47 protein-coding genes, 2 tRNA genes and 3 rRNA genes (1 of these 52 running past the window's edge) are annotated in these 57,671 nt (G+C 53.0%); 26 read left to right on the top strand and 26 right to left on the bottom strand.

From position 1 onward, the window contains the following. Positions 1-268: 268 nt before the first annotated feature. The 5 genes from rrf (FVB43_RS03145) to rrf (FVB43_RS03165) all read left to right on the top strand — a co-directional run bounded on the left by rrf (FVB43_RS03145) (position 269) and on the right by rrf (FVB43_RS03165) (position 934). Positions 269-384 (top strand): 5S ribosomal RNA (gene rrf / locus FVB43_RS03145). Positions 385-432: 48 nt separating this feature from the next. Further along, positions 433-508, top strand: a tRNA-Thr gene (locus FVB43_RS03150). Positions 509-543: 35 nt separating this feature from the next. After that, a 5S ribosomal RNA gene (rrf, locus tag FVB43_RS03155) occupies positions 544-659 on the top strand. A gap of 48 nt (positions 660-707) precedes the next feature. Beyond that, positions 708-783, top strand: a tRNA-Thr gene (locus FVB43_RS03160). Positions 784-818: 35 nt separating this feature from the next. Further along, a 5S ribosomal RNA gene (gene rrf, locus FVB43_RS03165) occupies positions 819-934 on the top strand. 176 nt (positions 935-1,110) lie between these two features. Here rrf (FVB43_RS03165) and FVB43_RS03170 read toward each other — a convergent pair. From FVB43_RS03170 to acuI, 16 genes are all read right to left on the bottom strand, one after another. Beyond that, positions 1,111-1,872 (bottom strand): amino acid ABC transporter ATP-binding protein, encoded by a 762-nt coding sequence (locus FVB43_RS03170; RefSeq protein ID WP_133844197.1) that lies wholly within the window; start codon positions 1,870-1,872, stop codon positions 1,111-1,113. 8 nt (positions 1,873-1,880) lie between these two features. Further along, entirely contained in the window at positions 1,881-2,984 is a 1,104-nt protein-coding gene (locus tag FVB43_RS03175) for an amino acid ABC transporter permease (RefSeq protein ID WP_133844195.1), read from the bottom strand. Between the two features lie 12 nt (positions 2,985-2,996). Continuing rightward, on the bottom strand, positions 2,997-4,175 hold the full coding sequence (locus FVB43_RS03180; RefSeq protein WP_133844193.1) for an amino acid ABC transporter permease: 1,179 nt from the start codon (positions 4,173-4,175) through the stop codon (positions 2,997-2,999). A gap of 68 nt (positions 4,176-4,243) precedes the next feature. Continuing rightward, complete coding sequence (locus tag FVB43_RS03185; protein WP_133844191.1) at positions 4,244-5,269, bottom strand: amino acid ABC transporter substrate-binding protein; 1,026 nt, start codon at positions 5,267-5,269, stop codon at positions 4,244-4,246. Positions 5,270-5,617: 348 nt separating this feature from the next. Continuing rightward, positions 5,618-6,538 (bottom strand): kdo(2)-lipid IV(A) palmitoleoyltransferase, encoded by a 921-nt coding sequence (gene lpxP, locus FVB43_RS03190; RefSeq protein ID WP_133844189.1) that lies wholly within the window; start codon positions 6,536-6,538, stop codon positions 5,618-5,620. 395 nt (positions 6,539-6,933) lie between these two features. Then, entirely contained in the window at positions 6,934-7,230 is a 297-nt protein-coding gene (gene fis, locus FVB43_RS03195; protein ID WP_000462905.1) for a DNA-binding transcriptional regulator Fis, read from the bottom strand. A 25-nt stretch (positions 7,231-7,255) separates the two neighbouring features. Beyond that, positions 7,256-8,221: a tRNA dihydrouridine synthase DusB gene (dusB, locus tag FVB43_RS03200; protein WP_133844187.1), complete on the bottom strand. Its 966-nt coding sequence runs from the start codon at positions 8,219-8,221 to the stop codon at positions 7,256-7,258. A gap of 307 nt (positions 8,222-8,528) precedes the next feature. Next, entirely contained in the window at positions 8,529-9,410 is an 882-nt protein-coding gene (gene prmA / locus FVB43_RS03205) for a 50S ribosomal protein L11 methyltransferase (RefSeq protein ID WP_133844185.1), read from the bottom strand. 10 nt (positions 9,411-9,420) lie between these two features. Then, a complete protein-coding gene (panF, locus tag FVB43_RS03210; RefSeq protein WP_133844183.1) occupies positions 9,421-10,875 on the bottom strand; it encodes a sodium/pantothenate symporter in 1,455 nt (484 codons plus the stop codon). Further along, on the bottom strand, positions 10,865-11,107 hold the full coding sequence (locus FVB43_RS03215; RefSeq protein ID WP_133844181.1) for a YhdT family protein: 243 nt from the start codon (positions 11,105-11,107) through the stop codon (positions 10,865-10,867). The genes panF and FVB43_RS03215 overlap by 11 nt, the downstream gene beginning before the upstream one ends. Positions 11,108-11,303: 196 nt before the next feature. Beyond that, positions 11,304-12,653 carry an acetyl-CoA carboxylase biotin carboxylase subunit gene (gene accC / locus FVB43_RS03220; protein ID WP_133844179.1) on the bottom strand — a complete coding sequence of 450 codons (1,350 nt, stop codon included), beginning with the start codon at positions 12,651-12,653 and terminating at the stop codon, positions 11,304-11,306. Positions 12,654-12,664: 11 nt separating this feature from the next. Then, the gene (gene accB, locus FVB43_RS03225; RefSeq protein ID WP_133844177.1) at positions 12,665-13,135 is read right to left on the bottom strand and encodes an acetyl-CoA carboxylase biotin carboxyl carrier protein; all 471 of its coding nucleotides are present in this window, start codon (positions 13,133-13,135) and stop codon (positions 12,665-12,667) included. A 20-nt stretch (positions 13,136-13,155) separates the two neighbouring features. Next, positions 13,156-13,608 (bottom strand): type II 3-dehydroquinate dehydratase, encoded by a 453-nt coding sequence (gene aroQ, locus FVB43_RS03230; RefSeq protein ID WP_133844175.1) that lies wholly within the window; start codon positions 13,606-13,608, stop codon positions 13,156-13,158. Positions 13,609-13,836: 228 nt separating this feature from the next. After that, positions 13,837-14,445: a protein-methionine-sulfoxide reductase heme-binding subunit MsrQ gene (gene msrQ / locus FVB43_RS03235; protein ID WP_171148947.1), complete on the bottom strand. Its 609-nt coding sequence runs from the start codon at positions 14,443-14,445 to the stop codon at positions 13,837-13,839. A 3-nt stretch (positions 14,446-14,448) separates the two neighbouring features. Beyond that, a complete protein-coding gene (msrP, locus tag FVB43_RS03240) occupies positions 14,449-15,453 on the bottom strand; it encodes a protein-methionine-sulfoxide reductase catalytic subunit MsrP (RefSeq protein WP_167863380.1) in 1,005 nt (334 codons plus the stop codon). A gap of 134 nt (positions 15,454-15,587) precedes the next feature. After that, the gene (acuI, locus tag FVB43_RS03245) at positions 15,588-16,565 is read right to left on the bottom strand and encodes an acrylyl-CoA reductase (NADPH) (RefSeq protein WP_159337312.1); all 978 of its coding nucleotides are present in this window, start codon (positions 16,563-16,565) and stop codon (positions 15,588-15,590) included. A 226-nt stretch (positions 16,566-16,791) separates the two neighbouring features. Between acuI and csrD the strand changes: the two genes are divergently transcribed. The 8 genes from csrD (at position 16,792) to tldD (ending at position 29,277) form a co-directional block, all read left to right on the top strand. After that, positions 16,792-18,741, top strand: a complete 1,950-nt coding sequence (gene csrD / locus FVB43_RS03250) for an RNase E specificity factor CsrD (RefSeq protein WP_133844167.1) — start codon at positions 16,792-16,794, stop codon at positions 18,739-18,741. A gap of 313 nt (positions 18,742-19,054) precedes the next feature. Next, entirely contained in the window at positions 19,055-20,098 is a 1,044-nt protein-coding gene (mreB, locus tag FVB43_RS03255) for a rod shape-determining protein MreB (protein WP_126485560.1), read from the top strand. Positions 20,099-20,167: 69 nt separating this feature from the next. After that, the gene (gene mreC, locus FVB43_RS03260) at positions 20,168-21,196 is read left to right on the top strand and encodes a rod shape-determining protein MreC (RefSeq protein WP_133844165.1); all 1,029 of its coding nucleotides are present in this window, start codon (positions 20,168-20,170) and stop codon (positions 21,194-21,196) included. Further along, the gene (mreD, locus tag FVB43_RS03265) at positions 21,193-21,681 is read left to right on the top strand and encodes a rod shape-determining protein MreD (RefSeq protein ID WP_133844163.1); all 489 of its coding nucleotides are present in this window, start codon (positions 21,193-21,195) and stop codon (positions 21,679-21,681) included. The genes mreC and mreD overlap by 4 nt, the downstream gene beginning before the upstream one ends. A 9-nt stretch (positions 21,682-21,690) precedes the next feature. Beyond that, positions 21,691-22,284, top strand: coding sequence for a Maf family protein (locus FVB43_RS03270; RefSeq protein ID WP_133844161.1), 594 nt, complete (start codon positions 21,691-21,693; stop codon positions 22,282-22,284). Next, positions 22,274-23,743: a ribonuclease G gene (gene rng / locus FVB43_RS03275; protein WP_133844159.1), complete on the top strand. Its 1,470-nt coding sequence runs from the start codon at positions 22,274-22,276 to the stop codon at positions 23,741-23,743. The genes FVB43_RS03270 and rng overlap by 11 nt, the downstream gene beginning before the upstream one ends. Positions 23,744-23,900: 157 nt before the next feature. Continuing rightward, on the top strand, positions 23,901-27,707 hold the full coding sequence (yhdP, locus tag FVB43_RS03280; RefSeq protein ID WP_167863381.1) for an AsmA2 domain-containing protein YhdP: 3,807 nt from the start codon (positions 23,901-23,903) through the stop codon (positions 27,705-27,707). 124 nt (positions 27,708-27,831) lie between these two features. Beyond that, the gene (gene tldD, locus FVB43_RS03285; protein ID WP_133844155.1) at positions 27,832-29,277 is read left to right on the top strand and encodes a metalloprotease TldD; all 1,446 of its coding nucleotides are present in this window, start codon (positions 27,832-27,834) and stop codon (positions 29,275-29,277) included. 60 nt (positions 29,278-29,337) lie between these two features. On the opposite strand, the gene aaeR is transcribed toward tldD, so the two are convergent. Continuing rightward, on the bottom strand, positions 29,338-30,252 hold the full coding sequence (aaeR, locus tag FVB43_RS03290; protein WP_133844153.1) for an HTH-type transcriptional activator AaeR: 915 nt from the start codon (positions 30,250-30,252) through the stop codon (positions 29,338-29,340). A gap of 275 nt (positions 30,253-30,527) precedes the next feature. Here aaeR and aaeX point away from each other — a divergent pair, with 275 nt between their 5' ends. From aaeX to FVB43_RS03315, 5 genes are all read left to right on the top strand, one after another. Next, a complete protein-coding gene (aaeX, locus tag FVB43_RS03295) occupies positions 30,528-30,731 on the top strand; it encodes a p-hydroxybenzoic acid efflux pump operon protein AaeX (RefSeq protein WP_133844248.1) in 204 nt (67 codons plus the stop codon). 7 nt (positions 30,732-30,738) lie between these two features. Further along, entirely contained in the window at positions 30,739-31,671 is a 933-nt protein-coding gene (gene aaeA, locus FVB43_RS03300; RefSeq protein ID WP_133844151.1) for a p-hydroxybenzoic acid efflux pump subunit AaeA, read from the top strand. Positions 31,672-31,684: 13 nt separating this feature from the next. Further along, on the top strand, positions 31,685-33,643 hold the full coding sequence (gene aaeB / locus FVB43_RS03305) for a p-hydroxybenzoic acid efflux pump subunit AaeB (protein WP_374760136.1): 1,959 nt from the start codon (positions 31,685-31,687) through the stop codon (positions 33,641-33,643). Positions 33,644-33,781: 138 nt separating this feature from the next. Then, positions 33,782-35,236: an NAD-dependent succinate-semialdehyde dehydrogenase gene (locus FVB43_RS03310; protein WP_133844147.1), complete on the top strand. Its 1,455-nt coding sequence runs from the start codon at positions 33,782-33,784 to the stop codon at positions 35,234-35,236. A gap of 37 nt (positions 35,237-35,273) precedes the next feature. Then, complete coding sequence (locus tag FVB43_RS03315) at positions 35,274-35,543, top strand: barstar family protein (RefSeq protein ID WP_133844145.1); 270 nt, start codon at positions 35,274-35,276, stop codon at positions 35,541-35,543. 82 nt (positions 35,544-35,625) lie between these two features. Here the strand turns inward: FVB43_RS03315 and yhcN (FVB43_RS03320) are convergent, their stop codons facing one another. The 4 genes from yhcN (FVB43_RS03320) to argR form a co-directional block, all read right to left on the bottom strand. Continuing rightward, positions 35,626-35,889 (bottom strand): peroxide/acid stress response protein YhcN, encoded by a 264-nt coding sequence (gene yhcN, locus FVB43_RS03320; RefSeq protein WP_133844143.1) that lies wholly within the window; start codon positions 35,887-35,889, stop codon positions 35,626-35,628. A gap of 92 nt (positions 35,890-35,981) precedes the next feature. Further along, on the bottom strand, positions 35,982-36,251 hold the full coding sequence (gene yhcN, locus FVB43_RS03325; RefSeq protein WP_133844141.1) for a peroxide/acid stress response protein YhcN: 270 nt from the start codon (positions 36,249-36,251) through the stop codon (positions 35,982-35,984). A 125-nt stretch (positions 36,252-36,376) separates the two neighbouring features. Then, the gene (gene yhcN, locus FVB43_RS03330) at positions 36,377-36,640 is read right to left on the bottom strand and encodes a peroxide/acid stress response protein YhcN (RefSeq protein ID WP_133844139.1); all 264 of its coding nucleotides are present in this window, start codon (positions 36,638-36,640) and stop codon (positions 36,377-36,379) included. A gap of 427 nt (positions 36,641-37,067) precedes the next feature. Further along, a complete protein-coding gene (argR, locus tag FVB43_RS03335; RefSeq protein ID WP_133844137.1) occupies positions 37,068-37,538 on the bottom strand; it encodes a transcriptional regulator ArgR in 471 nt (156 codons plus the stop codon). Between the two features lie 318 nt (positions 37,539-37,856). Between argR and mdh the strand changes: the two genes are divergently transcribed. Beyond that, entirely contained in the window at positions 37,857-38,792 is a 936-nt protein-coding gene (mdh, locus tag FVB43_RS03340) for a malate dehydrogenase (RefSeq protein WP_133844135.1), read from the top strand. 73 nt (positions 38,793-38,865) lie between these two features. Here the strand turns inward: mdh and degS are convergent, their stop codons facing one another. The 3 genes from degS to zapG form a co-directional block, all read right to left on the bottom strand. Beyond that, positions 38,866-39,936 (bottom strand): outer membrane-stress sensor serine endopeptidase DegS, encoded by a 1,071-nt coding sequence (gene degS / locus FVB43_RS03345; protein WP_133844133.1) that lies wholly within the window; start codon positions 39,934-39,936, stop codon positions 38,866-38,868. An 82-nt stretch (positions 39,937-40,018) separates the two neighbouring features. Continuing rightward, entirely contained in the window at positions 40,019-41,404 is a 1,386-nt protein-coding gene (degQ, locus tag FVB43_RS03350) for a serine endoprotease DegQ (protein ID WP_133844131.1), read from the bottom strand. 123 nt (positions 41,405-41,527) lie between these two features. Next, on the bottom strand, positions 41,528-41,926 hold the full coding sequence (gene zapG, locus FVB43_RS03355; RefSeq protein ID WP_133844129.1) for a Z-ring associated protein ZapG: 399 nt from the start codon (positions 41,924-41,926) through the stop codon (positions 41,528-41,530). Positions 41,927-42,102: 176 nt separating this feature from the next. Here zapG and zapE point away from each other — a divergent pair, with 176 nt between their 5' ends. From zapE to sspB, 5 genes are all read left to right on the top strand, one after another. Beyond that, a complete protein-coding gene (gene zapE, locus FVB43_RS03360; RefSeq protein ID WP_133844127.1) occupies positions 42,103-43,230 on the top strand; it encodes a cell division protein ZapE in 1,128 nt (375 codons plus the stop codon). Positions 43,231-43,474: 244 nt separating this feature from the next. After that, complete coding sequence (rplM, locus tag FVB43_RS03365; protein ID WP_056231094.1) at positions 43,475-43,903, top strand: 50S ribosomal protein L13; 429 nt, start codon at positions 43,475-43,477, stop codon at positions 43,901-43,903. A 15-nt stretch (positions 43,904-43,918) separates the two neighbouring features. After that, positions 43,919-44,311: a 30S ribosomal protein S9 gene (gene rpsI, locus FVB43_RS03370; protein WP_004168023.1), complete on the top strand. Its 393-nt coding sequence runs from the start codon at positions 43,919-43,921 to the stop codon at positions 44,309-44,311. Positions 44,312-44,618: 307 nt separating this feature from the next. Next, a complete protein-coding gene (gene sspA, locus FVB43_RS03375) occupies positions 44,619-45,260 on the top strand; it encodes a stringent starvation protein SspA (RefSeq protein WP_133844125.1) in 642 nt (213 codons plus the stop codon). 5 nt (positions 45,261-45,265) lie between these two features. Then, positions 45,266-45,763 (top strand): ClpXP protease specificity-enhancing factor, encoded by a 498-nt coding sequence (gene sspB / locus FVB43_RS03380; RefSeq protein ID WP_133844123.1) that lies wholly within the window; start codon positions 45,266-45,268, stop codon positions 45,761-45,763. Between the two features lie 75 nt (positions 45,764-45,838). On the opposite strand, the gene FVB43_RS03385 is transcribed toward sspB, so the two are convergent. Both FVB43_RS03385 and FVB43_RS03390 read right to left on the bottom strand, forming a co-directional pair. Continuing rightward, complete coding sequence (locus FVB43_RS03385) at positions 45,839-47,596, bottom strand: sulfite reductase subunit alpha (RefSeq protein WP_133844121.1); 1,758 nt, start codon at positions 47,594-47,596, stop codon at positions 45,839-45,841. A 67-nt stretch (positions 47,597-47,663) separates the two neighbouring features. After that, positions 47,664-53,195, bottom strand: a complete 5,532-nt coding sequence (locus FVB43_RS03390) for a glutamate synthase-related protein (RefSeq protein ID WP_167863382.1) — start codon at positions 53,193-53,195, stop codon at positions 47,664-47,666. Between the two features lie 1,015 nt (positions 53,196-54,210). Between FVB43_RS03390 and arcB the strand changes: the two genes are divergently transcribed. After that, positions 54,211-56,550 carry an aerobic respiration two-component sensor histidine kinase ArcB gene (gene arcB, locus FVB43_RS03395; RefSeq protein WP_167863383.1) on the top strand — a complete coding sequence of 780 codons (2,340 nt, stop codon included), beginning with the start codon at positions 54,211-54,213 and terminating at the stop codon, positions 56,548-56,550. A 794-nt stretch (positions 56,551-57,344) separates the two neighbouring features. Further along, positions 57,345-57,671, top strand: partial view of a monofunctional biosynthetic peptidoglycan transglycosylase gene (mtgA, locus tag FVB43_RS03400; RefSeq protein ID WP_133844115.1) — the beginning only. 399 nt of this gene lie beyond the right edge of the window; the window shows 327 of its 726 coding nt (coding positions 1-327); its start codon is at positions 57,345-57,347; the stop codon falls past the right edge of the window.

The following is a 57,671-nucleotide window of genomic DNA, read 5'->3' on the forward strand; positions in this document are numbered from 1 at the left end:
AGCGCAGCGATGCGTTGAGCTAACCGGTACTAATGACCCGTGAGGCTTAACCTTACAACGCCAGAAGCGTTCTGGTGGCGTTGAGAGACGCAAAAGAGATTTTCAGCTTGTTACCGGATAAAGAATTAGCGGAAACGAAAGATTTTACGCTGAGGCAAGGCGAAGCCCGGGGCGGCCCGAGGGAGCATACTGAAGTATGTGACTGAGAGACGCGAGGGTGAGAACGCCGCATCAGTGAAAAAGATTCGTTTCATGCACAAAGAATTTGCCTGGCGGCTTTAGCGCGGTGGTCCCACCTGACCCCATGCCGAACTCAGAAGTGAAACGCCGTAGCGCCGATGGTAGTGTGGGGTCTCCCCATGCGAGAGTAGGGAACTGCCAGGCATCAAACAACAAAGGGCGACATACGTGTCGCCCTTTAAAATTAAGTGTGCTGATATGGCTCAGTTGGTAGAGCGCACCCTTGGTAAGGGTGAGGTCCCCAGTTCGACTCTGGGTATCAGCACCAGTAATAAAGCGTGAGTTCGGTAAATCAAGAATTTGCCTGGCGGCTTTAGCGCGGTGGTCCCACCTGACCCCATGCCGAACTCAGAAGTGAAACGCCGTAGCGCCGATGGTAGTGTGGGGTCTCCCCATGCGAGAGTAGGGAACTGCCAGGCATCAAACAACAAAGGGCGACATACGTGTCGCCCTTTAAAATTAAGTGTGCTGATATGGCTCAGTTGGTAGAGCGCACCCTTGGTAAGGGTGAGGTCCCCAGTTCGACTCTGGGTATCAGCACCAGTAATAAAGCGTGAGTTCGGTAAATCAAGAATTTGCCTGGCGGCTTTAGCGCGGTGGTCCCACCTGACCCCATGCCGAACTCAGAAGTGAAACGCCGTAGCGCCGATGGTAGTGTGGGGTCTCCCCATGCGAGAGTAGGGAACTGCCAGGCATCAAACAAAGAAAGAACCCCGACCGAAAGGCCGGGGTTTTTTTTCGTCTGCTGTTTGTCGGTGAGCGACTCTTCACTTGATAAACCTTATGCTTTCGCATAGGGCTTTTGTTGGGGCATAAAAAAGCCCCACCGATAAGCTGGCAGGGCATGATGACATTATTTATGCCGATAAATCAGTGTATTACCTGAGACAGGAAGGCTCGGGTACGTTCAGACTTAGGATTAGCGAAGAACTCTTGCGGAGGGGCTTCCTCCACTATCTCACCACGATCCATAAAGATCACCCGGTCTGCCACGGTACGGGCGAAGCCCATTTCGTGAGTCACACACAGCATTGTCATGCCGTCTTCTGCCAGGCCAATCATGGTATCCAGCACTTCCTTCACCATTTCCGGATCGAGCGCGGACGTGGGTTCATCGAACAGCATAATTTTCGGCTTCATACATAATGAACGTGCAATCGCAACGCGCTGCTGCTGACCACCGGAAAGCTGCCCCGGAAATTTATGCGCATGCTCGGCAATACGTACACGCTCAAGATAATGCATCGCCAGTTCTTCGGCCTCTTTCTTCGGGGTTTTACGAACCCAGATAGGCGCGAGAGTACAGTTTTGTAAAACACTCAGATGCGGGAACAGATTGAAATGTTGAAACACCATCCCGACTTCGGTACGGACACGTTCAATATTGCGAAGATCGTCGTTAAGTAACGTACCATCGACGACGATACGCCCCTTTTGATGCTCTTCCAGATGATTAATGCAGCGGATCGTTGTCGATTTCCCGGAGCCGGAAGGACCGCAAAGAACGATGCGTTCACGGGGTTTAACCTTCAGGTTAATGTCTTTCAGTACGTGAAACTGTCCGTACCATTTGTTCACATTTTCGAGCGTAATCATCATCGCGTCGTCAGATGGGGTAATAATTTGAGTCATTTTAAACCTCAGTGCGGTGTACGCCCGGTGTGGAAGCGCTTTTCCAGATACTGGCTATAGCGCGACATGCTGAAACAAAAAATCCAGTAGACCAAAGCAGCAAAGACATAACCCTCGGTGGACATCCCCAGCCAGGCTGGGTCGACGGTGGCCTGCTGCACGCTGCTGAAGAGATCAAACAGACCGATGATGATCACCAGGCTGGTATCTTTAAACAGAGCAATGATGGTGTTAACGAGTCCAGGAATAACCAGCTTTAATGCCTGAGGCAGAATCACCAGCCCCTGGGTTTTCCAATAGCCTAAAGCCAGTGATTCGGCAGCTTCATATTGCCCTTTAGGCAATGCCTGCAGGCCACCACGCACCACTTCTGCCACATAAGCCGACTGGAACAGAATCACCCCGACCAGCGCACGAATGAGCTTATCGATAGAGCTGCCCTCAGCCATAAACAGCGGCAACATCACCGAAGACATAAACAGCACGGTGATCAGCGGCACACCCCGCCAGAACTCAATGAAAAGGACGCATAGCGTGCGCACCACCGGCATCTGCGAACGGCGACCGAGTGCCAGCAGGATGCCTAAAGGTAAGGCGCCTGCGATCCCCACAGACGCAATAATCAGCGTCAGGGTCAGCCCGCCCCACTGACGGGTTTCGACACGTTCCAGTCCCAGATAGCCGCCATACAGCAAGAACCAGACAACAATGGGGTAAATGACAGCCCAGGCGGCGATATAAGTGCCCCGACGCGGCAGCCTTTTAAGGAACATCGGTACAATCGACAGCAGACCGATCACCAGCGCAAGGTTGATACGCCAGCGCAATTCGTGGGGATACAATCCATACATAAACTGGCCAAAACGCGCATGGATAAACACCCAACATGCACCTTCTTTAGTACAGTCAGCACGCGTTTCACCCATCCAGTTAGCCTGGAACACCAGCCAGTTCAGCGCTGGAGGGATAACGGCCCAGATGACCCAGAGGCAGAACAGCGTCAGCAGTGAGTTACCCAGGCTTGAGAACAGATTTCTTCGTGCCCACAACACGGCACGTGACAATGTGCTGGTTGGTACGGTGGGCGTGTCATGAGTGGTAACAGTCGTCATAATCCCGTTCTCTTAGCGCTCAATGAGGGCGATTTTGCGGTTGTAGATATTCATTAACAGCGAAATCGACAGGCTGATGATGAGATACACACCCATGGTGATAGCGATCGTCTCGATGGCTTGACCCGTCTGATTCAATACCGTACCGGCAAACAGCGACACCATATCGGGATAGCCAATCGCTGCTGCCAGCGAAGAGTTTTTCACAATATTGAGATACTGGCTGGTAAGCGGAGGAATAATCACGCGCATTGCCTGTGGGATAATGACCTGACGCAGTGTGACCGGATTGGGTAAGCCGAGAGAACGCGCAGCTTCATGCTGACCGTACGGAACAGATTGAATTCCTGAGCGGATGACTTCAGCAATAAACGAAGAGGTATAGATCGACAGAGCCAGCGTTAGCGCCGCCAGCTCAGGGATCAGAACGAAACCACCACGATAGTTGAAGCCACTAAGTTCCGGGATATCCCAGTGCATTGGGCGGCCTGCTAGCAGCGAGGTGAACAGTGGGAACATAATCAGCATCACGATAGCCGCAGGCCATGTACGGCGCAGTTGTCCTGTTTTCAACTGATGCTGTTTGTTATAACGAAACAGACCGAACGAGATGACCAGTGCCAGTAGCACTGCAATCAGGAAAGGGCCGGTTCCCGCTGCATATTCAGGCCACGGGATATACAACCCACGGTTGCTGACAAACGCGAGATCAAAGGCATTCAGTGCCTGACGAGGTCCTGGCAAATTGCGTAACACAGCAAAATACCAGAAGAATATCTGCAACAGCGGCGGGATATTACGGAACGTCTCAATATAAATATTAGATATTTTCCGCAGCAGCCAGTTGTCAGACAAACGGGCCAAACCAATAAAGAAGCCGAGGAAAGAAGCAAAGACGATACACAGCGCAGAAACCAGTAGGGTATTGGTGAGACCCACCAGGAACACGCGAGCGTAGGTATCCCCTTCAGTATAATCAATCAGATGCTGGACGATACCAAAGCCAGCGCTACGTTCAAGGAAACCAAAACCGGAAGTAATGCCACGGCTTGCCAGGTTAATGATGGTGTTATGAATCAGATAACCCGCAACGGCCAGAACCGCGACGATCGCAATGATCTGGTAAAGCCAGGCGCGCACCGCAGGATTGCTGAATGAAAAATCCCTTTTTACGGTTGGGCGTTGAGACATGTTGAGACCTCAGTGACGAACATTCTGGCGTGGGCACCAGTAAGCCTGGTGCCCTGTAATCGTGGGAATTAACGTACTGGTGGTGCGTACTGAATGCCGCCATTGTTCCACAGGGCATTCTGACCACGAGCAATTTTCAGCTGGCTATCTTTACCGACGTTACGGTCAAAGACTTCCTGATAGTTGCCCACTTGCTTGATGATGTTATAAGCCCATTTGTTATCGAGCTTCAGGTCTTTACCGAAGTCACCTTCCGCGCCCAGCAGGTGAGCCATATCTGGCGTCGATGGTTTCGCCGTCAACTGATCAACATTCTTAGAGGTAATTCCCATCTCTTCGGCATTCAGCATTGCGTACAGAGACCATTTAACGATGGTGTACCAATCGTCATCACCGCGGCGTACAACCGGACCCAGAGGCTCTTTGGAGATCACTTCAGGAAGAACGATGAATTCATTAGGTTTGCCCAACTTGATACGCAATGCGTAAAGCTGAGACTGGTCAGAGGCGAGCGTGTCGCAACGGCCGGTATCGAGAGCTTTAGCTGATTCATCAGAACGGTCAAAGGTCACCGGGGTGTACTGCATTTTGTTAGCTTTGAAGTAGTCGGCCACGTTCAGCTCGGTATCCGTACCTGCCTGGATACATACTGTGGCACCGTCCAGTTCTTTAGCGCTTTTCAGACCGGCTTTTTGATGGGTCAGGAAGCCGATACCGTCGTAATAGTTTACGCCTGCGAAGATGAAGCCCATACCGCCATCACGGGAGGAGGTCCAGGTGGTATTACGAGAAAGGATGTCGACTTCACCCGACTGCAACGCAGTGAAACGCTCTTTTGCAGTCAGCGGGGTATATTTTACTTTTCCAGCATCACCAAACACGGCTGCAGCGGCAGCACGGCAAACGTCCACATCAATACCCGTAAATTTACCGTTGGAATCCGCATAGGAGAAGCCTGGCAGGCCATCGCTGATACCACACTGTACAAAGCCTTTCTTCTTAATGGCATCCAGTGTCGTGCCAGCATGGGCCTGATTTGCAACCGCAAACAGCGTAGCTGCAGCAACCATCGTCGTGAGCATCATCTTTTTCATAAAGCATCCTGTGTGGCGAATTCGTTTTGTTATGTTTAGCGCACGCTTTGGTGCACTTTGCCTGTCTGTGGCCGAAGCCATTCACTGCTTTGCAAAGGTAATGCCAGATTTGCATAGCCCTGAATTTGTTGAAAAGCGTTGCTAATAAAGGGGAGTTTCTTACAAGTAGTATTAATATCGCGCACCAGGAAGGGGCAAAAATAGCCGTGATGGTCACAAATAGTGCAATTAGTTTCACTATATGGAAGCAGTGTGAGGGCGGCGTCAGTTTTTGTTACTTAAATGTAAATAGTCTTGCGCAAACCAGCGCCCTGAGGCGCTGGTGAGAGAGAAAGAGGATAAGGAGGATTAATAGAGAGAACTGGCACCGGCAGGACGGGTTTTAAAGCGGCGATGCAGCCACATATACTGATTCGGCGCACGCATAATCTCGCGTTCAATTACCCGGTTCATATACTCGGCTGCCAGCTGTTCATTCTCGATCGGGTAATCCTGGAGTTCAGGCTGGATGACCAGTTCATAGCCGCTGCCGTCTTCTTTGCGGATCAGTACCACCGTGATCAATGCAGGTTTCGCCATACGCGCCAGCATCCAGGTGCCACTGGTAGTCGCTGCCTCTGGCACGGCGAACAGCGGGGCAAACACGCTCCCCTTCGGACCGTAATCCTGGTCAGGGGCAAACCACACCGCTTCACCCTGTTTTAGCGCCTGTACCATGCCGCGCAGGTCACGGCGATTAATCATCGCCTTGTTAGAACGCATACGCCCTTTGGTCTGTATCCATTCCATCAGCTTGTTATTGTGCGGGCGATACATTGCCATCATTGGCTGACAGATACCCATTGCGCGTCCGCCCAGCTCCAGCGACATAAAGTGCACGCCAATAATCAGCGCCCCGCGCTTTTCACGCTGCGCAGCCTGAAGGTTTTCCAGGCCGGTAACGCTGAACCAACGTTTCACTCGACGATCGGACCAGAACCAGGCCATGCCGGTTTCCAGTAATCCCATTCCCAGAGATTCAAAATTTCCGACGATACGGCGTTCAAGCTGCTCAGGGTCGATATCCGGGAAACAGAGCTCCAGGTTACGGCGGGCAATCGAGACGCGGCGTTTCATAAAACGCATGGAGGTACGGCCCATCCAGAGGCCCAGTTTGTTCAATACAGGATAAGGGAGCTGTACCAGCAGGAATAATACACTGACACCAAACCAGGTCAGCCAATAGCGCGGGCGCAGAAAGCCCCTGTGGAATTTTTGTGACGGCTTCATATTTACTCATTTAAGCATTAAGGGCAGAGAACCTGTAACGCATAATGAAGGCAATCAGTAGCGGTACAATCATTCAGACACCCATTCAGTACGTAGGTTTAGCCACGGCTCATTTTTGGCAGTAATTTACATTCAGGAGATGTTGCATACTGCGTTCAGAAGGTGAGGGCGGCGGGCCTGCGAAGGAATTTCAAGTACACGTGAGTTTACACAGGTTATCCTGCATACAGGAAGAGGTGAGCGGGATTTTTCTTGTGCGAAAAGGCCTGTCAATCTTCACCCATTCTCCACATCACCTACATAGTATGCGTCAGGGATGATGCGACTATCAATAAAAAAGCGCTTAGCCCTAAAGAGGGATAAGCGCTTTCGAAACAACATGATAGCCAGGGCTATTAGTTCATGCCGTATTTTTTCAGTTTCTTACGTAGTGTACCGCGGTTGATGCCCATCATCAGGGCTGCACGGGTCTGGTTGCCACGGGTGTATTGCATCACCATGTCCAACAGAGGCTGTTCTACTTCAGCCAGTACCAGCTCATACAGATCATTTACATCCTGACCATTCAGTTGAGCAAAATAGTTCTTCAGTGCCTGTTTGACCGAATCACGAAGTGGCTTTTGGGTCACCTGATCCTGTGAATTCACGGTAGATACGGTCAGTACGTCAGAATTTACGCGTTGTTCGAACATAGTTCTGTCAGCTCTTTATTTCTAATTACGCAAGATTTTCGAAGTATGCCTCCAACGCCTCCAGCTGTTCGCTGGCATCCTCTATGGCGTTGAATGTGCGCCGAAACTGGTCGTTTGGGGCGTGCTCCTGCAGATACCAGGAGACGTGCTTCCGGGCAATACGGTATCCTTTGCGGTGACCATAAAAGTCGTGCAGTTCCCGTAAGTGCCCGATGAGCAAGCGCTTTACTTCAGCCAGTGGCATCGGTGCCAGCAGCTCCCCAGTGTCCAGATAGTGCTGGATTTCCCGGAAGATCCACGGTCTTCCCTGAGCCGCCCGTCCTATCATCAGGGCATCAGCCCCCGTATAGTCAAGTACGGCTCTGGCTTTATGCGGGTCAGTAATGTCTCCATTCGCGATAACCGGAATGGATACGTTCTGCTTAACTGTCCGAATGCTGTCGTACTCAGCTTCGCCGTTGAACAAACACGCGCGTGTGCGTCCGTGAATTGTCAGGGCCTGAATACCGCAGCGTTCAGCCAATTGGGCAATCTCTACACAGTTGCGGTTGTCGCTATCCCAGCCAGTGCGAATCTTTAAGGTAACTGGTACGTCAACTGCATTCACCACCGCTAAGAGGATAGACTTCACCAGCTCAGGGTGTTGCAGCAGCGCCGAACCTGCCATCTTGCGATTCACTTTTTTGGCCGGACAACCCATATTAATGTCGATCACCTGCGCACCTGACACTGCATTGATGCGCGCGGCTGCCGCCATTTCTTCCGGGTCACAACCGGCAATTTGCACGGTACGAATACCAGGTTCGTCACTGTGTACCATACGCAACCGCGACTTATCGCTACCCCAGACTTCAGGGTTTGACGACATCATCTCGGAGACGGTCATACCAGCGCCCATTGCATAGCAAAGGGTCCTGAATGGCCTGTCTGTTATCCCGGCCATCGGGGCTGCAATCAAACGATTACGAAGCTGGTGATTTCCTATGCGCATGAAAAAAAAGTGACCATAGTGTGTCCGCAAGGCGGCGTATATTACGCATTTTTTCAGGAAGATGAAAGGCCAAACTTTGAACAATCCGCTGTTGCGGATCAAGGAATCATCGTACCTGGCAGCGGAATTAATATTATAATTATATAAAACAATGAATTAAAAAAATACGACGAAATTGTGTACAAAGATTTTTCTTTTTTTGTGACCCGGATAACAACATAAATCACGCCAGTTGAGCCGTTATTCGAGACATATGACGTGATGAACGTGCTGACACAGCTTATCCGGGCTGCGCCAGCCGGTTATTTTATCGGCGAATACCCGTAATGCGACACCACTCTTCTTTCTCTGCCACGGGATCCAGCGTGAAGGTTTCCGCGTAAGCTTCACATACGCTGTCAGCCTGACTGGCCAGCACGCCTGAAAGGCCAAGATGACCGCCTGTTTTAGGCAGGACGCTAATCAGCGGTGCCAGCTCGCGCAGTGGGCCTGCCAGGATATTCGCCACCACCACATCAGCAATAAGGTTGTCTGGTTGCTGGTGTGGCAGATACAGCGAGAGACGCTCTGATACGCCGTTACGTTGTGCATTGTCACGGCTGGCCTGAATTGCCTGCGGATCGATGTCAATACCGATAGCGGCAGCAGCACCCAGCTTCAAAGCAGCAATCGCCAGAATGCCGGAACCACAGCCGAAATCGATCACGGTTTTACCTTCCAGGTCCAGACCATCCAGCCAGGCCAGACAAAGTGCGGTGGTCGGGTGGGTGCCGGTACCAAACGCCAGGCCCGGGTCGAGCATCACGTTTACCGCAGTAGGATCGGGCACATCGCGCCAGCTTGGGCAGATCCACAGGCGCTGTCCGAAGCGCATCGGGTGGAAGTTATCCATCCACTCACGTTCCCAGTCTTTGTCCTCGATCTGCTCAATCTTATGGTGAAAACCAGCGCCCAGCAGCGGATGCTGTTCCAGCCCGGCAATCACATCGGGCATCTCAGTTTCAGCATCGAACAGGCCAATCACATCGGTATCACCCCACAGACGCGTTTCGCCCGGTAAGGGTTCAAACACCGGATTGTCGTGGGTATCCTGGAAGGTCACCGACACGGCGCCATTTTCAATCAGTGCATCACCCAGCTCTTCAGCCTGAGCGCCGGTGGTATTAAGCTTCATTTGGATCCAAGGCATAATAATCTCTTCATTCAATCGGAGTGTGGGCAGTCGTCGCCAGGGTGTCAGAGTGACCAAAACGGTTGCCAATAATAAAGGCCAGCAAGCTGAGTAACAGTGCCGGAACAATCGGGTGGAACCCCCAGGGTTGCAGCGACAGGCTGGCCAGCAGGGTGTAACAGGCCGCACCCGATACCATACTGCTCAGTGCGCCAGCCGCGTTGGCTCTTTCCCAGTACAACCCCAGCACCAGCGGCCAGAGGAATACGGCTTCCAGCCCGCCAAAGGCCAGCAGATTCAGCCAGATAATCATATCGGGTGGATTCCAGGCCGCCACCAGCAACAGGAGCCCCAGTATCAGCGTCACCAGCGAGGATAAGCGCTTCAACAGCGGTTCATTATCCAGCTGATGCGGTCGCATCCGCAGATAGAGATCTTTGACGATCGTTGCCGACGATTGTAGCAGCTGTGCGTTAATGGTGGACATGATCGCCGCCATCGGCGCCGCAAGAAAGATCCCGGCAGCCAGTGGTGGCAGTACCTGGATCATTAACGTTGGGATCACCTGGTCCGGGATCTGTAAATCCGGGATCACCGCGCGTCCTAAAGCCCCTGCGAGATGCATACCAAACATCAGAACGGCAACGACCACGGTGCCAAGCAGGATCGCCAGATGTACGGCTTTACTGTCTTTATAGGAGATGCAACGTACCGCCGTGTGTGGCAGACCAATAACGCCAAAGCACACCAGCACAGAGAAAGAGGCAAGGAATGTCGGGGTCAGAATGTTATCAACACCTGTCGATGACACCAGTTTTGGATCAATATGCTGTAGGGTTTCTACGGCCTTATGCATCCCGCCAGCGGCATGGATCACGGCGAACAGCAGCAGGAAGGTGCCTGCCAGCATCACCAGGCCTTGCATAGCATCATTAAGGACGCTGGCACGGAAGCCACCAAACGCCGTATACAAAGCGATGGAGATGCCAAAAATCAGCAGTCCGGTATCGTAAGGGATCCCCGCAGCGGTTTCCAACAGACGTGCACCGCCGATGAACTGCACGGTCATGGCACCAATAAATGCGACCAGCAGGCTGATACTTGCCAGCCAGACCAGCATTGGGCTGCGGTAGCGTGCATACAGCATATCGTTAAGCGTCACGGCATTATAACGCCGCGCCAGAATGGCAAACTTCTTACCCAAAATCCCCAGTGACAGCCATACGGCAGGCACCTGTACCATCGACAGTAGCACCCATCCTAGTCCGTATTTATAGGCGGCGCCTGGGCCACCAATAAACGAGCTGGCGCTGATATAGGTGGTGGTCAGTGTCATGGCCAGCACGAAGCCACCCATTGAACGGCTGCCGAGGAAGTATTCACTCAGGAAGCTGCCCTCACGGCGCTGACGCATGGCGTACACAGAGAGTCCGGCAACCAGTAACAGGTAGCCAATTAGAGGCAAAATAATGTCAAGCTTCACCGTCATCCTCCAGAGGAATATCGCGGAAGATGACGCGAACCATCAGCCAGCAGAGAAAAATGAACAAACCGGGCACCAGCAGGCAGGCGATTTCAAACCAGTGCGGCAGTCCGGTGACACCTTGCACATCGTCCGGTAGCCAGGCTGACAGCGCCCAACAGGCAAGATAAGCCACTGCCAGCCAGAATGACCAGCGCGCTTCACGGTGGGCCTGAATAAAACGTTTTTCCATGCGTTTCTTCCCCAAAATAAGAAGGGGCCGAATAATCGGCCCCTCTGCATACAGCGAACTCTGCTGGCGGGTCGGGCATGCCCGACCGCTACGATAGGGCGGGAATGCCCCCGTAGAGGTCAGACATGCCCGCCCCCCTACGCTATGGTGGGTATGCACCCTCCTGTAGAGGGCAGGCACGCCTGACCCGGGCCAATTATTTCTCTTGCAGGCCGAGTTTTTTCTCCAGATAGTGGATATTCGTTCCACCGTGCTGGAAGTTCTCGTCCGACATGATTTTCATCTGCAGTTCGATGTTGGTCTTAATTCCGTCGATGATCAGCTCCGCCAGCGCATTTTTCATGCGTGAAATAGCCACATCGCGGTTTTCACCGAAGGTAATCAGCTTACCAATCATTGAGTCATAGTACGGCGGCACGCTATAACCGGCGTAGATATGAGATTCCCAACGCACACCAAATCCACCTGGTGCATGGAAGCGGGTGATTTTGCCTGGGCTTGGCAGGAAGGTGTTGGCATCTTCAGCGTTAATACGGCATTCCACCGCATGACCGCGAATGATCACTTCTTCCTGTTTGATCGACAGCGGCTGACCGGCAGCAATACGCAGCTGCTCTTTAATCAGGTCAACGCCTGTGATCATCTCCGTCACCGGATGCTCTACCTGAATACGGGTGTTCATCTCAATGAAGTAGAACTCACCGTTTTCATACAGGAACTCGAAGGTGCCGGCGCCACGATAGCCAATATCAACACAGGCTTTCGAGCAGCGCTCGCCGATGTAACGGCGCATCTCTTCAGTGATACCTGGTGCTGGCGCTTCTTCCACGACTTTCTGGTGACGACGCTGCATTGAGCAGTCACGTTCAGCCAGATAGATAGCGTTGCCCTGACCGTCAGCCAAAATCTGAATTTCGATATGGCGTGGGTTTTCCAGGTATTTTTCCATGTAAACCATGTCGTTGTTGAAAGCCGCTTTGGCTTCCGCTTTCGTCATGTTGATGGATTGTTCCAGGTCTTTGTCGCCGCGCACAACGCGCATACCACGACCGCCGCCGCCGCCGGAGGCTTTAATAATGACCGGATAGCCGATGCGTTTTGCGAAGGCACGGTTTTTATCCATATCTTCGGTTAACGGGCCATCGGAGCCTGGCACCGTCGGAACACCTGCTTTCTTCATCGCGGTGATTGCCGACACTTTATCGCCCATCAGGCGGATAGTTTCTGCTTTCGGCCCGATAAAGATAAAGCCAGAGCGTTCAACCTGCTCGGCAAAGTCAGCATTCTCAGACAAGAAACCGTAGCCTGGGTGGATAGCAACAGACCCGGTGATCTCAGCGGCTGAAATCAGTGCCGGGATGTTCAGATAGCTTTTCACTGACGGTGGCGGGCCAATACAGACCGTTTCATCTGCCAGCAGTACGTGCTTCAGATCGCGGTCCGCAGTGGAGTGCACTGCCACAGTCTTGATGCCCAGTTCTTTACAGGCGCGGAGAATTCGCAGCGCGATTTCACCACGGTTAGCAATTACAATTTTATCCAGCATGGCTCGCCTCGTTATTCGATGACTACCAGCGGCTCGTCAAACTCAACAGGCTGACCGCTTTCGACCAGAATCGCTTTCACAATGCCGGATTTATCGGCTTCGATCTGGTTCATCATTTTCATCGCTTCAACGATGCACAGGGTGTCACCGGCGTTAACTTTCTGACCGATTTCCACAAAGGCTTTCGCATCCGGGCTTGGGGTACGATAGAAAGTACCGACCATAGGAGAACGCACGATATGGCCACTGATCTCAGCAGCTGCAGGCGCTTCCATTACCGGAGCGGTAGCCGGAGCGACAGCGTTAGCCAGTGCAGGCTGCTGCATCATTGGTGCAGCATAGGCCTGCTGCATCATCGGGTAACCAACGTTAACTGGTGCACGGCTAATGCGAACAGACTCTTCGCCTTCAGAGATTTCCAGTTCAGCGATGCCTGATTCTTCAACCAGTTCGATCAGTTTTTTAATCTTACGAATATCCATGATGTGGTTCCGTACTCTGTTTAATGAGATGGTGACAGGCGTTTGACTGCCGTCTGTAAAGCCCAGGAATAACCGTCGACGCCAAGTCCACAGATCACGCCGGCAGAAATATCAGAAAGATACGAATGATGACGAAAGGGCTCACGGGCATGCACGTTTGACAGATGAACCTCGATAAACGGGATGCTGACTGCCAGCAGTGCGTCACGCAATGCCACGCTGGTGTGTGTGAATGCAGCCGGGTTTATGACGATATAATCGACATTGCCTTTCGCCTCATGTATGCGATCGATCAGCGCATATTCCGCATTAGACTGGAGATGACTCAGTGTGACGTTAAGCGCGTTAGCCTGCGAGGTCAGATCGCTGACAATCTCGGCCAGCGTGGTATGACCATACTTTTCAGGCTCACGGGTTCCCAACATATTCAGATTGGGGCCGTTCAAAAGCAGTACGTGCAACTTATCCGTCATCTTGCTGCTATCTCCTGCGATAATAATGGCATCGCACAAAATACATCGCCAAAGCCAGTTTGTCACCTTTTCAGATGAAATTTGGCAAAGGCCACGAATGAAGTCGGGCATTATAACGATATCAACGCAATTAGCAGCTAAATACTGGTCGTATCAGCGAAGATGATCAACCACACCCGGTTAAAAAGGCAGGGTTGATCGCTGAAGATGTGGGGTGGAACACAGTAATCAGGATTTACCTGGCAACCACTTACGTAGCTTTTTGTAACGCCATGCCAGCAAGATCGCGGCAATTAACGCATAAATCCACGGCTGAGGGGAAAGGATTTTTACCGACCACAGATAATGAACCGGTGCCAGGATAGCCACCAGATAGACGGCATTGTGCAGTGTTTGCCAGCGCTTACCCAATGTGCGCTGTGCCCGCTGGAACGATGTGACAGCCAGCAGTAGCAGCACGATCCAGCAAATAATACCGAGTGTCAGGTAAGGGCGTGAGATCAGCTCTGATCCCAGCAGACCGAGATTACTGATCCCCAGTTCGAGTAATGAGTAGCTCACCAGATGCAGCGTGGCCCAGGCAAAGCACCATAATCCCAGCAGGCGGCGTACACGAATCAGCAGCGGTTGCTTACCGTAGCGTGCCAGCGGCGTTACCGCGAGGGAGGCCAGCAAAAATTTTAATGCCATTCTGCCGGTAAAATGCTGGATATCTTTGGCCGGGTCGGCACTGAACCAGCCCTGATCAATCGAGAGCAGCAGCCACAATAGCGGCAAAAAGCCCGCCAGATGCAGCAACACCTTCAGGCCTGTAATCTGTTTTAACGACAGGCGCACCATTTAGAAATTCTCCCGCAGATCCAGCCCGCGGTAGAGGGAAGCAACCTGTTCAGCATAACCGTTAAACAGCAGCGTTGGCTGGCGTTTGACATCAAGAATACCGCCGGAGCCGATAAAACGTTCGGTTGCCTGTGACCAGCGTGGGTGATCGACGTGAGGATTCACATTGGCGAAGAAACCATATTCATTGCCTGCCAGCTGATTCCAGGTTGTTGGGGGCATATCTTTCACCAGGGTGATTTTTACTATCGACTTGATACCTTTAAAACCGTATTTCCACGGCACTGTCAGGCGAATGGGCGCACCGTTTTGTGGGGGCAGCGCTTTGCCATATACGCCGGTGGTTAACAGCGTGAGTGGGTGCATGGCTTCATCCAACCGCAGGCCTTCTACGTAAGGATAATCCAGCCCCCCGCCGATAAAGCGGTCCTGCTGGCCTGGCATCTGATCGGGCGCGTAGAGCGTCTGGAAAGCAACATAGCGTGCATTGCTGGTGGGTTCGGCAGCCTTCAGCAGTTTACCCAGCTCGAAACCGATCCACGGCACTACCATGGACCAGGCTTCGACACAGCGCATACGGTAAATGCGCTGCTCCAGTGGAAAGCGCTTAAAGATATCATCCATATCAAGCGTGAGCGGCTTGCCAACTTCACCGCCGATCTGGATCTTCCAGTCGGTGGTTTTTAATGTGCCGGCATTGGCGGCAGGATCCGCTTTATCCAACCCAAACTCGTAAAAGTTATTATAGCCAGTGACCTTGTCTTCTGGCGTCAGCGCAAGGTCTGCCTGATAAAGTGCGGGTTTGCTAAATTCTAATGCTTTACCGGATGCCGCCTTCGGGCGGTCATTACCTTTAAACCATGACAGCACATCAGCGCGAGCGGCGGTGGGCAGGGAAAGTGCAGCCGCACTCAACCCGAGGGTTTTGAGCAGCGTACGACGGCGCGTATTAAAGACGCTCTCCGGCGTGACATCATTTTCAGTCAGTTTGTTGATGGTTTTCATCTGTGACCCTTGCTCAGGTATGGGTAATAACCCTGAGCATGGCGCAGTGCCACGATTTAAGCGAATACTGGCGAAAAAATATGAAATTTCCTGGGAGAAAGGCATCCCTCGCCATCATAGCGAGGGACATAGCATTAGCGGATACGCACCAGGGTACGGCCAGTAATCTCGTTATTCAGCAGTTTTTCAGCGGCGCTGGCGGCTTCTGACAGGGGAACCTCAGTAGTGGCCTGTTGATAAAACGATGCTGGCAGCACTTTCAGCAGACGTTTCCAGGCTTCACGACGACGTGGTGCTGGCGTCATCACGGAATCCACCCCTTGCAGACGGACATTACGCAGGATAAAAGGCATGACGCTGGTGGGCAGGGCAAAGCCACCTGCCAGGCCGCACGCAGCGACCACACCGTTGTAGTTCATCTGCGCCAGCACACTGGCCAGCACCTGATCGCCTGCGGTATCGACCGCCCCTGCCCAGCGTTGTTTCTCCAGCGGCCGCGCCACCGAACTGAATGCACTGCGCGGCAGCACCTCGCGTGCCCCCAACTGATTGAGGTAGTCATGCGTTGATTCGCGTCCGCTGACGGCCACAACGTGATAACCGAGTGCACTGAGCAGTGCGATGGCGGTGCTTCCCACGCCACCGCTGGCACCCGTGACCAATATTTCACCGCTTTCTGGCGTCACGCCGCCTTCTTCCAGCGCCATAACACACAGCATGGCGGTAAACCCGGCCGTACCAATGATCATCGCCTGGCGGCCATCCATGCCTTCTGGCATCGGGACCAGCCAGTCTGCTTTAACACGTGCCTGTTCGGCCAGGCCGCCCCAGTGGTTTTCACCTACGCCCCAGCCCGTTAGCAGCACCGGCTGACCGCTGTGGAAACGGGGATCGCTACTGGTATGCACTTTCCCGGCAAAATCGATACCGGGCACCATCGGAAACTGGCGGATAATCTTGCCCTTGCCGGTAATCGCCAGCGCATCTTTATAGTTAATACCCGACCAGTCCACATCGACCTTGACCTCGCCTTCCGGCAGGCTGTCAGCGCTAATGAACTTCACGGCAGCAACGGTTTTGCCTTCTGACTGTTCGAGAACCAGAGCCTGCATGAGAATCTCCTGAAAATAGTGGTTTCATTAATAAAAAGCGCCCTGTCAGGACTATACTCCTGGAAATGGACAATTATCTGACCCCGGGCAAGCAATCGGTGTGTGTGGTGTGTTATTTTTCACCGCGTCAGCTGTCAGATATGCACATTTTCCTGGTCATTTACATTTTGGTTGCGGTTCAGTGTTAATGACGTCTTCTTCACCCGCAACACAAATGGGCACAAGGATGCGACTAACCACCAAACTTTCTGCGATTATCACCCTGCTTTGCTCACTGGCCATGTTACTGATGCTGGTGGGCTGCGTACTGAGCTTCTTTTATCTTAGTAACCAGCGGGCAGAACATCGGATCCAGCGGATGGCGGACGATGTTGATAGCGCGTTATTCACACAATCCCCCCAACAGATAGAAGCATGGCTACGTCAGGTCATGAATCCGTTACAAATCGAACGCGTTAAACTGAACAACGGTAATGCGCAACTGTTTCAGGTCACCCTTCATCAGCCGTCCCTCCTGGAAGACGAACCTAATCGCTATCGCCAGATACAGCTTCCGCTGACGCAACATCCCGGCATGACACTGCATATTCAGTGGGTCGACTCCACCCGTACCTGGTTTGCTTCCTTAATAGGGGCTACCAGTTTGTCGCTAATTATCGGTGTGGTCGCGATCATGACTTTATTGCTATGGCAGGCCAGGCGCTGGCTCCAGCAGCAATTACAAGGAATGGAACGGCTGGAGGAGCGCGCTGAAGCCGTGATCAAAGGAGAACGCGCTACGGTCAAATCGGGTTCAGTACATGAGTGGCCGCCTAAAGCCAGCAGCGCAATTGACCTGTTGCTGGCCGATCTGAAAGAGGCAGGAGAGCAGCATAACCGCATTGATACGCTGATCCGTGCATTTGCGGCACAGGATGCCCGCACCGGCCTGAACAACCGCCTGTTCTTTGATAATCAGCTCACCACACTGTTGGAGGATCCGGAGTCCGTTGGAACGCATGGCATGGTGATGATGATCCGCTTGCCAGATTTCGACAGCCTGCGTGAGCGCTGGGGCCATGTGCAGGTGCAGGATTATCTGTTTGCGCTGGTCAATATGCTGTCGACTTTTGTGCTGCGCTATCCCGGTGCGCTGCTGGCTCGCTATTTTCGCAGTGACTTCGCCGTATTGCTCCCACATCGCAGTGTAAAGGATGCCGACGGTATTGCTTCTCAGTTGATTAAAGCAGTCGATACTCTGCCATCAACGCGAATGTTGGATCGTGATGACATGATTCATATTGGTATCAGCGGCTGGCACAGCGGGCAGAGCACTCTTCAGGTGATGGAGAATGCCGAGCGGGCGACGCGTAACGCCACACTACAGGGCGGGAATAACTGGTCGGTGGGCGAGGGGGCTCAGCAGGATTTCGCGCGCGGAAGCGTGAAATGGCGCACATTGCTGGAAAACACACTGAATCGTGGTGGTCCACGGCTTTATCAAAAACCGGCCGTTAACGCCAAGGGTGAAGTGCATCATCGCGAAATGATGCCACGCATCTTTGACGGTGAAAAAGAGCTGTTATCCGCAGAGTATCTGCCTGTGATTCAGCAACTGGGTCTGGCAGAACGCTACGATCGACAGATGGTGAAACGTATTGTGACGTTGATCGAACTGTGGCCAGAAGAAACTCTTGCCATTCCGCTCACCCTCGACTCATTATTGCAGCGCTCATTCCTGAACTGGCTGCGTGATAACCTGCTGCAATGTACTAAATCGCAAAGAAAACGTATTTTATTTGAACTTGCAGAAGCAGATGTGTGTCAACACATCAGCCGTTTAACGCCAGTGTTCCGATTACTCTACGGTTTTGGCTGTGGTGTGGCAGTGAATCAGGCCGGTTTAACGGTAGTGAGCACCGCGTATATCAAGCAGTTCCAGGTCAGGCTGATCAAGCTTCATCCCGGCCTGGTGCGCAATATTGATCGGCGTACTGAAAATCAGCTGTTTGTACAAAGCCTGCTGGAGAGTAGCAAGCAAACTTCCACTCAGGTTTTTGCTGCCGGGGTACGTTCCCGGGAAGAGTGGCAAACGCTGTTGGAGCTGGGAGTCACCGGTGGGCAGGGCGACTTTTTCGCTGCCTCAGAGCCGGTTAATAGTAGCGTGAAAAAATATTCGCAAAGATATCGAGTTTAGTCTCACGTCTGGCAGGTTTTCACGTAGAATACCTGGGAGATTGTGGTTCGACGCGGCTTTCTCGCAGGCCGAGGCGAAACTGAAACTGTTAATTTTTATGTATGTTATGTCCGCTGACGTGTCCAAAAACCACAGCGAAAGGCCGTTATATCGGCTTCCGTTACGCACGATGTCGTAAGGTTGTGACTTCAGCGAGAGATAGCATGATTTTTCACCGAAGCAGAACGTTTTTGCGCCTTGTCGCTGCTTCGTGTGGTTGGTAAAGTAAGCGGATTTTATTTTCCGCCCCCAGCTTGCAGGATTATCCTTTAGTATGTTTAAAAAATTCCGTGGCATGTTTTCCAACGACTTGTCCATCGACCTGGGTACAGCCAATACCCTGATTTACGTGAAAGGGCAGGGCATTGTTCTTAATGAGCCTTCCGTCGTTGCTATCCGTCAGGATCGTGCCGGTTCCCCAAAGAGCGTAGCGGCAGTCGGTCATGACGCAAAACAGATGCTGGGTCGTACACCCGGTAATATCGCAGCTATTCGGCCAATGAAAGATGGCGTTATCGCCGACTTCTTTGTGACTGAGAAAATGTTGCAGCACTTCATCAAACAGGTTCACAGCAACAGCTTTATGCGCCCAAGTCCGCGCGTGCTGGTCTGTGTGCCCGTTGGTGCAACCCAGGTTGAACGTCGTGCCATCCGTGAGTCTGCTCAGGGTGCTGGTGCGCGTGAAGTCTTCCTGATTGAAGAACCCATGGCTGCTGCTATCGGTGCAGGCCTCCCTGTTTCCGAAGCGACCGGTTCTATGGTGGTGGATATCGGTGGCGGTACAACAGAAGTTGCGGTGATCTCGCTGAATGGCGTGGTTTACTCTTCTTCTGTCCGCATCGGTGGTGACCGTTTCGACGAAGCCATCATTAATTATGTGCGCCGTAATTACGGCTCTCTGATTGGTGAAGCCACCGCAGAGCGTATTAAGCATGAGATCGGTTCAGCCTACCCGGGTGACGAAGTGCTCGAGATTGAAGTCCGCGGCCGTAACCTGGCTGAAGGGGTTCCGCGTGGTTTCACCCTGAACTCCAACGAGATCCTGGAAGCGCTGCAGGAGCCGTTAACTGGTATCGTTAGCGCGGTTATGGTTGCACTGGAACAGTGTCCGCCAGAACTGGCATCTGACATCTCCGAACGTGGCATGGTACTGACTGGCGGTGGTGCGCTGTTGCGCAATCTGGATCGCCTGCTTATGGAAGAGACTGGAATTCCAGTGGTCGTTGCAGAAGATCCATTGACCTGCGTTGCACGCGGTGGTGGTAAAGCGTTGGAAATGATTGACATGCACGGCGGCGATTTGTTCAGCGAAGAATAATTTGCCTGAAGGAGTAGCGGGACGCTGCCCGCACTCCTTTTTCATGTTGTCGAGGAAAACGCCGAGTTTATGAAGCCGATGTTCAGCAGGGGGCCTTCCCTGCAGTTACGCTTATTTTTAGCGGTTATTGTGGCAATAGGCGTGATTGTTGCCGACAGTCGCATGGGAGCTTTCTCCCAAATCCGCACCTATATGGACACTGCCGTCAGTCCATTCTATTTCCTGGCCAATGGGCCTCGTCAGATTTTGGACAATGTTTCAGAAACATTGGCCTCCCGCCAGCAACTCGAGCTGGAAAATAAAGCCTTACACCGCGAACTGATGCTGAAGAACAGCGAACTGCTGATGCTGGGTCAGTTTAAGCAGGAAAATGCCCGTTTACGCGAACTGCTGGGTTCACCGCTGCGTCAGGACGAGCATAAAATGGTCACGCAGGTGATCTCCACCGGCACCGATCCCTATACCGATCAGGTGGTGATCGACAAAGGCAGCGTAAACGGTGTTTACGAAGGTCAGCCGGTGATCAGTGATAAAGGCGTGGTCGGCCAGGTGGTTGCTGTGGGTAAAATCACCAGCCGCGTGCTGCTGATTTGCGATGCCTCACACGCACTGCCGATTCAGGTTCTGCGCAATGACATCCGCGTGATTGCGGCGGGTAATGGCTGCACGGAAGATTTGCAGCTTGAACATCTGCCAGGTAATACCGATATCCGCGTGGGCGATGTGCTGGTGACGTCCGGCCTCGGTGGGCGCTTCCCTGAAGGTTACCCTGTTGGGGTGGTTTCTTCCGTGAAAGTGGATACCCAACGCGCTTATACGGTGATCCAGGCGCGTCCAACGGCGGGTCTCCAGCGTCTGCGTTATCTGCTGCTGCTGTGGGGCGCGGATCGCAATGGCTCGATGCCAATGGCACCGGACGAAGTCCATCGCGTGGCCAATGAACGCCTGATGCAGATGATGCCGCAGGTACTGCCGCAGGCGAGCGAAATGGTGGGGCCGCCTGCCCCTCCTGCCGCGGCACCCGCCAGCATCCCGGCAACGGCCCCTGCCGCTGCACCGGTTCGCCGTCCGCAGTCCGAACGCGGAGGCCAGCCTTGAGTAGTTACCGCAGCCACGGACGCTGGGTTATCTGGCTCTCTTTTCTGGTGGCGCTGGTGCTACAAATCATGCCCTGGCCCGAGGAGCTGTTTGTTTATCGCCCGTCATGGCTGTTGTTGATCCTGATCTACTGGGTGCTGGCGTTGCCGCACCGTGTCAACGTTGGCACCGGATTTGTGATGGGATCTATAATGGATCTTATCTCTGGTTCGACGCTCGGCGTACGCGCACTGGCATTCAGTATCGTTGCCTACCTGGTGGCCTTCAAATTCCAGTTATTCCGCAATCTGGCGCTTTGGCAGCAGGCACTGATGGTGATGGTGCTGTCACTGGCGATGGATGTCATCGTATTCTGGTCTGAGTTCCTGGTGATTAACGTTTCCTTCCGCCCAGAAATTTTCTGGAGTAGCGTCGTCGACGGTATCCTCTGGCCCTGGCTGTTCTTACTGATGAGAAAAATTCGCCGCCAGTTTGCCGTACAATAAAGGACAATTATGGTATCCCTGTATCTGGCTTCAGGCTCCCCACGCCGCCGCGAACTGCTGACTCAGCTAGGCCTGTCATTTGAACGCCTTTCTACTGACGTGGAAGAACGCCGTCATCCGGATGAAACCGCAGAGCAGTATGTGCGTCGTCTGGCGCGGGATAAAGCGCTGGCGGGGGTTGCCGTGGCTGCTCGCGATCTCCCGGTGCTGGGTGCTGATACTATTGTTGTGCTGAATAATCATGTGCTGGAGAAACCCGCGGATGCTGAAGCTGCCGCCGCCATGCTGACGATGCTCTCCGGCCAGACTCATGAAGTCATGACCGCGGTAGCGTTGGCCGATCGCCAGCGGACCCTTGAATGTCTTGTTGTCACTGAGGTGACATTTCGCATGTTAACACCTGAAGATATTGCTGGTTATATTGCCAGCGGCGAGCCAATGGATAAGGCAGGCGCTTATGGAATTCAGGGACTGGGTGGCAACTTTGTCAGAAAAATTAACGGAAGTTATCACGCGGTAGTGGGGCTGCCTCTGGTGGAAACCGCCGAGCTTTTCAGCCATTTTCAATCGCTGCGTGATGTGAGAGGTCAAGATGACAGCTGAACTGCTGGTCAATATTACGCCGTCGGAAACCCGTGTTGCCTACATCGACGGTGGCATTCTGCAGGAAATTCATATCGAGCGCGAAGCGCGCCGTGGCATCGTTGGCAACATCTACAAAGGGCGTGTCAGCCGGGTGTTACCAGGAATGCAGGCGGCCTTTGTCGATATTGGGCTGGAAAAAGCGGCGTTTTTGCACGCTTCTGACATCATGCCGCACACCGAATGTGTTGCGGGTGACGAAAAGAAAAATTTCATTGTGCGTGATATCTCCGAACTGGTACGCCAGGGACAAGATCTGATGGTGCAGGTGGTGAAAGATCCGCTTGGGACCAAAGGTGCACGCCTGACGACCGATATTACCTTGCCGTCACGCTATCTGGTGTTTATGCCGGGTGCTTCGCACGTGGGGGTATCGCAACGTATCGAGAGCGAAGCAGAGCGCGACCGCCTGAAATCCGTCGTTGCCAGCTATTGTGATGAGCTGGGCGGATACATCATCCGCACTGCAGCAGAAGGCGTGGGCGAAGATGAGCTGGCATCTGATGCTGCGTTTCTTAAACGTCTGTGGACCAAGGTGATCGAACGTAAGAAACGCAATCAGACGCGCTGCCGCCTTTATGGTGAAGTCGCGCTATCGCAGCGTATCCTGCGTGACTTTGCCGGTGCAGCCCTTGACCGTATCCGCATCGATTCCCGTCTGACGTTTGAACATCTGGTGGAGTTCACCAGCGAATATATCCCGGAGATGACGGCAAAGCTGGAGCTGTATGTCGGCAAGCAGCCTATTTTCGATCTGTTCGATGTGGAAAACGAAATTCAGCGTTCTCTCGATCGTAAAGTTGAGCTCAAGTCAGGTGGCTATCTGATTATCGATCAGACGGAAGCCATGACCACAATTGATATCAATACCGGTGCTTTTGTTGGACACCGTAACCTTGAAGAAACCATCTTCAATACCAACATCGAGGCGACTCAGGCGATTGCGCGTCAGCTCAGGCTGCGTAATCTTGGTGGCATTATCATCATCGATTTTATTGATATGAATAATGACGATCACCGCAGACGAGTTCTGCATTCACTAGACCAGGCCCTAAGTAAAGATCGGGTGAAAACAGGCGTGAATGGTTTCTCACAGCTGGGGCTGGTGGAAATGACGCGTAAGCGCACGCGCGAAAGTATTGAGCATGTACTGTGCCAGGATTGTCCTGTGTGTAAAGGGCGTGGAACGCTGAAAACGGTGGAAACGGTCTGTTATGAAATCATGCGTGAGATTGTGCGTGTGCATCATGCTTATGATTCTGACCGTTTCCTGGTTTATGCCTCGCCATCGGTGGGTGAAGCGCTGAAAAGCGATGAGTCTCATGCTTTAGCGGAAGTAGAAATCTTTGTGGGCAAGCAGGTTAAAGTTCAAATAGAACCGCTCTATACTCAGGAGCAGTTTGACGTGGTGATGATGTAATATCCGCACGGTTCTCCCCGATTTTGCGCTAAAAATCGCAACGGTTGGGGGGAAACTGGACGTTACGGCTTGAACCGCCTTGTCGTATCTCCCTCGTGAGATACCAACAGATTTTAGTGACTGGCTATCCGTTTTCGCGGAAGACAAGGAGAGGTGTGTGAGGCAATTGCCGAAGGTTTTGCTATTCACTGGCGCAACATTGGTGGTGGTTACTGCGCTATTAGTGAGTGGCTTACGTCTGCTGATGCCGCATATGAACAGTTGGCGTGCGCCAATCCTTAACGCTGTGTCTGCTGCCGCGGGCGTCGAGATCAAGGCCAGCGCAATTGAAGGCAGCTGGGAGAACTTTGGTCCCCGCCTGGAAATCAAAGATATCCAGACCGGCTTCTCCGATGGCGGCGCACTGAAAATCCAGCGCGTCACGCTGGCGTTGGATGTCTGGAAATCATTGCTGCACCTGCGCTGGCAGTTTCGCGATCTGACTTTCTGGCAGCTCAACCTGCTCACCAATACCCCGCTGAATGGTGGCAATAATCGTCAGTCAGATTTTCAGACTGAGCGGTTAAACGATCTCTTCCTGCGCCAGTTTGACCACTTCGATCTGCGCGACAGTCACATCAGTTTTGTTACCCCATCCGGACAGCGTGCAACGCTGGCCATTCCGCAGCTGACCTGGCTTAATGAAAAAAATCGCCATCGTGCCGAGGGACTGGTCAGTCTTTCCAGTTTTACAGGGCAGCATGGTGTGGTGCAGTTGCGGCTGGATCTCAGCGACAGTAATGGTTACCTCAGTACCGGGCGTGTGTGGATGCAGGCCGATGACGTTGATATGAAACCCTGGCTGGGACAGTGGATGCGCGACAACACCAGTCTGGAAAGCGCGCGTTTCAGCCTCGCCGCCTGGATGAGTGTGGAAAATGGTGAAGTCCATGGTGGTGATGTCTGGTTGAAACAGGGGGGAGCTAACTGGCAGGGCGACAAACAGGCGCACCATCTCAGCGTAGACAATCTTACTGCACATATCAGTCGTTTTAACGGTGGCTGGAATGTGAATATCCCGCAAACGCGCTTTATTACGGATGGGCAGCCCTGGCCACACGGTCAGTTATCGCTGTTATGGCAGCCCGAAAATACGCAGCTACCCGGTCCTGATCATCATCAGGAACTGCGCGTGCGCGTCACCGATCTGGACCTTGAGCGTCTTGATCCACTCATTCCGCTTTTTGCCAAACTGTCTCCGCAACTGCTGGAAAATTGGCGTGCGCTGCAACCGCGCGGCCAGCTCAACGCGCTGGCGCTGGATATACCGCTTCAGCAGCCGGAACGGACTCGTTTCCAGGCCAAATGGCAGAATCTGAGCTGGCAGCAGTGGGAACTATTGCCAGGTATGGAGCATCTTAACGGGACGCTGGCAGGCGGCGTGGCTGACGGGCGGCTCACCTTCGATATTCAGAAGGCTACGCTCCCTTATGGTGATATGTTCCGCGCTCCGCTGGAGATTGCCCAGGCCAGTGGGTCACTCAACTGGGAATATGGAAAACAGGGGCTGACGCTGTCCGGCCAGCAGGTTGATGTTCAGGCGCGCTCACTGTGGGCGCGGGGTGACTTCCGCTATCAGCAACAGAACGAGCAGCCACCTCGTCTTGATATCCTCGCGGGTATTAACCTCACCAATGCGGGTGATGCCTGGCGCTATTTCCCTGAACCGCTGATGGGGAAATCGCTGGCAGACTATCTGAGCGGCGCGATCAAAGGCGGGCAGGTGAAAGATGCAACGCTGGTCTTTGCCGGTGACCCGCACCATTTCCCGTTCAGAAAGAATGACGGCATGTTTGAAGTGGCGGTACCGTTGCGTCAGGCGACCTACGAGTTTGAACCGGGCTGGCCGTTGCTGGAAAATCTGGATATTGACCTCGACTTCGCCAACAACGGTCTGTGGATGAAAGCGCCTGATATCAAACTGGGCGAGGTTAACGGCCATAACATCTCGGCGGTGATCCCCGATTATTTGCAAGAAAAGCTGATTATTGATGGTGAGATCAAGGGGGAAGGGCCTCAGATACGTGAGTACTTTAATCAGTCACCGTTAAAACCCTCGCTGGGAGCGGCGCTGGACGAACTGCAAATCGGCGGTGATGTTAGTGGGCGCTTACATCTTGATATCCCGCTGGATGGCAAAGAGGTGCGTGCCACGGGTGACGTGAATCTTGCAGGCAACTCGCTCTTGATCAAACCGCTGGAGACGCGTTTCGACCAGCTGAGCGGTCACTTTACCTATGATAACGGCGACCTGAAAAGTGATGCGATGACCGCCCGCTGGTTTGGTCAGCCCATCGGCGTGAGCTTCAACACCCAGGACGGGGAAAAAGAGTATCAAATCGGTGTGGATCTGAACGGTGACTGGCAGCCAGGGGCGATAAGTCAGCTGCCTGAGGCGGTGAGTAAACAGCTGGGGGGACATCTGCCGTGGCAGGGCAATGTACTGGTGACCTTGCCGCACAAAGGTGGGGCCAGTTACCTGGTTAACCTTGACGGTGATCTTAAAAATGTGAGCAGTCGCTTACCTGCACCGCTTGATAAAACAGGCACCAGTGCGCTTCCTGTGAAAGTGTTGGCAAAAGGTAACCTCAATAGTCTTGATCTCAGTGGCTCCGTGGGTGACCGTCATCGATTTAACAGTCGCTGGCTGCTGGGTAAGCAGCTTAAAGTCGACCGTGGTATCTGGGAAAACGACACAAAACACCTGCCTGCGCTGCCGGAGAGCAGTGGAATGGTATTAAATCTGCCTGCGCTGGACGGTGAAGCCTGGCTTGGCTTGCTGGGAGCGGGTTCGGGTAGCGGTGGTAACGGCAAAACGGGAATCACGATGCTGCCAGGTGATATTCGCCTGCACACACCTGCACTCACTCTGGCGGGCCAGCAGTGGCAGGATCTTACCGCCACTCTCAGCCAAAGTATGGCGGGCGAGATGACGGTCAACGCTCAGGGCAAGGATATCATTGGTTCTCTGGTCACTAAGCAGAATGAACCCTGGGTGGCTAACCTCAAATACCTTTATTACAACCCGCAATGGGACAGCAAAGGCACCTCGTCATCTCCCTTGCCTGACGATGCGGCCCGGGTGAATTTCAGCGTCTGGCCTGCACTCCGCCTGAACTGCGATGAATGCTGGCTACGTGGACAGAAATTCGGCCATATGAAGGCCGACCTGACGCCATCCGGCGATACGCTGACGTTGGAGAATGGACTGATTGATAGTGGTAATACTCACCTGACCGTGAAGGGCGAGTGGGTGAACCAGCCAGGCCAGCAGCGCACGTCGTTGAAGGGCGTACTAAGCGGTAAAAAAATCAATGATGCCACTAACTGGTTTGGTGTCAGCTCACCGCTGCGTGATTCGCCGTTTAAGCTGGAATATGATCTGCACTGGCAGTCGGCACCGTGGCAACCGTCGGAGCAGACGTTAAGCGGTGTGCTGAAGTCGCATCTGGGCGCGGGGCAGATCGCCGATGTTTCAACCGGCCGTGCCGGGCAACTGCTGCGTCTGGTCAGCATCGACTCGCTGTTGCGTAAATTACGCCTCGATTTTAGCGACACTTTCAGCCAGGGCTTCTATTTCGACTCCATCAACGGCACGGCCTGGATTGAAAACGGCGTGATGCACACCGATAACCTGCTGGTGGATGGGCTGGAAGCCGACATTGCCATGAAAGGAAAGATGGATCTGGTCAAACGCCAGATTGATATGGAAGCCGTTGTTGCTCCGGAAATTTCTACGACCGTGGGTGTCGCGACTGCCTTTGCAGTGAACCCGGTGATTGGTGCGGCGGTATTTGCCGCCAGTAAAGTGCTGGGGCCGCTTTGGAGCAAGATTTCCGTGCTTCGCTACCACATCAGTGGGCCGATAGATAAACCGCAAATTGATGAAGTGCTGCGTAAACCACGTGAGATCAGTGAGAAGTGAGTTTGACGTGGCCCTCATATTGCCTCACCCTTCATATATGATACGGGGTATCACCATCGTACCTCGTCACAATTGACAATTGAAAGCCAGCAGCCACTGGCTCATCCACACAGAGCGAGAATTCATGAGTCTGAATCTGGTAAGTGAGCAGTTACTAACTGCTAACAACATTCGTCAAAGCGACCTTTTTTCTATTCTCAGCCAGCTTTCAGAGCGCAAGCTGGATTATGCGGACCTCTATTTTCAGTCCAGCTACCATGAGTCCTGGGTGTTGGAAGACCGCATCATTAAAGACGGCTCTTACAATATCGATCAGGGCGTTGGTGTGCGCGCGGTTAGCGGAGAGAAAACCGGCTTCGCCTATGCTGACCAGATTACGCTAAATGCGCTGAATCAAAGTGCCACAGCGGCACGCAGCATTGTACGCGAGCAGGGCAACGGCCAGTCACGCACGCTGGGGGCGGTGATGAACCGTGCGCTGTATCCGGCACTCGATCCGCTGCAAAGCCTTACCCGCGAAGAGAAAATTGCTCTGCTGCACCGCGTTGACAGCGCTGCACGCGCAGCCGACAAACGCGTACAGGAAGTATCTGCCAGCCTGAGCGGTGTCTATGAATTGGTGCTGGTCGCGGCAACCGATGGCACGCTGGCGGCCGATGTGCGTCCACTGGTACGTCTCTCGGTGAGCGTCCAGGTGGAAGATAACGGCAAGCGCGAGCGCGGTGCCAGCGGCGGCGGCGGGCGCTTCGGCTACGAGTTTTTCCTGGCAAATGAAAACGGGGAAGTGCGTGCCGAAGCCTGGGCACGTGAAGCCGTGCGCATGGCGCTGGTGAATCTGAATGCGGTCGCGGCACCGGCAGGCACCATTCCTGTAGTGCTGGGTGCTGGCTGGCCGGGCGTGCTGCTGCACGAGGCGGTGGGTCACGGTCTGGAAGGCGATTTCAACCGCCGTGGAACGTCGGTGTTCAGTGGCCAAATGGGGCAGTTGGTGGCCTCTGAGCTGTGTACCGTCGTGGATGATGGCACCATCGAAGGGTTGCGCGGCTCGCTGGCCGTTGATGATGAAGGCGTACCGGGGCAGTACAATGTATTGATTGAAAACGGTATTTTGAAAGGCTACATGCAGGATAAACTCAATGCGCGTCTGATGGGCGTGGCGCCTACCGGGAATGGTCGTCGTGAGTCTTATGCACATCTGCCGATGCCGCGTATGACCAATACCTATATGCTGGCAGGCAAGTCGACCCCGCAGGATATTATCGAAAGCGTGGAGTACGGTCTGTATGCGCCGAACTTCGGCGGTGGTCAGGTGGATATTACCTCGGGTAAATTTGTTTTCTCCACCTCTGAAGCTTATCTGATTGAAAACGGTAAGGTGACGAAGCCGGTGAAAGGCGCAACGCTGATCGGTTCCGGTATTGAAGCGATGCAACAGATTTCAATGGTGGGTAATGACCTGGCGCTGGATAAAGGCGTTGGCGTCTGCGGTAAAGAGGGCCAGAGCCTGCCTGTTGGCGTGGGTCAGCCTACGCTGAAGCTGGATAAACTCACCGTCGGTGGTACCGCCTGACGTTGACCCAGGGCGAGGCGTGCCTCGCCCCTACGGTTTCTGCTTTCTGCATAGTGTGCGTTATGTGCGAAACTCCTGATAAATCTCCGCCACCTTATCGAAATACGCGATCAGATAGTTAATGCACACCTGCACCTTTAGCGGCAATTTGTCTTTCTGGGTGTATACCGCATAGACCGGGCGCGGCACCGATTGATAATGCGCGAACAGGATTTCCACTTTCCCGGCATTAATCTCATCAATAATCCACATCAGCGGCACATAGGCGATACCGGTGCCGGATTTCAGCCAGCGGATCAGTGTCTGTGAGTCATTGGTGGCAAAGCGGCCCTGAGGCGAGAGACGAATCGATGTGCCTTCCGGTGAGGTCAGCTCAAAGTCGTTATCCACGCGTACGCTGTATTCGAGCCACGAAAAGTTGCTGATGTCTGACGGTTTTTCCGGCGTCCCATTCTGCGCGAGATAGCTTTTCGCGGCACATACCACCATCGGCATGGAACCCAGCCGCGTTGAAAACAGACTGGAATCCTGCAATGCACCAACACGGATCACCAGGTCCAGCCCGTCCGCGATAAGATCCGGTGCCGGAATTCCCGTCACCAGGTTAACGGTCAGTCCCGGATACTCCTTCAGCATCTCTTCGGTCATCGGGGCCAGTAAATTCTGCGACATGGTAGAAGAACTGCCGATGCGCAGTGTGCCAACCGGCGTATTATTAAATGCCCACAGTTGTTCATGCACCTGCTGCGCCTCCGACATCATGCGACGGCAGCCCTGAAAGTAGATCTTACCGGCCTCGGTCAGCCCCAGGCTGCGCGTACTACGATTAAGCAGCTTCACCTGGAGTTCATTTTCCAGCCTGGCGACAATCTGGCTAACGGCCGATACACTTAACTGCATCTGTTGTGCTGCTGCGGTAAATGAACCCAGTTCAACGACTTTGGCGAAAACGGTCATGCCCTTCAGTCTTTCCATTATTAACCCTGGCTTAAAAGTGATTTAGATCACATTTGGTAGATAACTTATAGTCAGGCGCGTTACTATAGTCATGTCAGGTTATCGACCTGTCGCCCCGCGTGTGACAAATGCTGCCCCTGAATAGACTATTATTCAATTGGCTTTGGTGCTGATTAGCGTCTGACTGTCTCCCTGTCAGCTGATCACCTTTTGCATACATATCTCTCAGTAAACCCTGAGAGGAGCGGGTTGTGGCAGCGAATTACCTGGTACAGTATCAACAAGGATAAATGATGAGTGTACTTCCGGTTGTCGTGGTGTTCGGGATGTCATTCCCACCCATTTTTTTTGAAATAATTGTGTCGCTGATCGTGTTCTGGCTGGTCCGCCGTCTGATCACGCCGACCGGGATCTATGATCTGGTCTGGCATCCGGCACTGTTTAATACTGCATTGTACTGCTGCCTGTTCTATCTGGTATCCCGATTGTTCGTCTGAGGTCATAGTGAAAGCTCTAACAAGAAAAATTGCCCGTTTCGCCATTACCCTGCTGCTGGTGATCATCGCGATTGTCCTGATTTTCCGCGTCTGGGTGTTTTATACCGAATCCCCGTGGACGCGTGACGCCAAATTCACCGCTGATGTTGTGGCGATTGCGCCTGATGTCAGCGGCCTGATCACCGACGTTCGCGTCCGTGATAACCAGCTGGTGCAGAAAGACCAGGTGTTGTTCACCATCGACCAGCCGCGTTACCAGAAAGCGCTGGAAGAGGCGGAAGCGGATGTTGCCTACTACCAGGCGGTGCTGAGTGAAAAGCGCCGTGAAGCTGCGCGTCGTAATCAGCTAGGCATCTCGGCCATGTCGCGTGAAGCGATTGACCAGGCCAACAGTGATTATCAAACCACGGAACACCAGCTGGCGAAAGCCGTCGCCACCCGGGACCTGTCGAAGCTGGACCTGGAACGTACCACGGTAAAAGCACCCGCAGCGGGCTGGATCACCAACCTGAATGTTTACACGGGTGAGTTTATTACCCGCGGTTCAACGTCGGTGGCGCTGGTGAAGCAGAACTCCTTCTATGTGCTGGCCTACCTGGAAGAGACCAAACTGGATGGCATCCGTCCGGGTTATCGTGTCGAAATTACACCGCTGGGCAGCAACCATGTCCTGCATGGCTCGGTCGACAGTGTGGCCGCTGGTGTAACCAACAGCAGCAGTACGGTTGATGGTAAAGGGATGGCGACGATTGACTCCAACCTTGAGTGGGTACGTCTGGCACAGCGTGTGCCGGTGCGAATTCACCTTGACCAGCAGCCGGGTAACCTCTATCCGTCGGGTACCACGGCGACCGTAGTGGTCACAGGCGCGCAAGACCGTCAGGATAAAGATATGTCACCGCTGATGAAGCTGATGCATCGCCTGCGCGAGTTTGGTTGAGGCGGGGCGAATGATGCAGTGGTATCGTCTGCGCTTTCCCATCAAACTGACTTTTGCCATTTTACTGGCGCTGTTTGTCGGCTTTGAATTTAACCTGGAAACTCCGCGCTGGGCGGTGATGACGGCAGCTATCGTTGCCGGGGGCACCGCTTTTGCCGCCGGGGGCGACCCCTTCTCCGGTGCGTTGCGCCATCGCGGCATGTTGCGCATTATCGGCACCTTTATTGGCTGCATTGCTGCCGTGGTGATCATGGTGGCCACCATTCGTGCGCCCGTAGTGATGTTGTTGCTGTGCTGCATCTGGGCGGGTGTCTGCGTGTGGGTTTCTTCACTGATGAAGGTGGAAAACTCTTATGCACTGGGCCTGGCGGGCTACACCGCGCTGATTATCGTGGTCAGCGTGGATGCTAACGGCTCGCTGCTGCTGGCCCCGCAGTTTGCCGTTGAGCGCTGTAGTGAAATCATTATCGGTATTGTCTGCGCTATTCTGGCTGACATGCTGTTCTCACCGCGTTCGATTAAACAGGATATTGATCGGGAAATTGATGCTCTTCTGGTTGAGCAGTACCGGTTGATGCAGCTCTGCGTGTCACATGCGGACAAAGATGAGGTTGATAAATGCTGGGCGGGGCTGGTACGCCGCACCACCGCGCTGAACGGTATGCGCACCCATCTGATGATGGAGTCAGGGCGCTGGCAGAAAGTGGATCGCCGTCTGCGCGTATTGAATACCCTGTCGCTGACGTTGATTACCCAGGCCTGTGAAACCTTCCTTATCCAGAACACCCGGCAAGAATATGTTCCTTCCCAGTTTCATCTGTTCTTCGAAAAGCCGGTTAATAATATTGCGGATATCCATAAGCGGATGAAAGTGATGCGCAGGGTGATTACCGCCAGCGGCAGTAAAAATACGCCGACGACCATTCGCACCTGGGTGGGGGCGGCAAGTCGCTATCTGCTGCTGCTGAAAGGGATCCACACCAATAGCCGTATCAGCCGCATAGAAGAAGATCTCCTGAATGCGGAACCCGTAGTCAAAATGCGTTCGGCTGAAAACCGTCATGCGTTGGTTAACGGCTTACGTACGTTTGTCGCGATTGCCGTTGGTTCACTCTTCTGGCTGTGGACCGGTTGGACCTCCGGCAGCGGTGCGATGGTGATGCTGGCAGTGATTACCTCACTGGCGATGCGCACGCCCAACCCGCTCATGGTCGCCAAAGACTTTCTCTACGGCATGATTGTCGCTATTCCTCTGGGGTCACTGTATTACATGGTGGTGATGCCAAATACCCAGCAAAGTATGCTGCTGTTATGCATCGCTCTGGGTATCATCGCGTTTATCTGCGGCATTCTGATCCAGCGGCGGCAGATCGGTACGCTGGGGGCGCTGGTGGGGACCATTAATATCCTGACACTGGATAATCCGATGAAGTTTGAAGTCAGCTTGTTTCTCGACAGTGCGCTCGGCCAGGCGATCGGCTGCTTTGTTGCCTTGCTGGTGATCCTGCTGATACGCGATACCTCGAAAGCACGCGTCGGACGGACGCTACTTAATCGCCTGATGTATGCTGCGGTCTCTGCGCTGACGACTAACCCGGCACGGCGTAAAGAGAACCACTTGCCTGCGCTCTATCAGCAACTCTTTATGCTGCTGAATATCTTCCCCGGTGACATCGACAAATACCGGCTGGCGCTGACGCTGATCATTGGTCATCAACGTATGCGTGATGCCGATGTGCCCGTAAATGCCGATCTCTCTGCGTTCCACAAGCAGATGCGCCATACCGCTGACCGGGTTATCTCCTCCAGCAGTGAAATTAAAAAACGCCATTACTTTGAACGCTTGCTGGCAGAGTTTGAGATCTATCAGCAAAAGCTGGAACAGTATGACGCCCCGATCGGTGTGACCGAGCCGGTTGCACGACTGGCTGCGATGCTGAAAAAATATCAGAATACCCTGATCGAGATTTGATCACCTCGCTGACAGCATCCGCTGTCAGCGCTTTTCCTTGCCTGATTCCTTTCTCTGATGCCACTCCGTCATAAAACGACCGTCATTTGCCATCTATACTTATTGCCAGGCAAATGAAAACCGTATCAGGAGACAACGATGGCCCTCTCAACGCTTAAGGATAACGAACTGTTTCAGACTGGCTTTCTGGTCAATGGCCGCTGGCAGCAGGCGACGAGCACCTTTGACGTGCTCAACCCCGCGACCGGGGAAGTGATTGCTCAGGTGGCAAAAGCGGGCAAAACAGAAACTGAGCAGGCCATTGCGGCAGCGGCAGCGGCTTTCCCGGGCTGGCGTGCCCAGACCGCCAAACAACGCGCTGAAATTCTGCAACGCTGGTATCAGCTTATCCTTGAAAACAAAGCCTGGCTGGGGCGTCTGATGACCGCCGAACAGGGTAAACCATTAAAAGAGGCAGAGGGCGAGGTGGAGTATGCTGCCAGCTTCATTCAGTGGTTTGCTGAACAGGCGAAGCGTGCGAATGGTGAAATCATTCCTCCGGCAAAGCCGGGCAGCCGCATTCTTGCCACGCGTGAACCTGTTGGGGTGGTTGCCGCCATTACACCGTGGAATTTCCCCATGGCCATGCTGACTCGCAAACTGGGTCCGGCGCTGGCTGCTGGCTGTACCGGCGTGATCAAACCCGCTAATAACACGCCGCTTTCTGCCTTCGCCTTGCTGGCGCTGGCGAAAAAAGCGGGCGTGCCCGATGGCGTTCTGAATGCAGTCGCCGGCGATACGCAGGCGATCAGTGATGCCATTATGGCGAGCAATCAGGTGCGGAAAATCTCCTTTACCGGTTCCACACAAGTTGGCAAGTTGCTGATGCGCAATGCGGCCGAGACGCTGAAAAAGGTTTCAATGGAGCTGGGGGGCAACGCACCCTATATCGTCTTTGACGATGCGGATATTGATGCGGCGGTGAAAGGGGCGATTGCTAATAAATTCCGTAATGCCGGGCAGGTCTGCGTCAGCGTGAATCGCTTCTTTATCCATAACCGTGTTTACGATCGCTTCGTTAGTCAACTGGCGGAGGAAGTGAAAAAGCTGAAGGTGGGTAACGGAATGGAAGAGGGCGTGGTGATCGGGCCGCTAATAGACGCCTCCGCGCTTAAAAAAGTCGAAGAACATGTTAACGATGCCGTGGCACAAGGCGGCAGGCTGGTGACCGGTGGTGCGCGTCATGCGCTGGGGGGGAATTTCTGGCAACCCACCGTGATTGCGGAAGCGAATGAAACCATGAAACTGGCCCATGAAGAGACCTTCGGTCCGGTGGCCGCGTGCTTCCGTTTTGATACGGAAGAAGAGGTCGTCCGCCGGGCGAATGATACCGAGTTTGGTCTGGCCGCCTACTTTTATACACAAAATCTGCAGCGGGTATTCCGCGTCTCTGCCGCGCTGGAAAGTGGCATGGTGGGAGTGAATGAGTGTGCGGTCTCTACTGAGTTGGCGCCGTTCGGTGGCGTCAAAGCCTCCGGTCTGGGGCGGGAAGGTTCGGTTCTGGGGCTTGAGGAGTTTATGGAAGTCAAAGCCCTGCATATTGGTGGGCTGTAGCCCTACGCCCGGTTGTGTGTCCTGCGGAGCAGCCAGCATGAGAAAAGAGAGTTTCGATTTTAATGTGATTGTCGACCAGGCGCATTTCTACCGCCAGTTCAGTGAACGGTTTGCATTAACGGCGAGTGTGATAAGCGATTTGGATAGCCTGTGGGATGCCATCATTCAGCCGCAGGTGCCGCTACCGCTGGAGATTGAGTTTATCCATCTGGGAAGTGGTCAGAAACGACGATATGGCGCACTGATTTTGCTCTTTGATGAAGCGGAAGAGGAACTTGAGGGCCAGCTCCGCTTTAACGTCAGGTAAAAAGGGCAAAAAAAGGGCCCCGGCGAACGGGGCCAAAAAGGTCGTCTGGCCTGCCCATCATGGGCAGTGCATTGACGAGGAATTACTTATAGAGCTCGGCGGTGGCGTGCCAGCTGTCCTGATTACGTGCTTCAATAATGCGATAAGCACTGGCACCTTCACGATCGGCTTTTTGTGACAGCTGCTGACGAATATCCGACGGTGTACCCGCCACGCCACTCAACGTAATTGTCCCCGCAGATTGCAGATTTTCAGCCTGTTGGCTGTTGACCAGCTGTGCAGCAGATGCGCCAAAGCTGACGACAGAAAACAGACCCAATGCAGCGATGGTTGTTTTAATTTTCATGATTAATCTCCTCATTGTGACCAACAACCTGCGGATTCAACATCATGACCGCAGTCATGTCACGGATGGGTGCAGCAGCACCCGATACGGTGTTATTTATACAGTTCAGCGGTGGCGTGATAGTTACCGTCGTTACGTGCTTCGATGACACGGTAAGAGGTTGCGCCCTGCTGGTCCGCTTTCTCTGACAGCGCATGACGGATATCCATTGGCGTTCCGTCGATACCGCTGACGCTTACGGTGCCGACAGATTGCAGGTTCTGGCTGGCGACCTGCTCATTGGTCACCAGATTCGCGGCGCTGGCGCCGAATGACAGAACAGAAGCAAGACTCAATGCAGCGATGGTAAAAGTGGTTTTCATGATGATGACTCCAGAATTAGGGTTTCGCGGTAACCGAAAGGGCTTAAAAGCGTTTTTTATACTTGGGGTTACCGTATTTCATTAATTAATTAACTAATAAATAGACGTCCAGGTGACTGACTGAATTATTTGTACAATTCCGCTGTCGCGTGCCAGTTACCGTTCTCATAGTCTTCGATAACGCGGTAAGCGCTGGCGCCTTTCTCAGTTGCTTTATTATTCAGAGCCTGATGGATATCCATCGGCGATCCGGCGACACCGCTGACGCTAATGACGCCGATAGATTGCAGATTCTTAGCCTGATCGGCGTTAACAGATTCAGCGGCAAAAGAACCAAATGACAGCGCAGATAACACGCTCAATGCAGCAATAGTAGTTTTAACGTTCATGATATTTTCCTCGTCAACTGTTTTTATCTTTTTACGTACTGTGATTTGCATCACGAAAACAAGTATAGATCTAATAACGTAAAAAATTAATAGCACGCTAATAATTTTTTGTTGGGATTCTTCTGGCGTTATGGCATTTTTAATAACCAGCCGTTATAAAAAACGCTTATATTTTACCCGCCCCCTGTTAAATACGTGTAAAAACATCGCACTGCGTGACATTAGCGATTTGTGCGCTTATTAGGGGTTGATCACATTGCTGAAAGAATTTTTGGCAGTGGTAGCCGCAAGGAGCCGGGTGAGAAGGGAGTGGGATATTCTGCTGTTGGTTGTTTTATCAGGGAAATAAAAAAGGGCCGATCAGTATCAGCCCTAAGTAAAATGCATGGACAGCGGGTGTTGCCGCCAGGTTAACGCCAGTGGTGCCTTATAACTCTTGCTCGAAGAGAACCAGCACCGCATCGTAGAGTTGCTTCACCGAGAAGGCGCGTGCAGGCGTAATAAAGATGGTGTCATCTCCGGCGATGGTTCCAAGAATACCTTCTGCTTTACCCAGTGAATCCAGCAGGCGTGCAATCAACTGTGCGGCACCCGGGCTGGTGTGAATCACAACCAGTGCATCGTTAAAGTCGATATCCAGTACCAGGTTTTTTAGCGGACTGGTGGTGGTCGGCACGCCCAGTTCTGCTGGCAGGCAGTAAACCATCTCCATTTTTGCATTGCGCGTGCGCACTGCGCCGAACTTCGTCAGCATACGTGACACTTTCGACTGATTGATATTCTCGAAGCCTTCTTCTTGCAGTGCGCTGACAATCTCGCCCTGCGAGCTGAATTTTTCTTCCTTGAGTAAGGCTTTGAATGCCTTGATCAGGTCTTCTTGTTTTGATGGGTTACGCATAGGTTACCGATAAAAGGGGGTTATCAAGGGATACCCTCAGCGGGATATTACATTAATATGCAATAAAATGAATGTTTATGCAAATGAGAAATCGGGCGCGGAGCCATTCAAGGCCGTCTCCGCAACAGTTTACCAAATTTTATCGGCGAAAAAAAACGTGCTGACGCCGTGCTGAAATGCGCACTTTGTGAACACTTTGTTATAATGTTGAGGTTGTTCCACAACGCGCTAAAGGTGTAATGTAACGCCCAATCACGATGTATTTGTATACTGATTTCCCGGCACATGTAATGTTCAAAAAATAATAAGGAGTTTAGGATGAAAGTTGCGGTCCTCGGTGCAGCAGGTGGTATTGGTCAGGCTTTGGCCCTCCTGCTTAAAACTCAGCTTCCGGCAGGCTCAGAACTCTCCCTCTATGATATCGCTCCGGTTACCCCCGGTGTCGCGGTTGATTTAAGCCATATCCCTACAGCAGTCAAAATTGAAGGTTTCAGCGGTGAAGATGCGACTCCTGCGCTTAAGGGTGCTGACGTAGTGCTGATTTCTGCTGGTGTTGCACGTAAACCTGGTATGGATCGTTCAGATCTTTTCAACGTAAATGCCGGCATTGTGCGTAATCTGATTGAGCAGGTCGCCTCAACCAGCCCAAAAGCACTGATTGGTATCATCACAAACCCGGTCAATACCACGGTAGCGATTGCTGCTGAAGTGCTGAAGAAAGCAGGTGTTTACGACAAAAATAAACTTTTTGGTATCACGACCCTCGATATCATTCGTTCGAACACATTTGTTGCTGCCTTGAAAGGCAAGCAGCCTGAAGAACTCAATGTGCCGGTGGTTGGTGGACACTCCGGCGTGACGATCCTGCCATTGCTGTCGCAGATCCCTGGCGTGACATTTACCGAGCAGGAAGCCGCTGAACTGACGAAACGTATTCAGAATGCGGGTACTGAAGTGGTCGAGGCAAAAGCGGGTGGCGGCTCTGCAACTTTGTCGATGGGCCACGCGGCTGCGGTCTTTGGTTTGTCTCTGGTGCGTGCTCTGAAAGGCGAAAGCAACATTGTTGAATGTGCTTATGTTGAAGGAGATGGCGAGTATGCGCGTTTCTTCTCACAGCCGTTGCTGCTGGGCAAAAACGGTATTGTCGAACGTCGTCCGATCGGTGCACTGAGTGCGTTTGAACAGCAGTCGCTGGATGGCATGCTGGACACGCTGAAGAAGGATATTACTCTCGGCGAAGAGTTCGTTAAGTAACTTACCCCTTCATATATGGCACCCGTAACGGTGCTGTTCACCCCGGCTCTGTCCGGGGTGGATGTCTGTCAAACTACTGCGTCTGATTCTCTTCCGGGTATTCCTGAACCGTGACTGGCAGCGTCATCTTTTTACCCTCACGGCTGATTTCTACGTTAATCACCGTTCCCGGGCGTATTTCCGCCACCTGATCCATCGTTTCCAGCGGTGAAGCCGCCTGAACGTTGTTGACCCGGGTAATCGTGTCATTGACATGAATACCGGCAATATCGGCGGGCCCACCAGCTTTAACATAGGTAACGACGATACCCTGAAGCTGAGGGTGCTCTATTCCTGTCTCCAGCCCACTGGAGCGTCGGAATTCCTGGCCCGTGATACCGATATAGCCACGGATCACCCGACCATCGCGGATCAGCTTTTCCATCACCTTAGTCGCCAGTTTGGTGGGGATAGCAAACCCCAGCCCTTCCGGTGTTTCACCGTTGCTACTTTTATCAAACGATAGCGTATTAATCCCCATCAGTTCACCCAGAGAATTAATCAGCGCACCGCCAGAGTTGCCACGGTTAATCGAGGCATCTGTTTGCAGGAAATCCTGATGACGGGAAGGGCTGAGGCCAACGCGCCCCGTGGCACCGATAATGCCCTGGGTGACGGTTTGTCCGATGTTGTAGGGGTTACCAATCGCCATTACCAGGTCGCCAACGTGTGCGACTCGTTGCGGGTTGATGGGGATCACCGGCAAACTGGAGGCATTGATTTTCAGCACGGCCAGGTCGGTCAGCGTATCTGACCCGACCAGCATGGCTTCAAAGGAGCGTCCATCCTGCAGATTAACGATAATCTGACTGGCATCATTAATCACATGTTTATTGGTCAGGATATAGCCACGAGGATCCATTATTACGCCTGAGCCCAGGACATCTGTTGAGCCGCTGGCGCTGTGGTTATAGACATAGACCACGGCAGGTGCCGCGCGGCGGACCCCGGCATTGTAACTGACAGGTTCTTCACTGGTGGTGCTGGTACTGGAGCTGGAGCGCGGCAACAGGTCGCCCCCAAGCCTGAGGCTCGGTACGGCTACCAGAAGAATACCGGCCACAATCAGGCCAAAGATCACTGAACGCAAAATTTTAAGAAACATGGTCTTAAGCGGTGAATGAAAGAACGACTGGCAGAATAGCATGAGTTACGCAGACACAGTAGCCCGTGTCTGCGCAAGAGGGTTAAGGCAGGAGCAGGTAGATATTCTCTTCACCGCGCATCACGCTCAGTGCCAGTAGCGGTGGTTTTGCTTCCAGCAGTTTACGCAGTTCGGCCAGGTTCTGAACTGGCGTACGGTTGACGCCAACAATCACATCGTCTTTCTGCAGACCAAACTGGGCGGCGGGAGTCGATTTCTCAACCTCATCGACTTTCACCCCTTTGGTGCCGTCTTTGGCCGCTCCATCACTGAGTGTCGCGCCCTGTAAAGCTGGCGTTGTCAGCTCTGCGCCAGCGCTACTCTGGGTGCTGTTATCCAGCTTCACCGTTACGGTGAGTGGCTTAGCATCACGTAACAGGCCGATCTTCACATCCTGGCCCGGCGGGGTGGTGCCGATTTTCACCCGCAGTTCCGCAAAGTTGGCGATGGCTTTACCGTCGACGCTGGTAATGATGTCACCGGCTTTGATGCCTGCTTTGGCCGCGGCGGACTGGGGTAATACTTCGTTGACGAAAGCGCCACGTTGAACGTCGACATTAAAGGCTTTCGCCATCTCAGCGGTCATCTCGGTGCCTTTGATTCCCAACTGGCCACGCTTAACTTCGCCAAACTGCATCAACTGCTGTGCAAGGCCCATCGCCATATTACTGGGGATAGCAAAGCCAATGCCGATATTGCCGCCGCTGGAGGCCAGAATAGCCGTGTTCAGGCCGATCAGTTCACCATTGAGATTCACCAGCGCTCCACCGGAGTTACCCCGGTTGATGGCCGCATCGGTCTGGATAAAGTTTTCCAACCCTTCCAGGTTCAGCCCACTGCGCCCCAGGGCAGAGACAATTCCTGAGGTGGCGGTCTGACCCAGTCCAAACGGATTACCGATCGCAACGGCAAAATCCCCGACTTTAAGCTGGTCAGAGTCGGCAATTTTAACTTGCGTTAGCTTCGTGGCGCCATTGAGCTGGATGAGCGCAATATCGGTCTGCTCATCGTGGCCAACCAGTTTGGCATCGAACTCGCGGCCGTCGCTCAGCTGCACGCTGATTTTGTCTGCGCCGTTAACCACGTGGTTATTGGTCAGCACGTAACCTTTTGCCGCATCAATGATCACACCTGACGCCAGTCCTTCAAACTCTTGTGATTTTTCGTCACCTTGTGCACCATCCTGGCCGTTCTGTTCGAAGAAGCGCTTTAACTGCTCGGGGATCTGTTGCTGTTTGCTGTCGCTCTCGGTTCCCTCAACGTGAACGCTGACCACGGCAGGCAGAACTTTTTCCAACATCGGTGCCAGGCTCGGCAACGGTTGTCCCTGAATCTGGGAAGGCAGCGATGCCTGGGTCGCAGGGACCACGGCCAGATTGACGCCAATACTTAATGCCAGTGCGCTTAACAGAAATGATTTCTTCTTCATCGGGACTCAGCTCTCGCTACCAGGGGAATAAATAAAGGTGTACCCGGAATTGCAGGCTATATGTTGAGTGATACAGGTATGACCGTTCAGAAACGAGAGGGTGCCAGGCACCCCCAATAAAAATTATTTGGCAGCGCGATCGCCACGCAGCAGGCCAGAAGCGCTGTCCGGGTAATCACGCGGCATTTGCACTGGCACCTGATCGTTATCCGCTTCGGATTCGGTCAGCTGATAGGCAAACGGGTTTTTTTCACCCGGCAGGTTTGGCAGCAAGTCGTTCGACCCTTTCGCCATATGCTGATACAGCTGGCGATAGTCGCGAGCCATATTGTCCAGCAGCTCTGCGCTGTGGGCAAAATGATTCGTCAGCTCTTCACGATAGTCAGCCAGCTCGGCTTTACTCTTTTCCAGTTCATACTGCAGGCTGCGTTGCTCACGCAGTTTCTTATTGCCGAAACGCATGGCGACCGCACCAATAATAATCCCAACCACTAACCCAATAAGCGCATATTCCCAGGTCATAATAACTCCCATATTGTCTTCGTTGTTCCGTAGGGCCTTTCCAACTCATACCCGCCACTATAACCGCTAATCTCACGGAAGTGGAATCCTGCGGCAGCTTCGCTTAGTGTAGAACGACTTTTTTTTCGACAATCAACCACCCGGCAAGACCATTTTTCAGGGAATGTGACAACATTATGCAAACGATGTCTCCTCTGGCGCTGTATCAGCAGGCGCTGGAAAACGGCGAGTATCAGGCCGATGACGTACAACGTGCCGCGATGACCCGCTTAGACGGTATCTATCAGGCATTAACCCGTATCAGCCCGCCCGCATCCGCTGCCAGCGGTGGGTTATTCGGTAAGCTTAATAAGCTGCTGGGAAAAAGTAAAAATGATGTTCAGACACCTGCGCGTGGTCTGTATATGTGGGGCGGCGTTGGGCGTGGCAAGACCTGGCTAATGGATATGTTTTTTCGGGCTATTCCTGGCGAGCGCAAGCAGCGACTGCACTTCCACCGCTTTATGCTGCGGGTGCATCAGGAGTTGACCGAGTTGCAGGGCCAAAGTGATCCGTTACAAATCGTTGCCGATCGCTTTAAAGCCGAAACGGACCTGCTGTGTTTTGATGAGTTTTTTGTCTCAGATATCACCGATGCCATGCTGCTTGGCACACTGATGGAAGCGCTATTCAGTCGGGGTATTACGCTGGTTGCGACATCAAACATTCCCCCGGACGATCTCTATCGTAACGGTTTGCAACGGGCACGTTTTATGCCTGCCATTGAGATGATTAAACAGCATTGTGAAATCATGAATGTGGATGCGGGGATTGATTATCGCCTGCGCACGCTGACGTCTGCACACCTGTGGATGACGCCGTTGGGTGAAGAGACGTCAAAAGAGATGGAACGGATGTTTGTCGCGCTGGCGGGTAAGCCGCGGGAACATCATGAGCCGCTCGAGATTAACCATCGTCAGCTGCCGACGCTGGGAATGGCAGAAGGCGTGCTGGCGATGAGTTTTCTTACGTTATGTGGGGAAGGACGTAGCCAGCATGACTATATTGAACTGTCGCGCCGCTTCCACAGCGTATTGCTGTATGATGTGCCGGTGATGATTTACAAGACTGAAGACCAGGCTCGACGTTTCCTGGCGTTGGTGGATGAATTCTACGAGCGTCATGTGAAGCTGGTGGTCTCGGCAGAAACATCACTTTATGAGATTTACCAGGGTACGAGGCTGAAGTTCGAGTACCAGCGCTGTGTCTCCCGCTTACAAGAGATGCAGAGCGAAGAGTACCTGCGGCTGCCGCATTTACCCTGAGCCTCTCATTACGGTGACGTGATGGTAATTTTATCGTAGAAAACGTTCGCTCTTTGCGTGCGAGTTCTCTATAATCTTGCGACCCCACGTTACAGCAAAGGTTTTTTTCCCAAAACTCTTTGTGTTCCAGTAACTCTATCCGAAGGGGTGGGCTTGCTGGTCAAGATGGTCGTGTGAGCTCCAACCGTTTATTCAAGCGTTTGGGATTTCACCAACGTGTAACTTAATTTGGGTAAGCTTTTAGATGAAAACTTTTACAGCTAAGCCAGAAACCGTCCAACGTGACTGGTATGTTGTTGACGCAACAGGCAAAACCTTAGGTCGTTTAGCGACCGAACTGGCTCGTCGTCTGCGCGGTAAGCACAAAGCGGAATACACTCCGCACGTCGATACTGGTGATTACATCATCGTTCTGAACGCTGAGAAAGTTGCCGTAACCGGTAACAAGCGTACTGACAAGATTTATTACCATCACACCGGCTTCGTCGGTGGTATCAAGCAAGCGACCTTCGAAGAGATGATTGCTCGCCGTCCTGAGCGTGTGATTGAAATCGCGGTTAAAGGCATGCTGCCAAAGGGCCCGCTGGGCCGTGCTATGTACCGTAAACTGAAAGTTTACGCGGGCAACGAGCACAACCATGCGGCACAGCAACCGCAAGTTCTTGACATTTAATCGGGATTACAGGCAATGGCTGAGAATCAAAACTACGGCACTGGTCGCCGCAAAAGCTCTTCCGCACGCGTCTTCATTAAGCCGGGTAGCGGTAACATCGTTATCAACCAGCGTTCTTTAGAACAGTACTTCGGTCGCGAAACTGCCCGCATGGTAGTTCGCCAGCCGCTGGAACTTCTGGACATGGTAGGTAAATTTGATCTGTACATCACTGTTAAAGGTGGTGGTATCTCTGGTCAGGCTGGTGCGATCCGTCATGGTATCACACGCGCTCTGATGGAGTACGACGAGTCACTGCGTGGCGAACTGCGTAAAGCAGGCTTCGTTACTCGTGATGCTCGTCAGGTTGAACGTAAGAAAGTCGGTCTGCGTAAAGCACGTCGTCGTCCTCAGTTCTCCAAACGTTAATTTTTTCTGCTCAGGCAGAATCGATTATCGGAAAACCCGGTGCCTGGCGCCGGGTTTTTTATTTTCTTCTAGTGCAAAAAGCGCGAAACACACACCGCTTTACCATTTTCCCCTGCAATTCCGTCTGCGACCCCCCACAAGCTGACTAAAATCTGGTAGACTATGTGTCACTTTGTGCCCATTGGCCGGGCAATGACGCGTGTATCCTGTGTACCAGGAATCGGTCAATCTTCGGGCTGGTGGCAATGATGAGTCGCCACGTGGATGGCTATTCGCAGTAATTTTCTCGATAAACTTGGAGGTTTACATGGCTGTCGCTGCCAACAAACGTTCGGTAATGACGCTGTTTTCTGGTCCGACTGACATTTTCAGCCACCAGGTACGCATTGTACTGGCTGAGAAGGGTGTTAGTGTCGAGATCGAGCAGGTTGAAACGGATAACCTGCCGCAGGATCTGATCGACCTCAACCCGTACCGTACCGTACCCACCCTCGTTGATCGCGAGCTGACGCTGTATGAATCGCGCATCATCATGGAATATCTGGACGAGCGTTTCCCGCATCCACCATTGATGCCGGTGTACCCGGTAGCGCGTGGTGAAAGCCGCCTGATGATGCACCGCGTCGAGCAGGACTGGTACAGCCTGATGCGTAAAGTTGAAAACGGTACCGCGCAGGAAGCTGAAGCGGCACGTAAGCAACTGCGTGAAGAGCTGCTGGCAATCGCTCCGCTGTTCGCACGTACGCCGTTCTTTATGAGCGAAGAGTTCAGCCTGGTTGACTGCTATCTGGCTCCGCTGTTGTGGCGTTTACCGCAGATGGGTATTGAGCTGATTGGTGCGGGTTCAAAAGAGCTGAAAGGCTATATGACGCGTGTCTTCGAGCGTGATTCCTTCCTGGCTTCCCTGACTGAAGCAGAACGTGAAATGCGCCTGCATACGCGGGGCTGATTACGATGGAAATGTCCCAACTTACCGCACGTCGTCCTTATTTGCTGCGCGCTTTTTATGAGTGGTTGCTCGACAACAATCTTACGCCGCATCTGGTCGTCGACATTAATTTGCCCGGCGTGATGGTGCCCCTGGAATACGCCCGCGATGGTCAGATCGTTCTGAACATTGCGCCGCGTGCTGTGGGCAATCTTGAGTTGGGCAATGATGAAGTTCGCTTCAGCGCCCGTTTTGGCGGTGTTCCTCGTCAGGTTTCCGTGCCATTAGCGGCGGTACTGGCGGTTTACGCCCGTGAAAACGGCGCGGGTACCATGTTCGAACCTGAACCGGCGTATGACGAAGCGGGTGAATTCGAGGCATCTGGCGGGCAGGATGTTGCCCCGGAAACGGTGATGTCGGTGATCGATGGTGATCGTCCCGATGACAGCGTTTCTGACGATGAGGGCCCTGATGATGAGCCGCCTCCGCGCGGTGGTCGTCCGGCGCTTCGCGTTGTGAAATAAAAAACGGGCCTGATGGCCCGTTTTTTTTATCCCTGTCTCTGGAGCGAACCGATGTTACGGTTCGCCTCACTTCTCTTAATAGACATCGCGCAGGTAGCGTTTTTCTTTCTTCAGCTGATCGACGTAATCTGCTGCACGTTCCGCAGACATCCCACCAAACTGAGTAATCACCTGATAAAGCGCCTTATCGACGTCTTTAGCCATGCGTGAAGCATCGCCACAGACATAGAAGTAAGCCCCTTCTTCTAACCAGGCAAACAGCTCTGCACCCTGTTCCAGCATGCGAGTCTGCACGTAGATTTTCTCAGCCTGATCGCGTGAGAAGGCTAAGTCCAGGCGCGTCAGTAAACCACTTTCCTGCCAGGTATTCAGTTCATCCTGATAGATATAGTCGTGTTCCTGATGCTGATCGCCGAAGAACAACCAGTTTTTGCCTTTAGCGTTTAACGCTTCACGCTCTTCAAGGAAAGCACGGAACGGGGCAATACCGGTACCTGGGCCAATCATGATCAGCGGAGCATCATTATTGGACGGCACGCGGAACGCTTTATTCGGTGAAATGAAGATCGCAGGTTTTTCACCCCGTTTAACGCGCTCAGCCAGGTAAGTTGAGCAGACGCCATTACGTGCACGGCCTGCGCTGTGATAACGAACGGAAGCGATGGTCAGATGCACCTGATTAGGGTGTGCTTTCTGACTGGACGAAATGGAGTAAGCGCGGTGCTGCAACGGACGCAGCAGGGCAACAAACTCAGGAATACTCAGTGAACGAGTCACATCCAGCTGCAGCAGGTCGAGGGTATCTTTACCCCACAGCCACACACCCAGCGCATCTTTATCGTCATGCTGTAAGACATGACGCAGCTCCTGGTTGGTGGTGTTCTGGCCAACCCATTCGATCAGCTTGCGTGAAGGTTCAGAGATCTCAAACTGGTAGGTCAGCAGGTCGCCCAGACTTCTTTCAAAGCCAGGAACGGGTGTATCGTAGTCTGATTTCAGCTGCGTCAGCAGCAGAGTGACGAGTGCCGGTTCGTTGACCGGGATAACACCCAACGCATCACCCGCTTCGTACTTCAGACCACTGTCGGTCAGATCAAACTCGAAGTGACGAATATCTTTGCCTGAGTTCTCACCGGACAGACGCTTGTTCGTCGCCAGTGCAGCAGCGTAAGGGTTGTTTTTATTGCTGCCAGGGATGACTGGCGCTTCGGGTGCGCTCTCCAGGGCATTACCGCTGCTGCCTGCGCTGGCAGCAAACTGTGGCATGGAGCTGGCGATCCATTCGTTAGACGGCTCTTCATAGTCGATATCGCAGTCGATGCGGTCATAGACACGTTTTGCGCCCAGCTGCTCAAGACGCATATCGATAAATTTACCTGCCTGACAGAAACCGTCGTAGCCTGTATCGCCAATCGCCAGTACCGCAAAGTGCATCTGTTCCAGACGTGGAGCTGTGCTGGCAGAGATAGCCTGCCAGAACAGCTGCGCGTTATCTGGCATTTCACCTTCACCGTAGGTCGAGGTGATCACCAGCACGTGACGCATGGTCGCGAACACGTCGATATCGACTTCGCCCAGACCCTGAACGACAGGCACCAGGCCTTTCGCACGCGCTGCTTTCGCGGCGCTCTGTGCTAATGCTTCCGCATTACCCGTCTGGGAACCAAACAGGATGTGAAGCTGGGTCGTTGCTGCGGAGGCGGCAGAGCCTGCCGCCTGCGGCTGATTTTCCAGCACCAGCAGGCGTGAATGTAAACCAGCAAGGAAGCCTGCCAGCCAAAATTTCTGCTCACCATTAAACGGTGCATCTTCAGGAATATAAGGAATCTTCATCGCTTTTATCTACTCAATCCCGTTTGAATACTCGTTATAGAATATTAGTTTCTGTTCTTATCAATAATCAGGCTAATTTGCCGACTGCGGCAGCCAGTTCAGGCAGTGCAGCACGAGCAAACAGCTCTTCAAAGTCAGGCAGTCGTCCCAGTACTTCTCTGTTGCATGCATCCTGATACATGATCCAACCGTACGTCGCCAGACTGTCCATTGAACGGATGTTACGTTGCGTCAGCGCGGCTTTATAATCGGTCATGCGCTTCGCACCAATCAGGCAGGAAAGCTCTTCATCACTGTAGCTTTCAATGGCCGCGCGACCGTGGCGCTGTAACTTGCTGATCAGCGTGAAATCCTCGGTCATCAGCAGGTTACGTACCGCTTTCTCAACTGCCGGGTCTTCCACTGAAGTACCTTTCGGCAGACGCGAAAGTGCCAGCTGTTGCGCAGAGCTGAGGACGGTGTAGTTGTTTAACAACACCAGCATCTCGGGGGTATCCGTTGCGCCGTAGCCCGGAACCGCACCATTGGCGATGGCTTTACCTTCACGCCATGCCGCTTTAAATTTCGCGACCTGATGACCGGCAAGTGCGGTAGAGAGTTCTTCAAGCAAATCCTTACGGGTTTTCGCTTTCAGAATTTCAGCACCATCCTGATACAGCAACAGGGAACGCGGCATCACGTAAACGAAATGCTGGCTCTCTGTTTCCCAGTGATCAAGCAACCACTGAGCACGCGGAGAAGAGGTCGCTTCCAGATGCCAGTTCAGCATGGTAAGTACCGCTTCTTTATGAACGCGTGCCATCTCGTTGTCATCGGTGATGGAACCCAGCATCACGGAATCACCGGCAGCAGAACCCGCCAGCGTGCCGTACGGGTCGTACTGGTAGGCGAAACCGCCGCTCATGCCATTACCAAACCCAGTACCGTACGTACCAAGGTTAAGCACCGCACCGTTCGTCATATATTCGCAGCAGAAATCACCGACGCCTTCAACAACCGCAGTCGCACCGGAGTTACGCACGGCAAAACGGTCACCCGCCTGGCCTTGTGCGTACAGACGCCCGCCGGTGGCACCGAACAGGGCAAAGTTACCGATCAACACGTTGCCTTCCGCGTCCTGTGAGCCGCCGCCAGGCGACATCACCACAATCTCCCCGCCGCACTGGCCCTTACCCACACCGTCGTTACAGGTGCCGTAATGTTCCAGGCGCATGCCATCGTTACAGAACACGCCGTAGGACTGGCCAGCAGAACCGGAGGTAGAGATAGTGATCGTCGCCGGTGCCAGATAGCGGCGCCCGCGATCGTCCAGCAGCGCGGCCGGAATACGGCTCAAATGCTCAGCGTTCAGTGTATGGTTCAGCAGGCGCTCAATGTCGATAGCCAACTGACCGCCCACGCTCTTGTTACGGTTGTTCAGTGTGATCCCTGCGCCGAGCTTGATCTCAGTGGATCCCTGGCTGACCAGTTGATCGTTCAGCAGATCAATCCAGCCGTTATCCAGCTCAAAATCTTTTTCCAGATAGACCGGACGGGCGATTTTCAGCTCGGGCACTACGGTCAACATGGCACGCAGGTCCAGTTTGCCGACTTCCAGTGGGTGATCCATCAGGTGCAGCAGATCGGAGCGGCCACGGGCTTCGCGCAGTGAACGCAGGCCGAGACGCGCCAGCATTTCACGCACTTCATGCGCAACGTTGATAAAATACTGCGCCAGCTGGCGCGGATCGCCATCAAAGGCTTCGGCATTGGTGGTCAGGCCTGCCGGGCATTTCACGTTACAGTTTTTCGCCATCACACATTTCAGCATCATCAGTGCAGTGGTACCGAACTCGAAACTGTCGCCGCCCAGCAGCGCGGATTTCACCACGTCGCTACCTGTCTGCTGTGCGCCAGAGCAGCGCAGCAGCACTTTTTCACGCAGGCCGTTGGCACACAGCGCCTGATGCACTTCGGCGATGCCGATTTCTGCCACGCGCCCGGTGTATTTCAGGCTGGTGACCGAGGCTGCCCCGGTTCCCCCGGTGTTACCGGCAACGTTGATGACATCGGCACCGGCTTTCGCCACGCCAACGGCAATGGTGCCGATACCTTCAGAGGAAACCAGTTTGACGATGACACGCACACGCGCCGCTTTACAGTCGTGGATCAGCTGCGCCAGATCTTCAATCGAATAGGTGTCATGGTGCGGAGGAGGTGAAACCAGCTCCACGCCCGGTGTACCACCACGTGCCGCCGCGATTTCTACCGTCACTTTGGCTGCCGGTAACTGGCCGCCTTCACCCGGTTTTGCGCCCTGGCCAATCTTGATTTCCAGCTCTTCGAGCATAGGGTCAGCCAGATAGGCGGCCCAGACGCCGAAACGACCGGATGCCAGCTGCTTGATACGTGAAGCACGAATGGTCCCATGGCGTGAGTAGTGTTCACCGCCTTCACCGCAGTTACTCATGCCGCCCACCATGTTGGTGCCGTGAGCAACGGCTTCGTGTGCCGGGGCGACCAGCGCACCGTGGCTCATCGCGCCAGAGGCAAAGGTACGGGTAATTTCGTGAGCGGGCTGCACTTCACTCAATGGCAGTGCCGGAGAGATCGTGAAGATGCGTGACAGATAATCTGCTGCTTTTCCGGTTGCCGTCAGGTGCAGAGCATCCGCCGCCACTTCGACATGCTGAATCGCGTCACCAAAGCGTTTTTTCAGGACGACGGAGAGCGTGGTCAAACGGTCATACTCGCTTTTCAGGCCGACGATGGCATCAGTCAGGCGCAGCGTAAACCGATCGTCGCTGCCTTCTGTCGCTTCACACTCCAGCCCACGCACGGCAAAGCCGTTGTTGACCAGCGAGTAGCGTCCCAGCTTACGGGTGAATTCTGCTTCACTGTCCACGTGCGTTAAGTCTGCCGGCAGGGCGAGAATATCACGCAGGGCCGCCGGGCGACGTTTACGCTCTTCCAGCATCAGGCTGGAGAACTGGCGGTAATCAGCGGTGATGGTGAAGTTATCGATCACCTCATTCGGGATGCGTTCGAAGCTGCTGTCAGTAAAGGACTTCGCTTTGATATTGAAGGCATTATCCAGCTTGGCCAGCGTCATCAGGCGGATAAAATTATCCTCCTCACGGGCTTTGTCGGTAAAGCGGATAGGCTGCTCAGTCATATCGATAAAGGTACGTACGGCAATGGTTCCGTAAGAGTGGCCTGCACCTTCTGCACGCTCTTTAAACAGCCCCAGCAACGGTACGTCAGACTCGCCCTGAATGCGCAGCGCACTCTGGTGCCAGTCAACGGCCATCTGCGCGATGGTGGCAAAGCCAGCGCCGCCCACCGGGGTTTTGATATTCGGGAAATACTTCTTCAGCACGCGATCTTCGGTATCCAGGAAATTCGGTTCAAAGAATTCGCCACAGCTGTAGCTTTCAACGGTACACAGACCCACTTTACCCATGGTTTTCATCAGGGCTTTTTCAGCGGCTTTGGCATAGCGTTTAAAGGCTTTATTACCTTCTTCGCCTTCACCGTACTTCTCTTCAGCACGCATCTGAACGCCGAGCGGATAAACCGCCGAAGCACCGAAACCGAGGGTAGCGGCAATGTGATGTGAAGAGATGCTCTGACCGCTTTCCACCACCAGTGAGACATCAAGACGAAGGCCTTCCTGCACCAGGCGTTGGTTGATCGCCGACACCATCAGCAGCATCGGGATAGCCGCACGCGTCGAGGAAATATGGCGGTCAGTAATAACGGCGATGCCGCCCTGTTCACGGGCAAAATCAACCACATCCTGCGCCAGGGCATCAATGGCTTTTTCCAGCGCATCAGCATTGGCCGCACGGCTTTCAAGATCGGTTCCGATAACTGGCTCGTAGAGCATTTCAAAACGGGCATAAGGTGCCACGGTCTGCTCGCGCAGCTGCAGCATATCCAGATGCGTCAGAATCGGTGTTGGAACCACAATCTGGTGGCCTTTACTGCGCCCGAGATGCGGTTTAGCGCCTAATGCTACGCGCAGCGTCATGCCGTCCACTTCACGGATAGAATCCAGCGGTGGGTTAGTGACCTGGGCAAAGCGCTGGGAGAAGTAGTGCGCCATGCCGCCTTCGTGATCGGACAGGGCGTTAATCGCGTTGCCGTAACCCATCGCTGAAATTTTCTCAGCGCCGGTGGTCAGCATCGGATCCATCATGAATTTGAAGCTTTCCTGGTTGTAGTAGTAAGCCACAAAACGCTGATAGGTTTTGAGGTCACCGCTGTAACGCAGAGGCGAGCCTTGTTGCTCTGCCGGAATAACCGGGAGTTCCTGTAATGTGACGCGCGACTCTGCCAGCATAGCCGGATAGTCAGCCACCGCAGCCAGTTTCTCCAGCGCTTCGATGGTGGTGTAGCTGCGTTTTTCACTGTGATCGTAATAGAGCATCCCGCCCGCTTCGATACGGCCACGGCGCAGTACGCTTTCCGGTGGGAAGGCGATCTGGCCCGCTTCCGACATCGCACCAATATATTCAGCGGTTTCGACAGAACGCAGGGGACGCAGCCCCAGACGGTCAAGACGCGCACCAATCACTTCGCCGTTACCGAAGATCAGAGCGGCCGGGCCGTCATTCTTCTCTTCGTACAGTGAGAAATATTCCAGCATCGCACGTACTTCAGCAGACAATGATGGATCGTTTTCCCATGCTGGCGGCATCATCGATACCACGGCGGTGATCAGGTCCAGGTTATCTTCCATCAGGCGGCTGTGGATGCTCTGGTCAAGACGGGAGCTGTCTGACTGGCCTTTTGGACGCACGATCTTCTTACCGCGTGCCAGCGCAAGTGCAGATTCTGCAATGCGGTTTTTACGGTCAGTGTTCAGTTCACCGTTGTGCGCCATCAGGCGGAACGGCTGTGCCATGGTGGTGTGCGGGTCGGTATTGGTGGAAAAACGGGTATGGAAGAACAGACCGCGCACCTGGTGGTCAGCATCGGTCAGATCCTGGAAATAAGGAATCACTTCATTGGAGTTCAGACGTGCTTTAAATACCTGCGTGCGCGAGGAAAGCGACAGCGGATAGAGTCCGCCAAATTCACTTTCAGTAAAGGCGCGGGCTTCGATGTCCAGCAGGGCACGGTAAATGCGTTTTTCAAAATCAATCTGGTTAGTCACATCGGCCGGGGCAGTAAACACCCATTGCGCGATAGGCAACTGGAACTGAATCGCCGCCGGGCGCAGCACGCTGTTATCCAGCGGCATATCGCGCTTAACGATGATCGTCAAATCATAGGCGGCCAGCGTTTCTTCGACCAGGCGCTCGGCGTTGGCTCGTAGCGCACTGTCTTTCGGCACAAAGAAGTTACCGACGCCATAACGGCCCGCTTCCAGCGGCAATCCGGTAATTTTGCGGAAAAAGTGCAAAGAGAGGTCAACGTTGACGCCAGCGCCATCACCCACGCCTTCGGCTGACATACCCCCGCGATGAGGAACGGTGCACAGGGCATTGTGTGCCATCTGCAGAACCTCATGAGTTTGCTCGCCGTCCTTACGAGTAATGAAACCTACGCCACAGCTATCACTGTCTTTTGATGGATCATACAAGCCATAGGGATAAGGTTTTGAGTTGGACATTGAGGGCCTCCTTAAACTGCTTTTGACATTACCACTGTTCTTCAGGCACAGAGCGCTACGGGCAGTCTTCTCTGGCTCTGTATCATTTTATGCCGCTAAAACGCAGACACCGTGACTCCGAACATTCCATTGATGGACATTTGTTTAAACGTCCTTGAATGAGTTGCTCACGAAATTCCGGGTCTCAAATTGGAGATAACTTGCATCACGAGGGAGTCTACTTGCTGCATAGATATGCCGAGACACTGGCCCGTTAGGAAAGCTTCCAGCGGATTTCCAACTTATCGGGAAAGCGTACTCAGGTCAAATAGCGATCTTACTTATACCTTTTAGCGTGTTTTGTGAATTATCTTCATGATAAATAACAAAATAATGCCATATTTTAACCCTATCGACCCATGCATGAAGGCACAGGAAGTGTGAGCTGACTCACTATAGGGCAGCGGGCAAATCTCTGCACCATGCTGGTGCCGGGGTTATTGGCAGCAGAATGTGCTGTTAGGCGCTTGATAACCGCAGGAACACACTGTTTTTGGCGAGTGGGGTTATTTGAATTAAACAGAGGGGTGTCATTAGTAAAATTAATCATGCCAGGTGTGATTAATATTTCATTAATTGTGAATGATTATTCGTTAGGTGTGACGAGAGACTGCGAGTAAGGCTGACCATCGCTATGAAAAGTATCAACAAGAGAAAGGCGCGCTGAATCCAGAGCGGCCCTACAGATTATGCAGTTATAAAATTTAGTCAATATCTTAAAGGGTAACTTTTTGCTGAGAGGGAAAAAAAGTTTTTATTGTCGGCCACCCTGGTGAGAGCATTGCCAGGCCTGGTTTTGCCGCCAGTACCAGTCTCAGGCCGCAGGGCGCGGAAAATCCCGTCATAACCCGCTGCGGGCTGTGGGTGCTGCTGCACTATTAGTGTGCAGGTTTCTGACCCAGCGTGGGGAGATAGCGCGTTGGTCTTTTGTTCAATTCCGGTATGATTGCCGCTATCCGACTGGAAGGAATCCTTTATGAAACAAATTCGGTTATTAGCGCAGTACTACGTTGATTTGATGGTCAAACTGGGGCTGGTGCGCTTCTCGTTGCTGTTGGCATCGGCGCTGGTGGTACTGGCCATGATTGTGCAGATGGCCGTCACTATGGTGCTGCGTGGTCATGTCGAAAGTATCGATATGGTACGTTCGGTATTTTTCGGTCTGCTGATTACGCCCTGGGCGGTTTACTTCCTCTCGGTGGTGGTGGAGCAACTGGAAGAATCGCGTCAGCGTCTTGCCCGGCTTGTCGATAAGCTTGAAGAGATGCGTAACCGTGATTTGGAACTTAATCAGCAGATGCAGGGTAATATTGTCCAGTTAAATCAGGAGATTACTGACCGTATTAAAGCCGAAGATGCACGCCTGCAGGTGGTGGCGAAACTGAAAGAGGAGATGGTGCGGCGTGAAGAAGCGCAAATCGAACTCGAACAACAATCCTCTTTCCTGCGTTCATTCCTTGATGCCTCCCCTGATCTCGTGTTCTACCGCAATGTTGACCAGCAGTTCTCAGGCTGTAACCGCGCGATGGAATTGCTCACGGGCAAAAGCGAAAAACAGCTTATCGGCCTGTCTCCAAAAGATGTCTACGACGACGACGCAGCGACCAAAGTGCTGGAAACTGATGAGAAAGTCTTCCGTCATAATGTCTCCCTGACTTATGAGCAGTGGCTGCAATATCCTGATGGGCGCAAGGCCTGTTTTGAAATTCGGAAGGTGCCTTATTACGACCGCGTAGGGAAACGTAGTGGGCTGATGGGCTTTGGACGCGATATAACCGAGCGTAAGCGTTACCAGGACGCGTTAGAGAATGCCAGTAGGGATAAGACGACCTTTATCTCTACTATCAGCCACGAGCTTCGTACGCCGCTTAATGGCATTGTGGGTTTGAGCCGTATCCTATTGGATACCCGCCTCAACCAGGAACAGCTGAAGTATCTTAAAACCATCCATGTTTCCGCTATTACACTGGGTAACATTTTCAACGATGTGATTGAGATGGACAAAATCGAGCGCCGCAAAGTGCAGCTGGATAATCAGCCTATTGATTTCACAGGGTTCCTGGCCGATCTGGAAAACCTCTCCGGTTTGCTGGCTGAGCCAAAAGGGCTGAAGTTTGTGCTGGCGCCCTCGCTCCCGCTTCCCCACAAAATTATTGCTGATGGCACACGCCTTCGTCAGATCCTGTGGAACCTGATTGGTAATGCGGTGAAATTTACCCAGCAAGGGGAAATTGTGGTGCGGGTTGGCTATCAGCAGGATGACTGCCTGTGCTTCGAAGTCGAAGATTCTGGCATGGGTATCCCGCAGGATGAGCAGGACAAAATTTTTGCCATGTATTACCAGGTGAAGGATCAGCGTGGCGGCAAGCCTGCGACGGGCACGGGGATTGGACTGGCGGTATCCCGCCGCCTGGCTCAAAGCATGGGAGGCGACATCTGCGTGCATAGCGCGCCTGGTCAGGGTTCCTGCTTCACCCTGACGCTCAACGCACCGCGTGTGATCGAAGACCTCGAGGATGAACAGCAGGAAGAAGATTTGCCACTGCCCGCGCTGCACGTGCTGCTGGTGGAGGATATTGAGTTGAACGTTGTGGTTGCTCGTTCGGTGCTTGAGAAGCTGGGTAACAGCGTAGAAGTGGCGATGACAGGGCAAGCTGCACTGGATATGTTTGACCCTGACGAGTTTGATCTGGTGTTGCTGGATATCCAGCTACCCGACATGACCGGACTGGATGTGGCGCGCATCATCCACCAGCGTCATGCCGGAGAGCATCTGCCACCGCTGGTGGCACTGACGGCGAACGTCCTGAAGGATAAACGTGAATACCTTGATGCGGGTATGGATGATGTTCTGAGCAAGCCATTGGCCGTTCCTGCACTCACGGCGATGATCAAAAGATACTGGGATTTCCAGGCAATCGATCTACCTGATGCACCGGAGTTCAATATGGATGAGAAAGAACTGGCGTTACTGGATGTGCCCATGCTTGAACAGTATATCGAGTTGGTCGGGCCGAAACTGATCCATCAGAGCCTCGCGATGTTCGAACAGATGATGCCGGGTTACCTGGCGGTACTGGATTCCAACATGATGGCGCGCGATCAAAAAGGCATTGCGGAAGAGGGCCACAAAATTAAAGGTGCTGCGGGTTCCGTAGGGCTGACACATTTGCAGCAGGTTGCAAAACAGATTCAAAGCCCTGAGCTGCCTGCATGGTGGGATAACGTTCAGGAATGGATTGATGAGCTTAAGCACGAGTGGCGCAATGACGTGGAAGTGTTACGGCAATGGGTTACGGACGCTGAAAAAAAATGACCCCGACCGAAGCCGGGGTGCGCGAATACTGCGCCAACACCAGGGAAAAAGGTCCTCCTGAGCTATTCTGATAAGAATCGTCGAGAGCTCAGGTTTAGGTATTGGGTGAACATAACAATGCTCAGTCACTACTTTAGCAAATCTTGCGTCACATGTTACGGGATTCATTAAAATGTGTGATGTTGAGCAGCGTTCGTAAACAGAAGAACCGATTTTTACAATCCAGTCAAGCGGCGAATTACATTTTACGATAATACGCATATTTATTGAACGATTGTGGCTTTTCCCCAGGTCCTGGGATTGACGTAAACTTTTTGCTCTGATGACTTTTTACTTAGGTACGGGAGTCTCGCTGCTGTAATCGATTTTATTGTTTGTAAGTTGATGTTTTATTTAGTTATTTCTGGGTTTTTGGTCTGGCTTTCCGAAACGTTTTGGTTTCTGCTAGCACAAATTACCGAATCGCCCTCCAGCGGTCGGTAAATGCTGACTCCGTTCAGCAAGATAAACAGCTCTTTCCAGTAACGTGAAACGATGTGGAATCGACTCTAAGGCCAAATCGACACGGGATTTACTTTCTATGAGGCTGAATAATCGAAAGCGTCCAGATGAAATTTATAAGCAGGATGAACCAATCAATTTCGAGTGCTTTCTGCTTCCGACAGATCCATCGTAGAGTGAAGGTAAAGTGCGTGATTTAATGGAACCGATTCCGGTTATGTCGGAGTAACTGACAATCATGGAGAAATCCTGGTGTATTTTCATACTGATAAATTTTGGGCGGATCCTCGGGTATGAGTCGCAATAAAGTGCGCGTGATGGCGCGGATCAAATCGGGGCTATTTCGCCTGGTCCTGGTCGTAATGGGTTTATGGGTGGGTGGTATTGTCCTCTTTGCTTTTTTACCGGTGCCATTTTCTGCCGTGATGGCCGAACGGCAATTGAGCGCCTGGTTCAGTGGTGATTTTCGCTATGTGGCTCATTCTGACTGGGTGTCGATGGATAAGATTTCACCGTGGATGGCGTTGGCGGTTATTGCCTCTGAAGATCAGAAGTTCCCTACGCACTGGGGGTTTGATGTGGCCGCTATTCAGTCAGTACTGGACAGCAGTAATGAGAAA

Source organism: Erwinia rhapontici (assembly GCF_012271765.1).
Classification (GTDB): domain Bacteria; phylum Pseudomonadota; class Gammaproteobacteria; order Enterobacterales; family Enterobacteriaceae; genus Erwinia; species Erwinia rhapontici.

What these genes read in the sequence shown, in the direction of transcription:
- aaeR (WP_133844153.1), bottom strand. Translation starts at nt 30,252, where the DNA reads ATGGAAAGACTGAAGGGCATGACCGTTTTCGCCAAAGTCGTTGAACTG.
- degQ (WP_133844131.1), bottom strand. Translation starts at nt 41,404, where the DNA reads ATGAAGAAGAAATCATTTCTGTTAAGCGCACTGGCATTAAGTATTGGC.
- tldD (WP_133844155.1), top strand. Translation starts at nt 27,832, where the DNA reads ATGAGTCTGAATCTGGTAAGTGAGCAGTTACTAACTGCTAACAACATT.
- mreC (WP_133844165.1), top strand. Translation starts at nt 20,168, where the DNA reads ATGAAGCCGATGTTCAGCAGGGGGCCTTCCCTGCAGTTACGCTTATTT.
- yhcN (WP_133844141.1), bottom strand. Translation starts at nt 36,251, where the DNA reads ATGAAAACCACTTTTACCATCGCTGCATTGAGTCTTGCTTCTGTTCTG.
- prmA (WP_133844185.1), bottom strand. Translation starts at nt 9,410, where the DNA reads ATGCCTTGGATCCAAATGAAGCTTAATACCACCGGCGCTCAGGCTGAA.
- mreB (WP_126485560.1), top strand. Translation starts at nt 19,055, where the DNA reads ATGTTTAAAAAATTCCGTGGCATGTTTTCCAACGACTTGTCCATCGAC.
- FVB43_RS03315 (WP_133844145.1), top strand. Translation starts at nt 35,274, where the DNA reads ATGAGAAAAGAGAGTTTCGATTTTAATGTGATTGTCGACCAGGCGCAT.
- arcB (WP_167863383.1), top strand. Translation starts at nt 54,211, where the DNA reads ATGAAACAAATTCGGTTATTAGCGCAGTACTACGTTGATTTGATGGTC.
- msrP (WP_167863380.1), bottom strand. Translation starts at nt 15,453, where the DNA reads ATGAAAACCATCAACAAACTGACTGAAAATGATGTCACGCCGGAGAGC.
- argR (WP_133844137.1), bottom strand. Translation starts at nt 37,538, where the DNA reads ATGCGTAACCCATCAAAACAAGAAGACCTGATCAAGGCATTCAAAGCC.
- FVB43_RS03215 (WP_133844181.1), bottom strand. Translation starts at nt 11,107, where the DNA reads ATGGAAAAACGTTTTATTCAGGCCCACCGTGAAGCGCGCTGGTCATTC.
- acuI (WP_159337312.1), bottom strand. Translation starts at nt 16,565, where the DNA reads ATGCAGGCTCTGGTTCTCGAACAGTCAGAAGGCAAAACCGTTGCTGCC.
- aroQ (WP_133844175.1), bottom strand. Translation starts at nt 13,608, where the DNA reads ATGACGGATAAGTTGCACGTACTGCTTTTGAACGGCCCCAATCTGAAT.
- csrD (WP_133844167.1), top strand. Translation starts at nt 16,792, where the DNA reads ATGCGACTAACCACCAAACTTTCTGCGATTATCACCCTGCTTTGCTCA.
- degS (WP_133844133.1), bottom strand. Translation starts at nt 39,936, where the DNA reads ATGTTTCTTAAAATTTTGCGTTCAGTGATCTTTGGCCTGATTGTGGCC.
- rplM (WP_056231094.1), top strand. Translation starts at nt 43,475, where the DNA reads ATGAAAACTTTTACAGCTAAGCCAGAAACCGTCCAACGTGACTGGTAT.
- yhcN (WP_133844143.1), bottom strand. Translation starts at nt 35,889, where the DNA reads ATGAAAATTAAAACAACCATCGCTGCATTGGGTCTGTTTTCTGTCGTC.
- dusB (WP_133844187.1), bottom strand. Translation starts at nt 8,221, where the DNA reads ATGCGCATAGGAAATCACCAGCTTCGTAATCGTTTGATTGCAGCCCCG.
- accC (WP_133844179.1), bottom strand. Translation starts at nt 12,653, where the DNA reads ATGCTGGATAAAATTGTAATTGCTAACCGTGGTGAAATCGCGCTGCGA.
- sspB (WP_133844123.1), top strand. Translation starts at nt 45,266, where the DNA reads ATGGAAATGTCCCAACTTACCGCACGTCGTCCTTATTTGCTGCGCGCT.
- zapG (WP_133844129.1), bottom strand. Translation starts at nt 41,926, where the DNA reads ATGACCTGGGAATATGCGCTTATTGGGTTAGTGGTTGGGATTATTATT.
- lpxP (WP_133844189.1), bottom strand. Translation starts at nt 6,538, where the DNA reads ATGAAGCCGTCACAAAAATTCCACAGGGGCTTTCTGCGCCCGCGCTAT.
- FVB43_RS03185 (WP_133844191.1), bottom strand. Translation starts at nt 5,269, where the DNA reads ATGAAAAAGATGATGCTCACGACGATGGTTGCTGCAGCTACGCTGTTT.
- FVB43_RS03390 (WP_167863382.1), bottom strand. Translation starts at nt 53,195, where the DNA reads ATGTCCAACTCAAAACCTTATCCCTATGGCTTGTATGATCCATCAAAA.
- sspA (WP_133844125.1), top strand. Translation starts at nt 44,619, where the DNA reads ATGGCTGTCGCTGCCAACAAACGTTCGGTAATGACGCTGTTTTCTGGT.
- accB (WP_133844177.1), bottom strand. Translation starts at nt 13,135, where the DNA reads ATGGATATTCGTAAGATTAAAAAACTGATCGAACTGGTTGAAGAATCA.
- FVB43_RS03175 (WP_133844195.1), bottom strand. Translation starts at nt 2,984, where the DNA reads ATGACGACTGTTACCACTCATGACACGCCCACCGTACCAACCAGCACA.
- mdh (WP_133844135.1), top strand. Translation starts at nt 37,857, where the DNA reads ATGAAAGTTGCGGTCCTCGGTGCAGCAGGTGGTATTGGTCAGGCTTTG.
- FVB43_RS03310 (WP_133844147.1), top strand. Translation starts at nt 33,782, where the DNA reads ATGGCCCTCTCAACGCTTAAGGATAACGAACTGTTTCAGACTGGCTTT.
- FVB43_RS03270 (WP_133844161.1), top strand. Translation starts at nt 21,691, where the DNA reads ATGGTATCCCTGTATCTGGCTTCAGGCTCCCCACGCCGCCGCGAACTG.
- rng (WP_133844159.1), top strand. Translation starts at nt 22,274, where the DNA reads ATGACAGCTGAACTGCTGGTCAATATTACGCCGTCGGAAACCCGTGTT.
- aaeX (WP_133844248.1), top strand. Translation starts at nt 30,528, where the DNA reads ATGAGTGTACTTCCGGTTGTCGTGGTGTTCGGGATGTCATTCCCACCC.
- zapE (WP_133844127.1), top strand. Translation starts at nt 42,103, where the DNA reads ATGCAAACGATGTCTCCTCTGGCGCTGTATCAGCAGGCGCTGGAAAAC.
- FVB43_RS03180 (WP_133844193.1), bottom strand. Translation starts at nt 4,175, where the DNA reads ATGTCTCAACGCCCAACCGTAAAAAGGGATTTTTCATTCAGCAATCCT.
- rpsI (WP_004168023.1), top strand. Translation starts at nt 43,919, where the DNA reads ATGGCTGAGAATCAAAACTACGGCACTGGTCGCCGCAAAAGCTCTTCC.
- FVB43_RS03170 (WP_133844197.1), bottom strand. Translation starts at nt 1,872, where the DNA reads ATGACTCAAATTATTACCCCATCTGACGACGCGATGATGATTACGCTC.
- fis (WP_000462905.1), bottom strand. Translation starts at nt 7,230, where the DNA reads ATGTTCGAACAACGCGTAAATTCTGACGTACTGACCGTATCTACCGTG.
- FVB43_RS03385 (WP_133844121.1), bottom strand. Translation starts at nt 47,596, where the DNA reads ATGAAGATTCCTTATATTCCTGAAGATGCACCGTTTAATGGTGAGCAG.
- yhcN (WP_133844139.1), bottom strand. Translation starts at nt 36,640, where the DNA reads ATGAACGTTAAAACTACTATTGCTGCATTGAGCGTGTTATCTGCGCTG.
- aaeB (WP_374760136.1), top strand. Translation starts at nt 31,685, where the DNA reads ATGCAGTGGTATCGTCTGCGCTTTCCCATCAAACTGACTTTTGCCATT.